Raw genomic sequence first — 57,257 nt, 5'->3', positions numbered from 1 at the left:
GCCGTGTCGGCATGGCTGGGGGATAGATCAAGTTGAAGGCCACGCCCACGCCGGCTCCGATCAGGGTGGTGAGCACCCGGACCTCGGCAGCCACGTCGTGATTGGTGACGCCGAGGATCAGCATGGCGCTGATCGGCGTCTCCAACGCCTGGTCACCCAGCCGCAGCGCCTTGCCCAGCAGTAGTGAAGCGGCGATGGCCGCACCCAGGCTCCACCAGGTCAGCCCGATCCAGCTCGACAGCAGGATGGCCACCAGCACCCCGGAGAGGACGGCGCCGACCCGCACGACGCCCATCTTGAGCGTCGAGAAGGCGGACGCCTGGACCACCAGCAGCGCGGTGAGTGGGCCGGTGAGATCGACGACACCATCGGTCAGCGCCAAGGTCAGCAGATAGGACACCACCGCTGCCGCGGTGAGCCGCAGCACAGTCATCATGGTCGGCTGCAGCCGACCCGGCAGATCCCGCCAGCGGGTCGGTCGACCCGGCCACGCCAGGTTGAGGACCCGCTGCCAGCGTGACGGCCGGGCAGCCTGACCCAGCTCGGTCACCTCACGAACTCGCTCTCGGCGCGCCCCCGGCAGCCTCGGCGCTCACAGCGCCGGTTGGGCGGCGGGGCAGCCCATCGTCAGTCCACGGCAGGCGCGCTGCCCACTCCATGACTGGACGTTACTCCGGCACCGGCTCGGGTCGCCAGCCGTACATCGCGCCCGGCCGAGCAGGTCAGTGCAAGAAAACGACCACTCGTCGGGGCCACGCCGCACCGGCTACGCCGGGAACCCGGAGCACGCCACCGACGACTGGTCGTCTTCTTGCACGGAAGGTGCCGCCCGGCGGGACACTGAGGGCATGACCCGTTTGGAGGACGTCGTCAATCTCGGACCCAAGCTCGCCGCCGACCTTCGGGCGGTCTCCATCCCCGACCTGGAGACGCTGCAGACGGTCGGCGCGATCGACGCCTGCCGCCGCCTCGAGGCGAACGGACTTCACGACTGCATCAATGCGCTGTTCGCCCTGGAAGGGGCGATTCGGGGACTCCGATGGTTCTCCCTCCCGGCTGAGGACAGGCGGCGACTCAAGGACGCCTGGGAGCAGAACGCCTCCTGAGGCCTCTGCTCGAGGGCGGAGGCAGGCGTCCGACGAGGTGCGGCCATGATGGAGGCTGACCCAGCCCAGCAACACCGCCCGGTGCGGTGGAAGGAGAGTCGGAATGGTTGGTCCTACAACGTTCGGCATCGTCGGCAGCGGATGGCGCTCGGAGTTCTTCGCCCGCCTCGCGGGGCTGCTGCCTGAGCAGCTCAGCCTGGTCGGGTTCGCGGTTCGGCGGTCGGAAGCGGCGGCGGCCGCGACCCAGCGCTGGCAGGTGCCCGCCTACCTGTCGACGGCCGAGCTCGTCCGGCATCAGCGGCCCGACTTCGTGATCACCAGCCTGCCCCGGGACACCAACCCTTCGGTGGTGTGCGACCTGGTGGCCGACAAGATTCCCGTCCTCACCGAGACCCCGCCGGCCGCCGACCTGCCCGGTCTCAGCGATCTCTGGTCTCGGGTGGGCAGCCGACGTCTGGTCCAGGTCGCCGAACAATACCTGCTGATGCCCGGCCACGCGGCCCGTCATGAGATCGTTCGTCGCGGGGTGATCGGCACGCCGACCTCGGTCCAGGTGTCCTCCACCCACGACTACCACGCGGTCTCCATGATCCGCGGGCTGCTCGGTGTCGACTTCGACCCGGTGACGGTGACCGCGACCCGGCTGCCCGCCCCGCTGGTCGACCCGCTCAGCCGCGACGGCTGGACCGGCGACGACACGGAGCACCAGGCCGACACCACCCTGGCCATTCTCGACTTCGATGGTCGCTCCGGGCTGTATGACTTCACCGACAACCAGTGGCACAACCAGCTGCGGTTGCGCCGCATCGTGATCCGGGGCAGCCGGGGCGAGATCGCCGACGACCAGGTCGTCCATCTCACCGGTCCGGAGACGATCATCAAGTCCAGCCTGACCCGTTCGCAGCTCGGCTACGACCTCAACCTGGACGGCTATGACACCGAGCACCTCACCTTCGAGGGCGACGTCGTCTACCGCAACCCGTTCCAGGGCCTGCGGCTGATGGACGAGGAGATCGCCATTGCCACGATGCTGCTGGCGATGGGCGCCTGGGTGCGAGACGAGGGACCTGAGCCGTATCCACTCGACCAGGGCTGCCAAGACCATCAGATCAGCCTGGCCATGCACGAGGCCGCTGCGACCGGCACACCGGTACGGACCACCCCCGGGCCCTGGGTCGCCTGAGCGGGCCGCCTCGGGCCCGAGTCATATCCAAACGGTAGAGATCGCACAGGTGCGGCACAGGTCCGGCCCCGATGGTGGACGTATGAACGATGACTCCTCCCGCGCCCAGCGGATCTCCCTGCGCGACCAGGGGCGTACGACCGTACACAAGGTCACAGTCGGGGTCGCCGTGTCGGCCGCCGTCGTCACGTCCGCGGTCGCCGGTGCATTCGCCGTGACGTCGGGCCTGGCGGCCGCAGCCAACCAGCAACAGGTCACAGCGAACTCGTCTTCCCACAGCGATGACGGCTCGAGTGCGCGGGATGATCGTGGGCTGGGCGACGATGGCTGGGGCAGCTCGGCACCCGGGCCTGCCGCCGGATCCCACTCCCACAGCTCATCCGGGGGATCGTGATGTCGGCGCCGGGGCTGCTGAGCGTCCGTCGCTGGCAGGCCATCGGCACCCGGTGCGAGGTGCTGGCCGAGTCCGAGGAACTGGCCGAGGCTGCCGCCACGATCATCCGCGGGCAGCTGGCCGAGCTCGACGCTGCCTGTTCGCGGTTCCGACCGTCCGAGCTGAGCCGACTCAGCCACGGCAGGATGGTGTCGATCAGCCCGATCCTGTCCGATGCCATCGCTGCGGCACTGAGGACGGCTCAGCGCACCCAGGGGCTGGTCGACCCGACGATCTGCCGGGCGCTGGAGACCCTCGGATACGACGCCGACATCGCCCAGGTCCGCGGTCGGCACCTGCCGTCGCCGCTGGGGGAACCGGTCGGGGCGCCCGGTTACTGGCGGGTGTTCCACGAGGAAGGCACCTGTCAGGTGATGGTCCCGCGGGGAGTCGATCTTGATCTTGGTGCCAGCGCCAAAGCGTGGGCGGCCGACCGGGCGGCGCGAAGCTGTCGCGACACCCTGGGTGGCAGCTATCTGGTCAACCTCGGCGGCGACCTTGCGGTGGCCGGACCGGGACCGGCCGGAGGCTGGCGCGTCGCTATCGACGACGCATCCGGTCCCGGCGGCGGTGGCAGTGAGGTTGACCGCCCGGTGGTGACCATCCGATCCGGCGGCCTGGCCACCTCCTCGACGGCACTGCGCACCTGGTGGTCCGGGGAACGGCGGGTGCACCACATCCTCGACCCCCGCACCGGCGACGCTGCCGCCCCGATCTGGCGGACGGTCAGCGTCACCGCGGCGACCTGCGAGCGCGCCAATGCGGCCGCCACCGCCGCCATCATCCTGGGCGCCGAGGCGCCGGAATGGCTGGCTAGGCGCGGACTCAGCGCAAGGCTCGTCAACCAGGAAGGGATGGCGGTCTTTGTCAGCCGCTGGCCGGAGGACCGGAAGCCGATGATGGCGAGGTCGGCATGAACCTGGCCTTGTGGTACCTGGCCCGGGCCAGCGGCATGGTCTCGATCGTCCTGCTGACCGTGACCGTTGTCCTCGGTGCGCTGACCGCCGGTCGCGGCGCCCCTGTGTCGGCTCCCCACTTCATCCGCGCTGCCCTGCACCGGACGCTTTCGCTGACCATGGTGATCTTCGTCGCCGTGCACGTGGTCACGACCGTGGTCGAGACGTACGTCGACATCGGCTGGATCTCGGCCATCGTTCCGTTCAGCTCCAGCTACAACCCATTCTGGGTCGGCCTCGGCACGCTCAGTCTCGACCTGCTGATCGCGGTCGTCCTGACCTCTCTGCTCAAGCAGCACATTCCGCACCGGGCCTGGAGACTGGTCCACTGGCTCAGCTACGCCCTGTGGCCGGTCGCCCTCGTCCATGGGCTGGGTGCCTCGACCAAGGACACCGCGGTGATGCTGGTGATCACACTCGGCTGCCTGGCCAGCGGGGTGACAGCCATCCTCTGGCGTACGACGGCCGCGGCCGCGGAGGCTCGACGCCGTCCCACCCTGACCCATTCCTGGAGATGATCATGACACTGCTGTCCAACCCGACCCGGATCCCCATCCCGACCGGTTCAGGGCATCTCCATCGCCTGACGACGCTGCTGCAGGCTGCGGGCCTCCGTGGCCATGGGGGAGCAGGGTTCCCGACCGCCACCAAGATCAGCGCCGTCGCCGGACACCGACCACGGATGATCATCAACCTCTGTGATGGCGAACCATTGGTCCACAAGGACGCGACGCTGTTCGCCGGTTCCGCCGGGCTGGTCGTCGACGGTGCTGCGCTGGTCGCCCAGGCGGTGGGTGCGCGGGAGGTGATCTTCGCGGCTCATCACGGCTCTGCAACCCTGGCGCAGCTGCGCGCCCTGCTGCCAGCGGAGGCGCACCTTTTCAGACACGTCGACGTGCTCGCGGTTCCGCCGCGTTACGTGGCCAGCGAGGAGTCGGCGCTGGCCTCGATGGCCGTCGGTGAGTCCGAACGACCCGGCTTCAGATCCCAGCCACTCGTCTTCGGCGGACCCGGCCGTGGCCGGGTGCCGGTGCTGGTGCTGAACGCCGAGACCTGCGCGCAGATGGCCCAGCTGTGGGCCCGGCTGCTGGCCGGCGAGACGGCTCCCCGGCTGTCCAGTCGCCTGGTCACTGTTGCCGGTGCCGTGGTGCGACCTGGAGTAGTCGAAGTGCCCCTCGGCAGACCGGTGTCCGACGTCGTCTGGGCTGCTGGTGGCCCGACGGACCGCCCCCGGGCGGTGCTGCTGGGCGGTTTCGGTGGGTCCTGGCTGCGTTGGCAGGACGCAGAACGACTGGCACTGTCTCCCGAGTCGGCAGCGGCCGCAGGGGTCAGCCTCGGCGCCGGACTGCTCTATCTGCAGCCCGTCGGTGAGTGCCCGCATCGGTTGGTCCAGCAGATCCTGGACTATCTGGCCGGAGAGTCCGCCGGGCAGTGTGGACCCTGCATGTTCGGGCTCCCGGCGGTGGCCGCCGACTGGGGCCAGCTGGTCGATCGTCGGCTCGGACCGTCGGCGTGGGACCGGCTGCAGCGTCGGATGCCGGTGATCGCCGGCAGGGGAGCGTGTCGACACCCCGACGGTGCCATGCGTCAGGCGGCCAGCGCGCTGGACGTCTTCGGCTCCCACCTGAAGTCTCACTGGTCCGGCCGGTGCGCGGGCAACGGTCGACACCCCGACCCGGTCACGGTCGGAGCCGCAGCATGAGCATCGATCTGAAGGTGGATCCGACCGCCTGCACCGGGCACGGTCTGTGCGCGGCCTGGCTGCCCGAGGTCATCGACCTGGACGAGTGGGGTTACCCGGTGTTGCACACCAGCAGGATCCGGCCCGACCTGCTCGCGCTGGCCCGTCGCGCGGCCAAGGAGTGCCCGACCAGAGCACTGCGTCTCATGGTCACCCCGGACTGAGCCGCCCGCGTCAGGGGGGATAGCCGACCAGGCTGTCCAGCACCGCCGGCCGAGCGGCGGGGGTGCCTGGGCCGAACAGCCGGCTGCGTGCCACCGCAACGACCAGCGCCGGGTGAGCCAGCAGCAGCGGTGTCGACACCAGGTGATAGACCCGCCCCAGGACGTCCGCCGCGCGTCGGTCCCCGTGGACCGCCAGGCGTCCCACCTCCCGTGCCCAGCTGCCGAGCAGTGACTGCACTGCGGTCTGGTGCCCTCGGCTGGTCGGGAATCGCAGGTCCTCCGACGTGGCGATGTCCCACGGTGTCCGTACGGGACCGGCCATCCGTCGTTGCAGCCTGCGGCTGGCTGCCGGGGTGAAGCCGGCCGTGAACGCATCCCGGAGCAGCAGTGCCTGGCAGGCCCCGACGGTGATGCCCTGACCGTAGATCGGGTCGAAGGCGCAGAGGGCGTCACCGACCGCGAGCAGCCTGGCCGGCCAGTCGCGGCAACGCTCGAACCGGCGGCGCACGTTCCCGGTCTGGCGATGCAGCTGGACGTCGCCGAGGGCTCGCCACCGAGCAGCCAGGTCCGCAAGCACCGGATCGGGCAGGGTCGCCAAGAAGTCATGGAACTCGGACTCGTCCCGGGGCGGGCGCCGAGTGCCGAAGCCCAGCGCGCAGATCAGCCACCGGCCCTGCTCGACACGCAGCGCCATCCCGCCGGCCAGGGTCGTCGGGTTCGAGGCGAGCACCAGCCCGGGGCAGTCGTCGGGCTCTCGGTCCGGTTGGTACATCCTGGTTGCGTACCCGACGCCGGCATCGATCTCGGTCGGTTCGGGTACGGTGACGCCGAGCCGGGTCAGCCACACCGACAGCCGAGACGACCGTCCGGAGGCGTCGACGACGAGGTCGGCAGGGACACTGCCCCCGTCGGCCAGATCGACGTCCCACCGACCATCGTCCCGGCGCAGCTCCGACACCCGGGCCCCCTCCCTCAGCTGTACGCCGGGCAGCGTCAGCACTCTGTGTCGAACGACCTCCTCGAACAGCGGTCGGGTAGCAGAGAGCACTTCGAAGCCTGGCCGACCGGTCGGCAACCAGCCGTCCTCACTCAGCCAGGGCAGGTCACCGGTGTTGAACGGAATGGCGCCAGCCGCGATCAGATCATCGCCCAGGCCCGGCAGCAGCTGTTCTGCAGCGAGCAGGCCCCGGTAGAGGAAGACGTGCGGATGTCGGCCCTGGGGAACACCGGACCTGGGGAGCGCCGACGCAGCGGAGAGCAGGTCCCGCTCGATGATCAATGTCTCGCCGTCGAGCTGCTGCAGCGCGACCGCCGTGAAGAGACCGCTGAGGCTGGCACCGATCACGACTGAACGACCCATGAGGTCCCTCCTGACTGCGGCGACGCCCGCACCCCCACTGTGACATCTCCGCGAAGAACAGGTGGTGGGAATGACAGCTTCAGGGATCGAACCCGCCACAAGAAGGCGTTGCGTGGAAGCGGAGAGGCGCAGCGACCCCCTTGGCCGTCAGCCCTACACTGACGGCAGAAGAAACCCGGGAATGGGTACAGAGGGGGCAGGCCTGAATGGGGGCCCGCAACCAGCGCGGCCACCCGGTGAGACTTGGAGGAATGACATGAGCTCGACGACCAACCCCGACGAGGGCAAGGGCCGCACACCGGCCGGAGATCGGACGACCCCACCTACGGGCCGCCCAGCGGAGGAGACGGTCGTCCCCGTCACCGAGGACCGGCGGGCGGTCGTGGCCCGCGAGAAGGAAGCGTTCGGTGGGATCAAGGTGGGCGCCGCCTTCTTCGGCTGGTTGACGGCGACCGGCACCGCTGTGATCCTGACGGCGCTGGTGGCCGGAACCGGCGCAGCGCTCGGCCTGACCACCCAGGACCTCCCCAAGTCCACCGACACCGCCAACGTCCAGACGGTCGGGCTGACCGGCGGGATCATCCTGCTGGTCGTCATCTTCATCGCCTACTACTGCGGTGGGTACGTCGCCGGAAGGATGTCCCGCTTCAACGGCCTCCGGCAGGGCGTCGCTGTCTGGCTGTGGGCGATCGTCATCGCCATCGTCGTGGCGATCCTTGGAGTCCTGGCCGGCCAGAACTACGACGTGCTCGCCCGGCTGAACGGCTTCCCGCGCATCCCGGTCAACGAGGGAACACTCACCACAGCCGGCATCGTGACTGCGGTCGGCGTGGTCGTGGTGAGCCTGATCGGCGCGATCCTCGGCGGCCTGGGTGGGATGCGGTTCCATCGGAAGGTCGACCGCGCGGGTCTGGGTCGCTGACTCAGGCCTGCTCGCTTTCTGCGAGCGGCGGTCCCCCGCTCGCGGACTCGGCTAGGTGAGGTTCTGCAGCGGGTGCCCGTTGTGCGCGCAGCCGTCGAGGAGGACCCTCTTGGCCTTCGGTGGCAGGGCATCCGGGTTGGCGGACTCGAGCAGGCCGATGGCTGCGTCCAGCCAGCTCCTGGTCTCAGCGGACACCTCAGAACTCGACCGCAGCCCCTTCAGCCCCGCGACCACCGCCTTGCTTCCGAGAGAACCCGTCGCGATCACGGTGTCGATGGCGGGGCAGCCGATCGCGTAGGCATCCTTCTCGCTGATGTTGGCAGACTGGCACGATGCCGACGCCGTCAGGGCGACCCCGACGACAGCCAGAGCGAGTCCCCGTCGCCGTCCAGTCATGTTTCGAGTGTAGGCACCAGCCGCGCTCTGAGCGTGCCCTTCGACAAGCTCAGGGCGCGTTCACTGGGGGCTTCCGCGCCTCCGCGCTCTGAGCTTGTCGAAGAGCGCCCTTCGACAGGCTCAGGGCACGGCCCTTCGACAGGCTCAGGGCACGGCCCTTCGACAGGCTCAGGGCACGGCCCTTCGACAGGCTCAGGGCACGGCCCTTCGACAGGCTCAGGGCACGGCCCTTCGACAGGCTCAGGGCACGGCCCTTCGACAGGCTCAGGGCACGGCCCTTCGACAGGCTCAGGGCACGGCCCTTCGACAGGCTCAGGGCACGGCCCTTCGACAAGGCTCAGGGGACGCGCTTAGAGGGGCGCAGGACCCGGGTGAGGCGGGTACGGCGCCGGCTGGACAATGGGCAGGTGACTTCTGACAGCGCCCGGCGGGCCCAGCTCCTGACCCATTCGCTCAGCACCGGCGAGTCGACGTTGGTCTTCGAGTCGACCGATCGCCACTTCGAGGCACCGAACTGGACGCCGGACGGCGAGCGACTGATCATCAACTCCGAGGGCCTGCTGTTCGCGGTCCCGGTGGACGGTGGGGACTGGACGCCCATCGACCTCGGTGAGGTGCCCGGGGTCAACAACGATCATGTTCTCTCACCTGACGGAGACACGGTGTACGTCTCGGCCAACGACGGGCACCTTTATGCGGTGCCGCTCGTGGGCGGTGCACCTCGTCGGGTGTCCAACGAACACGACGCGCCGTTCAGGTACTTCCTGCACGGCATCTCGCCCGACGGCACCACCCTCGCCTACGTCGGCGTGGAACCGTACCAGGGCAAGGAGTTCGGCCGAGCGAGCATCTTCACCATCCCGGCCGCCGGCGGCCCCGACACCCGAGTAACCGACTTTCCGGCGCCGTCGGACGGTCCGGAGTTCAGCCCGGACGGAAGCTGGATCTACTTCAACTCCGAGTATGCGGCCCAGACCCCGGGGCACGCCCAGCTCTTCCGGATGCGGCCCGACGGCTCGGACCTGGAGCAGCTCACCGACGACGAACGGGTCAACTGGTTCCCGCATCCGTCGCCCGACGGACAGGTGCTGCTCTACCTGAGCTACCCGCCAGGTGTGCAGGGCCATCCGGCGGACAAGGACGTCATCCTGCGGTCGATGTCCCCGTCGGGTGGCCCCTGCACCGACGTCGTCGCCTTCTTCGGCGGCCAGGGCACCATCAACGTCAACAGCTGGGCGCCGGACAGCGACCGGTTCGCCTACGTCGCCTACTCCTGATTTTCGAGCTCGTCCGGGTGCGGCCGGTCGGCCAGGGTCGTCTGCTGGGTACGCAGTTCGGCCCGTAACACCTCCCGCACCTCGCGATAGTCCGGCCGGTGGTAGACGTTGTGCAGCTCGTCTGGGTCCCGCTCGAGGTCGAACAGCTCCCACTCGGGGGCAAACCGTCGATCCGACGTACCCGGCAGCCCCAGACCGTCGGAGTAGTAGTACACGAGCTTGTAGCGATCCGTACGGATGCCGTAGTGCGCCCACACGCCGTGGTCGGCGTCATCGTGTTCCCAGTAGCGGTAATAGACGGTGTCCCGCCAGTCGGTTGGTCTCTCCCCCCGCAGCAGCGGGCGCAGGCTGCTGCCCTGCATCCGGTCCGGCGCCGGGACACCCGCGAGATCGAGGAAGGTCTGGGCGAAGTCCACGTTGACCGTCAGGGCCGTACAGGTCGACCCGGCCGGGACCTCGGCCGGATAGCGCACCAGCAGGGGCATTCTCAGCGACTGCTCGTAGATGAACCGTTTGTCGAACCAGCCATGATCACCGAGGAAGAAACCCTGGTCGGAGGTGTACACCACCATCGTCGTGTCGCTCAGCCCATGATCATCGAGATAGTCGAGCACTCGGCCGACGTTGTCGTCGATGGAGGCGACGCAGCGCAGATAGTCCTTGATGTAGCTCTGATACTTCCAGTCGGCGGCGGTAGCGGCGTCCAACTGCTCCGGCACCTCACCCTTGAGGTCGTCGGGCGTGAGGTCGCGGTCGACCCGCATCCGTGCTGCTGTGGCAGCGTTGCTCCGGTCGGAGTAGTCGTCGGCAAAGGTGACTGGCTGGGGGATGTGCTCGTCGGCATAGAGCTCGGCATGTTGCTGATCGGGCTCCCAGCGGCGATGCGGGGCCTTGTGATGGACCAGCAGGCAGAACGGCCGGTCCGGGTCTCGTTGCTCGAGCCAGTCCAGGCTCAGATCGGTGATGATGTCGGTGGCGTAGCCGGCGACGATGGTCTCGCCATCGGCATTGATCATCTTCGGGTTGTGGTAGTCGCCCTGCCCGGGAAGGATCTGCCAGTCGTCGAAGCCCTGCGGGTCGTGCTCCGGGCCGTGCCCGAGATGCCACTTGCCGAAGATGGCCGTCTGGTATCCGCTCTGCTGCAGCAGCCCGGGGAAGGAGGGCTGAGCCGCGTCGAAGAGGGTGTGCAGCGTCGTGACACCGTTGACATGGTTGTAGGTGCCGGTCAGGATCGACGCCCGGCTGGGCGCACAGATCGAGTTGGTGCAGAAGCAGTTGTCGAAGCGCATCCCCTCGCGGCCGAGCCGATCGAGGTTGGGCGTGCTGTTGATCTTGCTGCCGTAGCAGCTGATGGCATGGGCGGCGTGGTCGTCGGCCATGATGAAGATGAGGTCGGGTGCCGTCGGAGAGGTCACGTCTCAGCACCTTACTGGCGGCCTCTCGACCTTCCGCTGCGGGCACGTACGATCATGAGGTGTGAACGACAGAGAGCCTGCCCAGAGCGCTGGCGCGCACTGCTACTGCGCGCCACGCAGGGACGCCACTGCGGACCTGCCGGCCGCCGATCTGGCCGCCCCCCGGGTTGGCGCGTCCCAGGTCGCCTCGCCACCGAGTGCCTTGGCGGCCACGCCGTCGAGGGACGGCATGGTGAAGATCCCCGCCGGGGAGTTCTGGATGGGCTCTGAGTCGTCCGACGCCTTCCCCGCCGACGGGGAGGGACCGGTACGCCAGGTGGGGATATCGACCTTCTGGATCGACAAGTTCCCCGTGACCAATGCACAGTTCGCCCGCTTCGTCGCAGCCACCGACTTCCGCACCGAGGCGGAGCGGTTCGGCTGGTCGTTCGTGTTCGCCGGGCTGCTCGGGGCTGAGGCTGCGCCCCGGCTGATCGAAGGGACCGTGCCCGGCGCACCCTGGTGGCGAGGGGTGCGCGGCGCCACCTGGCAGTCGCCGTTCGGTCCCGGGTCGGATCTGGCCGGTCTTCCCGACCATCCGGTGGTCCATGTCTCCTGGAACGACGCGGTCGCCTACGCGGACTGGGCCGGCAAGCGACTGCCCACCGAGGCCGAGTGGGAGAAAGCCGCCCGCGGTGGCCTCGAGCGGGCCAGCTATCCCTGGGGCGACGAGCTCACCCCTGGCGGGAGCCACCGGGCCAACATCTGGCAGGGCGCCTTCCCGTCCCACAACACCGCCGAGGACGGCTATCTCGGTACGGCTCCGGTGGATGCGTTCCCTCCCAACGGCTACGGGGTGTACGGCAGCTCGGGCAATGTGTGGGAGTGGACGGGGGACTGGTTCTCCCCGACCTGGCACCGCCATCATCGACCGGAGACCAGGATCGACCCGCGTGGGCCGCGCTACGGCCGGGCCCGGGTGGTCCGCGGCGGCTCCTACCTGTGCCACCGGTCCTACTGCAACCGCTACCGGGTCGCCGCGAGGACGCAGACGACGCCGGACTCCTCGCTGGGCCACACCGGCTTCCGACTCGCCGCCGACGGCTGACCGGCACCCGGCGGCGGGCGGAAGTCTCGCCGGGCATGCAGATGGGGCCGGTGGTCTGACCACCGGCCCCATCTTCGTCGCTGATGCGCCGATCAGGCGCGACCAGTGATCACTTCATGTAGCCCACGTTCTCAATGCGGGTGGTGCTCAGACCGACCGCGCCGAAGTTGGCGAGCTTGGACTTGACCGCGATCAGCTCGGGACGCTGGTACAGCGGCAGGGTGTTGACGTCCTCCCAGAGGAGCTTGTCGGCCTGGTTGGCCAGGTCGATGCGCTTCTTCGGGTCGTTCTCGACGTCGATCTTCTTGATCAGGTCATCGACCTCGGGGATGGAGACCTTGCTGTAGTTGCTCTCCTGATCCGTGCCGTAGATCTGCTTGATGCTGGAGAACGGGTACTGGGTGCCGATCCAGGAGAAGGCGACGATGTCGAACTCGCCCTGGGAGAGCAGCGTTCCGTCCTGGAACTTCGCGATCGGGACATCGACGATGTCGAGCTTGATGCCGATCTCAGCCAGCATCTTCTGAGCCTGGAGGGCCTCGTTCTCCGAGACCGGGACCCCGCTCAACTGCGAGAACTTGACCTCGAGCTTCTTGCCGTCCTTCTCCCGGGTGCCGTCGGCGCCCGCCTTCCAGCCGGCCGCGTCAAGATCGGACTTGGCCTTCGCCGGGTCGAAGTCGAGCCCGGTCGCCTTGGCGCTGTCGACGTAGCCGTCCTGGTTCTCCATGAAGATGTGGTTGTTCAGCGGACGGGCCGGCCAGTCGATACCGGCCAGGTCCGAGACGCCTATCGCTGCACGGTCAAGGCCGCGGACGATGGCCTGACGAACGGCCTTGTCCTGCACCAGGCCGGACTTCTGGTTGAAGGTGAAGTGCCGGAAGTTCGGCCCGGCAGCGGCACGGATCTCGCCGTCGGCGACGGTCTTCGCCCGCGCGTAGGCGTCCGGGTCCGGACCGATGTCGAAGGTGTCGATCTCGTTGTTGACGTAGGCGGCAGCCGTGGCGTCAGGCGAGATCGCGCGGAACGTCAGCTTGTCCAGCAGCGGCTTGTCGCCCCACCACTTCGAGTTCGGCTTCTCGGTCAGCACCTTCTGCGTCTGGTCGAAGTTGTCCAGCACGAAGGGACCGGCGAACCAGTCCATGTTCAGCTTGGACCAGCCCTTGTTGAAGGTCTCCGGGTCCTTGACCGACTCGGCCTTCAGCACCGAGCCGAAGGTGGAGGTCCAGTCCGGGTAGGCACCCTTGTAGGACATGATGACCTCGAACTTGTCGGCGCCCGCCTTGATGTCGGTGATCGCGTCGTAGCCCTGGGTGCTGACGCACTCGAACTTCTTGTTCTGGCCGTTGCACGCCTTCCAGGTCGCGATGAAGTCGTCGACGTCGATCGGCGAGCCGTCGTTCCACTTGGCGTCGGGGTTGAGCTTGTAGGTGACGACCAGCGGGGTGGCCCCGTTGCCCTTGGCCTCCAGGAGGAAGTTCTTGTTGGCGGTCGGGACGCCCTTCTCGTCGAAGTCCCAGAAGGACACGGACATCGGGTTGCGAACCGCCGACATGTCGGCGTTGTTGCCGTTCACGTTGAGCGGGTTCCAGTTGTCACCGAACTCGCTGATGGCCTGACGGAGCTCGCCGCCCTGCTGCAGGCTGGCTCGGTCCTGCTTGTTGATGTCTTGGGCGGTAATGGGCTTCTGCGTGGGTTCAGTGCCGCCTGTCCCGTTTCCTCCTCCTCCGCCGCTGTTGCACGCGCTCATGACGAGTGCAGCAGCGATGACAGGAATCGCAAGTAGCTTGCGTGCCTTCACATTTCCTCCAGGGAATCAGTCCGAAAGGCGGCCTGTGGGTCGCCGAACAACGCAGACGACTCTACGACAGCAATCGGATGCCCATACCCGGATACGGTCACAGCCTCCTAACGAATCGCCCGATGCAGTCACAAATGCATCACACCAGCGGCGATGAGCGGTTCTGCGGTGTCAGACGACCGCCCGCTCCTCGTTGTAGTGGCAGGCTGAGCGGTGCTCGGGCGGAGCCAGCGGGAGGAGGTCGGGCATCTTCTCCAGGCACAGCTGCTGCTCGGACTCGTTGAGGGTCGGGAACTTCTGGCACCGGGTGCGGAACTTGCATCCGGACGGCGGGTTGGCCGGGCTCGGCAGGTCACCCTTGAGCAGGATGCGCTCTCGCATCCGCTCCTTGTTCGGGTCCGGCAACGGGATGGCCGAGAGCAGTGCCTGGGTGTACGGGTGGGTGGGGTGGTTGTAGACGTCGGCGACGTCCCCGATCTCCACGATCTTCCCCAGGTACATGACGGCGACCCGGTCGGCGATGTGCCGGATGACGGCCAGGTCGTGGGCCACGAACAGGTAGGAGAGCCCGAGCTTCGACTTGAGCTCGTCCAGCAGGTTGATCACGCCGGCCTGGATGGAGACATCCAACGCCGACACCGGCTCGTCCAGCACGATCACCTTGGGCTCGAGCGCGAGGGCTCTTGCAATGCCGATCCGTTGCCGCTGTCCGCCGGAGAAGTGCTGAGGGTAACGGTTGGCATGCGACGACTCGAGCCCGACCAGGTTGAGCAGCTCGACCACCCGGTCGTCGATCTGCTTCTTGCTGTATTTGAAGACCCCCATCGGCTCGGCGATGATGTCGTAGATCGGCATCCGGGGATCCAGCGAGGCCATCGGGTCCTGGAAGACGACCTGCAGATCGCGACGCAACGCCTTGCGTTGAGCACCGCCACGGATGTGGCGAACGTCCTTGCCGAGCACGACCACGTTGCCCTCGGTGGGCGGCTTGAGGTTGAGGATCTCCAGAATCGTCGTGCTCTTGCCGCAGCCGGACTCACCGACCAGGCCGAGCGTCTCGCCCTCCTTGATCTCCAGGTCGATGCCGTCGACGGCGTACACCGTGCCGACCCGGCGGCGCAGCACCGCGCCCTTCATCAACGGGTAGTGCCGCTTGAAGTTCTGCAGCTCCAGCACCGTGTCACGCTCAGCTCTGGGCAGGCGTTCCAGCCTTGACGGGCGGATCTTGGGGATGGGGAAGATCTCGGTGTAGCTCAGGTTCTCCCGCGCTATCTGGTCGGAGTACAGGCAGGCCGCGGTGTGCAGCGGGTGCTCGGTCGGAGCCAGCTCGGGCTCGGCGACGACACAGTCGTCCTGCCGCATGGGGCACCGCGGTGCGAACGGGCAGCCGGGCGGAAGGTTGACCACCGACGGCGGGTTGCCCTCCACAGTGGCGAGCGGTTCCTTCTCGACGGCGTCGAGGCGGGGCACCGAGCCCAGCAGACCGATGGTGTACGGCATCCGCGGCTGGTAGAAGATCTCGTCGACCGTGCCCTGCTCGACCGGCCTGCCGGCATACATCACCGTCACCCGGTCGGCGATGCCGGCCACCACACCCAGGTCATGGGTGATCATGATGACCGCAGCTCCGGTCTCCTTCTGCGCCTTCTTCAGGACCTCGAGCACCTGGGCCTGGATCGTGACGTCGAGCGCAGTGGTCGGCTCATCGGCAATGATCACGTCAGGGTCGTTGGCGATCGCCATCGCGATCATGGCGCGCTGTCGCATGCCGCCGGAGAACTCGTGCGGGAAGGACTTGACCCGCAGCTGCGGGTTGGGGATGCCGACCAGGTCCAGCAGCTCGACGGCGCGCTTCATCGCCGCAGCCCGGGAGACGTCATGGTGGATCTGGATGCCTTCGACGATCTGGTCGCCGATGCTGTAGACGGGGGTCAGGGCCGACAGCGGGTCCTGGAAGATCATGGCTACTTCATTGCCGCGCAACTTGGACATGCTGGCGTCGTTGCGGCTCAGCAGCTCCTGGCCGTGCAGCTTGATCGACCCCGTGATCCTGGCCGATTCCGGGTGCAGTCCCATGATGGCCATCGAGGTGACGGACTTGCCGGAGCCGGACTCACCGACGATCGCCATCGTCTCGCCAGCGGCCAGGTCGAAGCTCAGGCCGCGGACGGCCCGGACCGGTCCTGCCTCGCTGGGGAACGTCACATGCAGGTCGTTGACGGACAGCACCGTGCCGGAGGCGGTCTTGCGGACCTTGCGGACGGGTCCCTCCGACGCCATCGCCTTCGAGTCGACGCTCATGCGGCTTTACCTCCGGAGTTCGAGTTCGGGTCGAGGGCGTCGCGCAGCCCGTCGCCGACGGCGTTGATGGCGAGCACCATCACCACCAGCACTGCGGCCGGGCAGAGGAAGATCCAGGGGAAGGTGGTGGCCATCCGCTGTCCCTCCGAGATCAGCGTGCCCAGCGAGGTGTCCGGCGCCTGCACGCCGAAGCCGAAGAACGACAGGCTCGCCTCGGCCAGGACGGCGCCGCCGACACCGAGGGTGGCGTCGATGATCAGCAGCGACGAGATGTTCGGCACGATGTGCCGGAAGACGATCTTGGGCGCGGACAGCCCCATGAACCTGGCCGCCAGCACATACTCGCGTTCCTTCACCGACATGGTCAGGCTCCGCACCACCCGGGCTGACAGGAACCAGCTGAACCCGGCCAGCATGACGACCAGCAGCAGCCAGGAATGCGGACCCTTGGGCCCGCCGGTGGTGACGATGGCGATGATCAGGAAGGAGGGGATGACCAGCAGCAGGTCGATGAACCAGAGGGCGATCCGTTCGAACCAGCCACCGAAGTAGGCGGCGAAGGAGCCGACGGTCGCTGCGATGGTGGTCGAGATCCCGGCTACCAGCAGTCCGATCAGCAGTGACTTGCGCAGGCCGCGCATGGTGAGTGCCAGCACATCGCGACCACTCTGCGTGGTGCCGAACCAGTGCTCGGGGCTGGGCGGCTTCAGGTAGGCGGTGCGGTCGACGTCGTCGAAATGCCAGGGCGAGATCAGCGGGCCGAAGATCGCCATCAGGATCAGCACCAGGTAGACGATCAGGCCGACGACCGCGGTCTTGTTGCGCAGGAACCTGCGGAAGATCAGCTGAGAGCGGGTGAGTCGTTTCGTGGTTGGCTGGACCGTGCCGATGGGCGCCGATGGGCCCGGCTCGTTGGCGTTCTCGATGATGTCGAGATCGGTGCGCGACGGGTGGATGACTTGGTCGGACATGGCAGGCCCTTCAGCTCAGCCGCACGCGCGGATCGAGGATGGCCACCATGATGTCGGCAAGGATGGCGCCGACAAGTACGCAGACGCCGCTGAACGCGACCACGGCCACGGCTCCGTGGACATCCTGCTGCTGGATCGTCGTGACACCGTAGATGCCCATCCCGTGGAAGGTGAAGATCAGCTCCATCACTGTGGCGCCGGTGAAGAGGGTGGCGACGCTGAACGCGAAGTAGGTGCCGGTGGGGATCAGCGAGGTGCGCAATGCGTGCTTCATCACGGCCTTCTGCTTACGCAGCCCCTTGGCCCGTGCGGTGCGGACGAAGTCGGCGCCCAGGGTGTCCAGCATCAGATTGCGTTGGATCCGGCTGAACGACGCGATGCCGAAGGCGGACAGCGCCAGGGTCGGTAGGAAGAGATGCTGTATCCGGTCCACCAGGCCGGCCAGGGGATAGCTGCCGCGGTCACCGGTCTCACCGATGAACTCGAACACGCGCAGGCCGGTGGCCTGGTTGAACTTGGTGGCAAGGATCATCAGGATGGTGGCTACCACGAAGGTGGGCATGGCCAGCAGCAGCAGCGACGCCGCGGTGACGACCCGATCGGATGCCTTGTACTGCCGGGTCGCGGTCCAGGCGCCGATCGCGACACCGCCGACGATGCCGATCAGCGAACCGAGGGTGACCAGCCGCAGGCTGACCCACATCCTCCGGCCGATCTCGTCGGCGACCTCGCCACCGCGGGGAGCCTGGCCCCAGTCACCGTGCAGAACGCCGGTGAACCAGGTCCACCACCGCTGGATCAGCGGCACCTGGTCACTGAGGTTCTTCTCCCGCAGCGAGTTCTCGATCGACACCGGGTCGATCGGCGGGTTCACCACCTCATACAAGGCCCGAGGATGCAGGGCGGAGGCGGCCAGGAAGTAGGCCAGGGTGACGGCGATGAACAGCAAGATGACATAGTTCACGATCCGGCGAAGCAGATACTTGCCCATTGAGCGGTCTTCCCTCCCCGGGTCCGGGACTTGGAACCGTGCACGGCGATCATGCACATTACTGCGGTGACTCTAACTCCGAATTCTGCAACCGGGCGCAGAGGGGGCCTCTCCGTCACGATGTCGCAATGTCGTCCCGGCTAGATCCAGGACTTGAACCACATCCGGGCCAGCCACTTCGGGTAGGGCAGCAACCCGTCGGTCAGGACCGGATAGAGGTAGGCGAAGTTCGCCCCGACCAGAGCCACGAACGCCCCGGCCGCGATCGCCCCGATCATCCTGCGATCGCCGTCCTTGGCGCCGCCCAGTAGTCGACCGAGGCAGAGCGAGACAGCCATCACCGAGAACGGGATGATGGTGATGGCGTAGAAGAAGAAGAGCGGCCGCGACATGTACTGGAACCACGGCAGCCAGTTGCTCAGCACACCGACGATCGGGATCCCGAACCGCCAGTCCCGGGCGCCGACCCAGAGGACGGCGGCGATCACCAGGCAGAGCAGTGCGCCCCACCACAGCGCCGGTGTCCCGATCCCGCTGATCACCCGCAGGCAGTTGTCCGGCCCGGCGCACCCGTCGGTGCCGGGCAGGATGTCGTTGACGGCGTCGATCCCGATCGGTCTGGCCAGAATGAGCCAGCCGGCCGGGTTGGCGGCGTAGGTGTGCGTCGCGTGGTTGATGAAATCGCCGGTATGGAAGCCGTAGATGTCCTTGTGGTAGTGCAGCAGGGACGCCAGCGGTTTGCCCAGCAGGTGGACCGTGGTGGCGTCGGGGTTCCTGGCCCCCCAGTCCCGGTCGTAGCCGCCGGAGGTGGCGAGCCAGCTGGCCCAGGTGCCGATGTAGACCCCGACGCTGAGCACGACCAGCGACACGAAGGCGGGGAGCCCGTCCCGGAGGATGCCCAGGTAGGCTCTCCGGCCGGCGCCGGCCAGGCGACGCGCGCCGACGTCCCAGGCCAGGCTCAGCAGGGCGAACGCTGCCAGCACGTAGATCGCGTTCCACTTCGTGCCGCCCGCCAACCCGAAGCAGATCCCGGCCGCGATCCGCCAGGGCCGAAACCACAGCGCCGGGCCGAACGCGCCGCCCAGGTCTGGCCGGCCACTTCGGCTGAGGTGGCGGGCCAGCCGGACGCGGAACCAGTCGCGGTCTGCGGCGAGGCAGGTGACCGCCGCGACCAGGAAGAAGGCCAGGAAGATGTCCAGCAGGGCGGTCCTCGACATCACGAAGTGCAGGCCGTCCAGGGTCAGCAGCAGCCCGGCGGTGCACCCGATCAGGGTCGAGCGCGACACCCGCCGGACCAGCCGGATCGTCACCAACACCAGCAGTGTGCCGAAGACGAGCGGCATGAACCGCCAGCCGAACGAGTTCATCCCGAACAGGTGTTCGCCGACGGCGATCAGCCACTTGCCCACCTGCGGGTGCACGATGAACGAGGCGCTGTTCTCCATCACGTTCGGGTTGCCGGCGACAATCGAGTCGTTGGCCGACTTGGGCCAGTTGCGCTCGTAGCCGGACGCGAGCAGCGACCAGGCGTCCTTGGCGTAGTAGGTCTCGTCGAACACCAGGCCCGCGGGCCGGCCGAGGTTGACGAACCGAAGACCGAACGCGACAGCGCTGATGGCGAGGGCGAGTAGCCAGCTGCCGATCCGGTCGGCGGGCATCGGCACCGTGAGCCGCTCGGTGGTCGAGGCGGGCTGCGGCGTATCGGTCAGCGCGGCGCGAGAGGTCGCCGGATCGATGCCGTCGGCCGGGTCAAGCCGGCGGGCAGGGGCGTCCACCTCGAGTACCTCGCGACTCACGCGGCTAATAGTAGGCAGACCGGCCCAACCCGCCGGGCACCAGCATCAGTGGCTGGAGGCGCGTGGATCGACCCGGGCCGGTTGAGGCGCGTCGGTCTGCTCGATGGATGTGACACGCTGGGGCGGTGAGCGAAACCTCAGGTGTGGTGGTGCTGGCGGCAACGCCGATCGGGGATGTCGCGGATGCCTCGCCCCGGTTGCTGGCTGAGCTGCAGCGGGCCGACCTGATCGCCGCGGAGGACACCCGGCGGCTGCACCGGCTGCTCGAGCGGCTCGGCATCAGCACCGAGGCGCAGGTCGTGTCCTACTTCGAGGGCAACGAGGGGAAACGCACCGAGAGCCTGGTCGCCGCAGTGGAGGCGGGTGCGAGGGTGCTGGTGGTCACCGACGCCGGGATGCCGTCGGTGTCGGATCCGGGCTACCGGTTGGTGGTGGCTGCGGTCGAGCGGGGCCTCCGGGTGACGGCGGTGCCCGGGCCGTCGGCCGTACTGACCGCTCTGGCGGTGTCCGGGCTGCCGGTGGACAGGTTCTGCTTCGAGGGCTTTCTGGCCAGGAAGCCCGGCGAGCGACGTCGGCGGCTAGCCGAGCTCGCCGACGAGCGGCGCACCATGGTGTTCTTCGAGGCGCCCCATCGCACAGCCGAGTGCCTGGCGGACATGGCCGCGCAGTTCGGCCCCGACCGGCCGGCGGCGGTCTGCCGCGAGCTGACCAAGACCTACGAGGAGGTTCGTCGGGGTCCGCTGGCCGAGCTCGTGGGATGGGCCGAGCAGGGCGTCCGGGGCGAGGTCACGCTGGTGGTCGCCGGCGCCGAGCGCGGGCCGGTCGACCTGGCCTCGGCCGTGGCGGAGGTGGAGACGCTCGTGGCGGCAGGACGGAAGCTCAAGCCCGCCGTCGCAGAGGTCTCCGGCCGCCACGGGCTGGGGAAGAACGCTCTGTACGAGGCCGTACTGGCGGCACGCTGACGCCCGGTGCACCCCCTGGCTCGACCGGTCGCCACGACGTGGAACGCTGGTCCGATGAGTGACGACCTCAGTACGCGTGAGCAGCGGGCCGCCGTCACCGAGGAGGGGCTCCGCCGCAACCTCGAGCGGCCGGACCGGCCGGACCCGTTGCCGGGTCCGGTGGTGGACACCCACTGCCACCTCGACGTCGCCGACGGCAGGACGCACCTCTCACCTGCTGACGCCATCGAGCTGGCGGCCTCGGTCGGGGTCAGCCGGATCGTCCAGGTGGGCTGCGACGTGGAGGGTTCCCGCTGGGCGGTGCAGGCGGCCCAGCGGTGGGACAGCGTGGTAGCCAGCGTCGCGATCCATCCCAACGACGCGGCCCGGCTGGGCTCCGGGCTCGCAGTGGGCCTGGGCGAGATCGAGGCCTTGGCGGGCCATCCGCAGGTGCGAGCGATCGGTGAGACCGGACTCGACTACTTCCGCACCCGGGAGCCGGCCGGCCTGGCCAGGCAGAAGGACGCCTTCGCCGCCCACATTGCGCTGGCCCGCCAGCACCAGAAGGCGCTGGTGATCCACGACCGGGACGCGCACAAGGACATCCTCGACGTGCTGGACGCCGAAGGGGCGCCCGAACGGATCGTGATGCACTGCTTCTCCGGCGACGCCGACTTCGCCCGGGCCTGTCTCGACCGTGGGGCCCACCTGTCGTTCGCCGGGACCGTCACGTTCAAGAACGCCGAGCCGCTCCGCGACGCGCTCCGGATCTGCCCACTGGACCGGATCCTCACCGAGACCGACGCTCCCTACCTGACTCCGGCGCCCTACCGCGGCCGCCCGAATGCCTCCTACCTGGTTCCGCACACGGTCCGGCTGATGGCTGAGGCGCGGGGCGCCGAGCTGGCTGAGCTGTGTCGAGCCCTGAACGTCAACGCCGACACCGCCTTCGGTGGACCGTGGCCCGAGGCGGCCTGATGGAGCTCGCCGAGGTGGTCCGCCGCCGGCGGATGGTGCGCGCCTACGACCCGTCCCGACCGGTGCCGGCAGACGACGTCGAATGGGTGCTGCGGTCCGCGCTTCGGGCCCCGTCGGCTGGCTTCACCCAGGGCGTCTCGCTGCTAGTGCTCGACGCCCACGACCAGCGGTCGACCTTCTGGGCCGCAACCTCCGACCCGGCCGGGGACAACAGCTGGCTGCGAGGGATGCGGACCGCGCCGGTGCTCATCCTGATCTGGACCTCTCCCGACGCCTACCTGGACCGCTACGCCGAGCCCGACAAGGGCTGGACCGATCGTGATCCGCAACGTTGGTCCGCGCCCTACTGGTTCGTCGATGCCGGGATGACCGGGATGGCGATGCTGCTCGCCGCAGTGGACCGCGGGCTCGGCTGTTGCTTCTTCGGCATCCCGCCGGCCCGGATCGCCGCTGTCCGGGCCGCTTTCGGGGTGCCCGTGCCCCAGCTCAGCGTCGGCGTGGTCAGCCTCGGCTACCCGGCTCCCGGCGGCAGCCGAGGCTCAGCCCGGCGCCGACCCCGCAAGCCAGCGGACGAGCTGCTGCACCGGGGTCACTGGAACCCGGCGATGCCGCGCGGGCTGTAGCCCCCCTCAAGCCGGTGGATCTCCTCGTCGGTGAGCTCGAGGTCCACGGCGGCGACCGCGTCGTCAAGATGCCGCGGGCGGGTGGCGCCGACGATGGGCGAGTCGACCACCGGGTTGTGCAGCAGCCAGGCCAGGGCGACCTGAGCCCGGGAAACCCCGCGCTGTTCGGCGACGGCCGCCACCTCATCGACGATCCGCCGGTCTTCGTCCCGATAGAGCGACCTTCCGAACTGGTCGGTCTCACTGCGCGCGCTGGTATCGTCCCAGTCCCTGGTCAGCTTGCCGCGAGCCAGCGGGCTCCAGGGGATCACACCGATGCCCTGGTCGGCGCAGAGCGGCAGCATCTCCCGCTCCTCCTCGCGATAGATCAGGTTGTAGTGGTTCTGCATCGAGACGAACCTCGCCCAGCCGTTGGCCTCGGAGAGATACAGCGCCTTGGAGAACTGCCAGGCATACATCGACGAGGCACCGATGTAGCGGGCCTTGCCGGCCCTGACGACGTCGTGCAGTGCCTCGAGGGTCTCCTCGATCGGCACGGTCGGGTCCCAGCGGTGGATCTGGTACAGGTCCACGTAGTCCATGCCCAGCCGGGTCAGGCTGGCGTCGATCTGGGTCAGGATGGCCTTGCGCGACAGCCCCGCGCCGTTCGGTCCGGGGCTCATCCGGCCGTGCACCTTGGTGGCGACCACGATCTCGTCCCGGCGGGCGAAGTCCTTCAGCGCCCGGCCGACGATCTCCTCGCTGGACCCGTCGGAATACACGTTCGCGGTATCGAAGAAGTTGATGCCCGCCTCCAGGGCGGACCGGATGAACGGCCGGCTGGCCTCCTCGGTGAGGCTCCAGGGGTGGCCGCCTCGGTCCGGCTCGCCGTAGCTCATGCATCCCAGCGTGATCCGGGAGATGTCCAGGCCGGTCGAGCCGAGTTTGGTGTACTTCATCGCTGCTGCATCCTCTGCATCGGGGATCTCCCATCCTGCTCCCCGGGGCTCAGCGAGGTGACACCGGGTGGAATGGCCGACTCCGCCCGAGTGCAGCGTTTTCGTCGAAGTTTTGGCGACACGCACGCTGGCCGTTATGCTTTCGTGACCGATGCGGTGACATCTCGGACCACGATGCCCCGCAAACGCAAACCTCCGTCGCACTCGGCGGGACACCACTTTGGAGAGTTGTGCGGAAGATCATCCCCGTTATCGTTGCCGGAACGACGGCGCTGGCACTGGCCGGCGGCGTGAGTTATGCCTCCCTCGACAAGGACGTGACGCTGTCTGTCGACGGCGCTGCCAAGGACGTGAACACCTTCTCGTCGACGGTTGCCGACGTCCTGAAGAGCGAGGGCGTGCAGGTGTCCGATCGTGACGTCGTCGCACCGTCGCTGAACAGCAAGGTGAGCGACGGGACCAGGATCGCCGTCCAGTACGCCCGCGAGGTGAAGGTCAACGTCGACGGTCAGGAGAAGTCCTTCTGGACCACCGCCACCACCGTCGACCAGGCTCTCAGCGTGCTCGGCATCGAGGCCAACGGCGCCAAGCTGTCTACCAGCCGGAGCGCCTCGATCGGGCGCCAGGGGCTGGACTTCGACATCGCCACCCAGAAGTCGGTGACGGTGAACGTGGCCGGAAAGAAGAAGACCGTCAAGACGACCGGTCAGACCGTCGCCCAGGCGTTGGCCGCCGCCGGCGTCAAGCCGGACGCGAACGACATCGTCAACGTCAAGCAGACGACCAAGCTCACCGACGGCGCCTCGATCACCTTCACCCGTGTCGACGTCAAGAAGCTCACCAAGACCACCGCGGTCGACTACCGGACGGTCTGGAAGCAGACCAGCAAGCTGAAGAAGGGCAAGACCAGGGTCGACACCGAGGGCAAGAAGGGTGAGCGCACCACGACGTACACCCAGGTCCGCTACAACGGCAAGGTGAAGAGCACCAAGAAGGTCGGCTCCAAGATCACCGACCGACCGACCACGAAGGTCATTCTGGTCGGCACCAAGGTCGCCCCCCGCAAGGTCGTCTCCCGGGTTTCGTCCGGTGGCTCGTCCGGCGGCAGCGCCCCCAGTGTCGCGTCCGGCAGCGTCTGGGACCAGATCGCACAGTGCGAGTCCGGCGGCAACTGGGCGATCAACACCGGCAACGGCTTCTATGGCGGCCTGCAGTTCACCCTCTCGACCTGGCACGCCTACGGCGGCTCGGGGATGCCCAACAACGCCAGCCGTGAGCAGCAGATCGCCGTCGCCAAGAAGGTCCAGGCAGCACAGGGCTGGGGCGCCTGGCCCGCCTGCACCTCCAAGCTCGGCATCCGCTGAGCTGACGAGAGACGTGCGCTGAACAGTCAACCCAAGAGCGGCCTGCTGGACCCCACCTCGGTGCGGGAACTGGCAGGCCGCTTGGCGTTGCGCCCGACGAAGCAGCGCGGCCAGAACTTCGTCACCGACGCGAACACCGTACGCAGGATCGTCGCCGTCTCCGGCGTCGGTCCTGATGACGTGGTGCTCGAGGTGGGCCCCGGGCTGGGGTCCCTGACGCTGGGCCTGCTCGACGTGGTCGAGCGGGTGGTGGCGGTCGAGATCGACCCGCTGCTGGCCGATGCCCTGCCGGCCACAGTCGCCTCCCGACGGCCCGACCGGGCGGCCGCGCTGACCGTGATCACCGGCGACGCGATGCGGATCGAGGATCTGCCCAGGCCGTGGCCGACCGCTGTGGTGGCGAACCTGCCCTACAACGTGTCGGTCCCGGTGCTGCTGCACCTGCTGGCCACCTTCGACTCCTGGCAGCACGGCCTGGTGATGGTGCAGGCGGAGGTCGCCGACCGGTTGGCGGCCAGCCCTGGATCCAAGATCTACGGCATACCGTCGGTGAAGATGGCGTGGTATGCCGAGACGACCAGGGTTGGCACCGTGCCGCCCAGTGTCTTCTGGCCGGTGCCCAACGTCGAATCCGGGCTGGTGGCGATCCGTCGGCGGCCCATTCCGGAGACCACCGCCAGCCGTGAACAGGTGTTTCGGGTCATTGACGCCGCCTTCGCCCAGCGCCGCAAGATGCTCCGGTCCGCCCTGTCCGGGCTGGTCGGCTCGTCTGCCGCCGCCAGCGCTGTTCTGCAGGCCGCCGGCGTGGACCCACAGGCGCGCGGCGAGGTGCTCGAGGTGACCGACTTCGCCCGGATCGCCGAGCAGATCTTCAGCTGAACCGCACCCAGCCGTGCCCGAGGATTGGCCGGGCCCTTGGCTGCTGCGTCGGAGGCGCTAGCCTCGCAGGATGGCGTCACCTCTTCCGCCCGGTCCGGTCGGCATCCGCGTGCGGGTTCCGGCCAAGATCAACCTCGCTCTCAAGGTGGGGTCGCCTCGTGAGGACGGTTTCCATCCGCTCGCGACCGTCTATCAGGCGGTGTCGCTGTGCGACGAGGTGTATGCGGAGTGGGCCAACCCGGACGAGTACGAGGTGACGGTCAGCGGCGAGGGGACCGGCCTGGTGCCCACCGACGACTCGAACTTGGCGATCCGGGCGGCGAAGCTGCTGGCCAGGACCTACGGCCCGCACGACTCGCTGGGGGTGTCGCTGTCGATCAAGAAGGCGATCCCGGTGGCCGGCGGCCTGGCCGGAGGGTCGGCCGATGGCGCCGGGGCGCTGCTGGCCTGTGCGGTTCTGTGGGATCTGGACGTCGGCCCGGAGGCGCTGGCTGAGCTGGCTGCCGAGCTGGGCAGCGACGTTCCGTTCGCGTTGGTGGGCGGCACCGCCGTCGGCAGCGGCCGGGGTGAGTCGCTGGTTCCGGCCCTGGCCCGGGGCAACTACCACTGGGTGCTGGCGTTCGGCCACCAGGGCCTGTCCACGCCGGCGGTCTACCGCCGCTTCGACGCCCTGTCGGCCCCGGCCGAACCGCTCGCTGTCCCGGACGACCTGATGAACGCGCTGCGGGTCGGCGACGCGAAGCTGTTGGGGGCGGCACTGAGCAACGATCTGCAGGAGGCGGCCCTGGAGATGCAGCCGCAGCTGCGGCAGACGCTGGACTTCGGCCTGGACTACGGAGCGCTGGGCGCCATCGTCTCCGGCTCCGGACCCACCTGCGCCTTCCTGGTGGCCGGTGAGCCGGCCGCCGTTGACCTGAGCGTGGCTCTGAGCGCCGAAGGCGTCTGCCGGGCCGTCCGGCGCACCACCGGCCCGGTCCCCGGTGCCCGGGTCATCAGCTGACCCACGCAGTGTCCGGTCAGCCCAGCACCGGCCGGTCGACGAGGGCGACGGTGGTGCCGGCGGCGACGAGCTCCAGCAGCACCAGGTCGTTGCGCCCCTGGCGCCAGAGCGGCGCGGGCGCGTAGAGCGTCCGCTGCGGTCCGGCGGCTGGCCAGTAACGACCCAGGTTGAACCCGTTCAGGAACACGTAGCCGTGGTGCCACCCGGTGAGGTCCAGGTAACCGTCGGCTGGTTCGTCGATCATGATCGCGCCCCGGTGGAAGGCTTGTTGATCTTGGTCGGCCTGCGGGCCGGACCAGTCCAGGTGCGGCAGCTCGGTCAGGTCGAGCGCCGACTGCTCCCACCCGAACAGATGCTGGAACTCCAGCCGTACCGCCGAGAGGCCCTTGGGGTCGCGCAGCCGAGGTCCGAAGTTGACCCGGCCCAGGGAGTGCACGGTGAGATCCAGGACGTTGTCCTCGGCCAGGGTGACGGTGCACCCCTCGGCGTAGGCGGGGTCGACGGTGGTGCGGCCGACCCGGGCACTGGTGGTCTGGTTGACGCTGACGCTGGCCAGGTCCGCCAGGCCGTCCAGGTGCAGAGCGGCACTCTCGAATGGGCCATGGACCCTGGTGCGATAGCGCACCACACCGTGATGCAGGCCCAGCGCCTCGAACGACTGCGGTGTCGGGCTGACCGTGACCGGTTGATGATCAAGGACGGACGCCAGCGGAATGCTGCGGTCGATGGTGATCACAGCAGCGGCGAGCCGCGGCGGGTCGGCGGGTGGCTCCGGCGGCCGGCGGCTCGTATGCGCGGCAATCACGTCCCGAAACGCCCAGAACTTCGGCGTCAACCGGCCGTCCTCGCCGATGGGCGCGTCATAGTCATAGCTGGTCACGGTGGGCAGGTAGGCCGGGCCGTTCGGTCCCGGCTCGCCCGTGTTCGCTCCGGCCCAGACCCCGAAGTTGGTGCCGCCGTGCGCCAGGTAGAAGTTGACCGACCGGCCGTCGGCCAGCATGCCGGCGAGTTCGGCGGCCGCGTCCTCCGGGTCACGGGTGGTGTGGCCTGCTCCCCAGTGGTCGAACCAACCGTTCCAGAACTCCATGCAGATGCCGGGTTGGCCCGGCCGGAACGCCTCCAGGGCGGCGAAGGCCTCCTGCTGACGTGAGCCGAAGTTCACCGTGGCCAGGCAGTCGTCCAGGGTGCCGCCCTGCAGCCAGAGCTGACCAGGACCGTCCGAGGTGAACAGCGGTACGTCGATGCCACGCTCGAGCAGCCCGTCTCGGAGGTGCTCGAGATAATGCCGGTCGTTGCCGTAGCTGCCGTACTCGTTCTCGACCTGGACGGCGACCACCCGGCCGCCGCGACTGGCCTGCCGCCGGGCGATGATCGGGACCAGGTGGTCGAACCAGGCGTCGACATGATCAAGATAGGCCGGGTCGGAGGTACGCAGCGCCGCCGAGGCCTGCGGATCGTCCAGCAGCCAGGAGGGCAACCCGCCGAAGTCCCACTCCGCGCAGATGTAGGGGCCGGGTCGGACGATGACGTCAAGGTCGAGCCCGGCAGCCGCGTCCAGGAAGGCGCCGAGGTCGCGGTCGCCACTGAAGTCGGGGCGGCTGTCGCGATGCGGCTGGTGGAAGTTCCAGGCGACATAGGTCTCCACCGTGCTGCAGCCCATTGCTGCAAGCCGCTGGAGCCGATCGCGCCAGAGCGGGCGCGGGATCCGGAAGTAGTGGACGGCGCCGGAGATGATCTGGTGCGGCTCGCCGTCGCGTACGAGGATGTTCCCGGCCACTGCGAGGACGCCGGTGCCCTTTGGGATCTGGGGCCCGTCCGTGCTCGGTGCCCCGGCCGCGATCGTTGTCGAGGTGCTGCTCGGGGTCTGGGTCATGAGTTCCTCGGCTCCGGACTGTGTCTGTGCTGCAGTGTCTGTGTTGGGGGACCGGTGTGATGCCCGCCCGGCGCTGCGCCGCTGGGTGTGGCCTGGTCAGGCCGAGCCGGCGTCCTTGGCCTGCAGACCGTCATCGTAGGGGGCGAGCAGCTGGCGCAGTGAGGCGGCCAGCTGATCTCGTTGCCGATCGGTGAGCTTCGCCAGGATCTCGTGCTCTGCCCGGAGCAGGTCCGACAACGCCGCGTCGACGGTCTCCTTGCCGGCCGGGGTGAGTGTGACCAGCACACCGCGGCGGTCCTCCGGGTGGTTGGTCCGCGCGACCAGACCACGCGCGGTGAGCCGGTCGACCCGGTTGGTCATGGTGCCCGAGGTGACCATCGTCTCGCGCAGCAGCTGTCCGGGGGAGAGCTGGTAGTGGTCACCGGCTCGGCGCAGCGCCGCCAGGACGTCGAACTCCCACGACTCCAGCTGATGGCGCGCGAAGGCCGAGCTGCGTTGACGGTCGAGATGGCGAGCCAGCCGGGAGACGCGCGACAGCACCTGCATCGGGGACACGTCGAGGTCCGGACGTTCGCGCTGCCAGGCCTCCAGCAGGCTGTCCACCTCGTCGCGCATACCTTCAGTCTAGGTCAAGAGTCTTGATGTCGAGACTCTGCCGAGCCAGTGCGTACTGCCCGGTCCAGGCGGGCCGGACGTCGTCCCTGTCCTCGCTGAGGCTGCCCGCTGGGTGGAACGCCCAGCGCTGGGGCCGTACCGACTCGATAGCCTGACACAGTGACGTCGCCCCGGCCGACCCCCGACCCGGCCGCAACGGCGGCCCCAACAGGCAGAGCCACAGAGCAGCCTGTCGAGAACCGGCCACGGTTCAGCCGCGGGTTGGCGCTGCTGGTGGCGATCACCTTCTTCATGGAGATCCTCGACGGCACCATCATCGCCACTGCGGCCCCGGCGATGGCTGTCCACCTGCAGGTGGCTCCGGTGGACATCAACATCGCGATGACCGCGTATCTGATCACCATCGCGGTCGGCATCCCGGTCAGCGGATGGCTGACCGACAAGCTGGGCGGTCGGCGGATCTTCATGGTTGCGGTCGCCCTGTTCACCGTCGCATCGGTCCTGTGTGCACTCAGCACCAGCCTGCCGATGCTGTGTGTGATGAGAGTGCTCCAGGGTCTCGGCGGGGCGATGATGGTGCCGGTCGGCCGGCTGGTCGTGCTGCGCGCCACGGCGAAACGTGACCTGCTGGACGCGATCGCCTACCTCACCTGGCCGGCCCTGATCGCACCAGTGGTCGCGCCGGCCGTTGGCGGCTGGCTGGTCACGTACGCCTCCTGGCATTGGATCTTCCTGATCAACATCCCGCTGGGTCTGGCAGCCCTGGTGGCGGCGTGGCGGTTGGTGCCGGCGCTGCGGACCGAGCAGGTGCCGGCGCTGGACTGGCTCGGCTTCGTGCTCTGCGGCACTGCTCTGGCGGCGTTGCTGCTGGGGATCGAGGGCCTGGGTGGTCACGGTTGGCTGCCCGCGATCGGGCTGATCATGCTTGCGGTCGCGCTGGGCTTCGGCACCGTGCTGAGGATGCGCGGCGCCGCCTACCCCTTGCTGGACTTCGCTGCTCTGCGGGTGCGCACCTTCCGGGTCAGCAACGGCAGTGGGATGGTCTACCGGTTGGTGATCAACGCCGCACCGTTTGTGCTCCCGTTGATGTTCCAGGTCGGCTTCGGCTGGAGCGCCGTCGATGCCGGCTTCATGGTGCTGATGCTGTTCGCCGGCAACGTGTTGATCAAGCCGGCGACGAGCCCGCTGATCCGCCGGTTCGGCTTCCGTACGGTGATCGTCGGCAGCGCCCTCGGCGGAGCGGTGATGTTCGCCCTGTGCGCGTTGCTCCAGCCGGGGACACCGGCGGTGCTGATCGCGGCCGTGCTGTTCCTGAGCGGGGTGTTCCGCTCAATCGGGTTCAGCGGCTACAACTCCCTGCAGTTCGCTGACATCAGCGACGCGCAGATGGCCGGGGCCAACACCTTGTCCTCGACCGTCGGTCAGGTGGCCGCCGCCCTCGGGGTCGCTTTCGGGGCCTTGTCGCTCCGGCTGGGAGACGGGCTGTTGAGCTCGGTCGCGCCGAACCTGGGGCCGGTGGCGAGCTATCAGTTCGCCTTCGCTGCGATGGCCGTGGCGATGGTGTACCCGGTCGTCGGCGCTCTGGTGGCGCTGCACCACACCGCCGGCCACGAGGTCGCCGGCGGCAGGAAATAGTCCGCTCCACCTCAGACAGCCGCTGGTATCGGGCGCTGCCCGATGTATCAGCGGCGTTCCGTCGTGCTCTTCGGAAATAACTGCATAGCAAGCCGAAATATGAGTTCGGCGGCTGCAGCCCATTCCAACACAGCTCGACCTCCGAGAAAGGGGACCGCGATGAGCGTCGCAACCGTAGTCATGAGGAACATCACCTGCCACCAGACGACCGAGTCAGGGCACGACGAGGTGTACTACCTGCCACCCTCGGTGGTCCGCAGGACCACCCACGGTGTCACGTCGGACCCCACACTCCCGGCGGGGCCCACTGCGAGCCAGGGGGCGAACGCGGGCGGCCCCGATGGGCGGATCGCCGCGTGGGACTGCAACGACAGCGGCTACCTGTCGAACCAGGAACCGCAGGCCGAGCTGTTCTCCGTCTCGGTCGGGGCGGGGGAGCACGTCGTCGTCACCCTGACCCTGATGGAGAGTGACGGCACCAACTACGCCGACATGGAGCTGACCGCGGCCAAGGCCGGAGCCGCGGCACTGGCGGCGGTGACCACCGCCTTCCCTCCATCGGCGGTCGTCACCGCGCCGCTGGCCCTCGCGCTGACCGCGGGCACCGCGGTCATGCAGGCCCTCAAAGGCCTCTTCTCCAACGACGATGACACTCTCGGAGCGATGACCTTCGTCCTGGAAGGCGCAGCCGACGGCGTCCGCCTGGTCCAACAAGGTGCGGTCAGTGGCACGGTGATCCACGCTGCGGCCAACGGCAGCCCGGCGGCGTTCACCGCACGACTCGGAGGTGCCGGCGCCAACTATGAGTTCACCCTCGGGATCGACGGTGCGGTGATGGCCGCTCCGGTGCCGAACGGCGCCCCGGCCGATCCCGGTCCTGTGGTGAAGCTGCCCCGCCGACCGACGAAGCCGGGCGGCTGGCTGCCCCGGACCGGCGCCAGCAGGTTCTGAATGCGGATGCCGGCGGTCGGGTGACCGCCGGCATCTCCACCACCGTTCTGGTGCTGCCTCAGGCTGTCAGGTCGTCGTCACTTCTGGGCATGACCGCGGCCAGGGCGATGATGCCGGCGCAGAGCACGGCCGGCATGGCCATCGCGTGGTGGATGCCGAGGTGGCGGACCAGGAAACCGATCACGGCCGGCCCACACAGGAACGACGCGTAGCCGAAGGTCACCACGACCGCGAGCACCCGACCGCCGCCGAGATGGCCGGCGACCGCATAGACCTGAGGTGCGATCATGCCGACGCCGAAGCCGACCAGCGCCCAGCCGGCCAACAGCAGCGGCAGGCTGGACACCAGCGTCACCATGGCATAGCCGAGGGCGGCGCAGACGGCCCCGAATCGGACCACGGCACGCCGACCGAAGCGGGCCACCAGCTGGTCGCCGAGCAGCCGGATGACGACCATGAAGCCGCTGACGGCGATCAGGCCCAGCGAGCCGGTGGTCGAGTCGACGCGGGCGACGTCGGTGACGTGCAACGAAGACCAGTCGACCGCGGTGCCCTCCGACAGCCCGAACGCCATCGCCATGATCCCCAGCAGCCAGGCCACCCTCGGGATCTTGGACCGGACGCCGTCGACCGTGTGCTCGACGGTCGCGGCAGCCGGGGTGATCCTGACCAGGACCACCAGCACCCCGATCGCGATGACGGCGAGCGTGATCATCACCGGCAGCACGATCTGGCCGCCGGACGTACCGGTGACGAGGCTCAACAGCAACACGGTGCCGGCACCGACGAAGCTTCCCACCGAGAAGAAGGCATGGAAGAAGCTCATGATCGGCTTCCGGCGGGCCGCCTCGACCTGGACGCCGATGGCGTTCATCGAGACGTCCATCGCGCCGTTGCCGAAACCGACGCCGACGGCACCCAGCACCGCCATCGGATAGCTGGATGTCAGACCCAGGGTGAGCGAGGCCGCGATCAGGATCGGCAATGCGGCCAGTGTGATCCGGCGGGCGCCGACCGCATCGGCCAGTCGGCCGCCGATCTGCATCGAGACGATCCCAGCCAGTCCGCCGCAGAACAGCATCACGGCGATCTGGCTGTCGGTGATCTCCAGCTTGGACCGCAGCGACGGCAGGGTGCCGCCGTAGCCACCCAGCAGCATGCCGTTCACGGCGAACAGGGTGGTCACGGCAATGGCGGCGATCCGACCATCGAGAGTGGAGGTGGGGCGCAGCGGCGGCGCGGTCAGGATGGTCATGAGCACATCTTCTGTATCGATTTACTAGAACGTTTCAGCCGACGATATCCGGTTCGCCCGGACAGTGGCAAACGTACGTCTGGATGGGGTGAAGGTTGGTAGGGCCCTGTCCGTGCGGCGGCGCCCCGCCCTGGATGCCAAGCCGCATCCGTGCAGGCCGTCGCCGCTCCGTGCAGGCCTCCGGGGGCCTGCAGACCGTGCCCACGGCCTGCAGGGAGGGCTGGCTGGCGCCTGGAGCAGGCGCTACCGCTTGCCCTGGTCGGTCAGCAGCGTCGGTTTGGCCTCGAGGTTGCTCAGCCCGTTCCAGGCGAGGTTGACCAGATGGGCGGCCACCTCGGGCTTCTTGGGCCGGCGGGCGTCCAGCCACCACTGCCCGGTGAGCGCCACCATGCCGACCAGCATCTGGGCGTACAACGGGGCGGTCTTCGGGTCCAGCCCGCGCCGCTTGAACTCGTCCACCAGGATGTCCTCGACCCGCGAGGCGACGTCGCTGAGGATGCTGGCGAACGAGCCGCCGGTGCTGCCGACCGAGGAGTCGCGGGCCAGGATCCGGAAGCCGTCGGTGTTCTGCTCGATGTAGTCCAGCAGCGCCAGGGCCGCCTGCTCGATCAGCTCGCGCTGCCGGCCTGAGGTGAGCGAGCCCCGGATCCCCTCCAGCAGGTTGCGGACCTCGCGGTCGACGACCACCGCGTACAGGCCCTCCTTGCCGCCGAAGTGCTCATAGACGACCGGCTTGCTGACCTCGGCCCGGGCGGCGATCTCCTCTACCGAGGTCCCCTCGAAGCCGCGGCTGGCGAACAGGGCGCGCGAGACGTCGATCAGCTGCTCGCGGCGCTCGGCACTGGTCATCCTGACCCGGCCGGAACGCCGGGCTCGGCTTGGCTCCTTGGGCGGCGAGACCGGGGCGGGCGTCATCAGGACAGTCTCGTTGTCAGCCAAGGGTGTCGGCCACCCGGCGCGCCTCGACCCGCTCGGCCACCGGCCAACGCACCTCGCGGGCCCAGCCGAACTTCTCGAAGAACCAGATCACCCGGGCCGAGGTGTCGATCTGGCCGGGCAGCACGCCGTGCCGCGCACAGGTCGGGTCGGCGTGGTGCAGGTTGTGCCAGCTCTCGCCGTGGCTGAGCAGGGCCAGCCACCACACGTTGCCGGACTTGTCCCGGCTCTTGAACGGTCGCTGGCCGACGGCATGGCAGATCGAGTTGATCGACCAGGTGACGTGGTGCAGCAGGCCGATCCGGACCAGTGAGGCCCAGAAGAACGCCGTCGCGGCGCCTGTCCAGCTCATCGACCAGAGGCCGCCGATGAGCGCCGGGCCGAGCAGGGAGAAGGCGAGGATGGCGGGGAATGCCTTGTCCACCTTGACCAGGTCCGGGTCCTTCATCAGGTCGGGGGCGTATTGGCGGCGGGGCGTCTGCTCGGGGTTGAACATCCAGAGCATGTGGGCGTAGACGAGCCCGCGGGTCAGCGCGCCGACGCTGGTGCCGTAGCGCCAGGGGGAGTGCGGGTCACCGTCGCGGTCGGAGAACTTGTGGTGCTTGCGGTGGTCGGCGACCCAGCGGATCACCGGGCCCTGGATGGCCAGGCTGCCGGCGATGGCCAGGGCGATCTTCAGTCCGCGGTTCGGCTTGAACGACTTGTGGGTGAAGTAACGGTGGAAGCCGACGGTGATGCCCATGCCCGACGTCATATAGAAGGCGAGGAAGAGCACCACGTCTTTCCAGCCGAGCCATCCGCCCCAGGCCATCGGCACGGCGACCAGCAACGCGAGGAACGGGACCACGATGAACGCGCCCAGCGCAATCTGGGCGGCAAGGGTGAGCCGTTTCTCGGGGACGACCTGGCTGTCGGCGGCGACGTCGTACGGGGCGGGTGGGGCTTGCGTCATCGTGGTCCCATCGAGGTGGAGAAAGTTGTACCTACGCTTACGCAACCGTAACTTACGCACCCGTAGGTTTCAAGGCGGCGTGCAACCGCCAGCGGGCATGCGTACTCTGGTCCCTGCCGAATCTCTGCCGGATTCGGCCATTCCCCGGTTGGTCTGCCGGCAGGGCCCGCCTGACTTTGAATCAGGATGAGCGACGTAGGTTCGACTCCTACCCGGGGAGCGGACGATCCCGTACCGGGAGCCACCATCGCAAGGGAGACAACTTGTCTGCACGGCCAGATCCCGCCGACCGGAGGGCCGCCCCTATCGCGGCCGTCGTGGTCCTCGCTGCCGGCGGCGGCACCCGGATGAAGTCGGCCCGCTCCAAGCTGCTGCACGAGGTCGCCGGGCACTCGATGCTCAGCTATGCCGTCGACGCGGCGACCGCCGTCGAGCCCCAGCACCTGGTGGTGGTGGTCGGACACCAGCGCGAGCAGGTGCAGGCGCACCTGACCGACATCGCCCCGCACGTGAGGACGGCGGTGCAGGCCGAGCAGAAGGGCACCGGGCATGCCGTGCAGTGCGGCCTGGCCGAGCTCGGAGAGCTCGCCGGTGAGATCGTCGTGACGTACGGCGATGTGCCGATGCTGACCGGCGAGACGCTGAAGGAGCTGGTGACGACGCATCGGGAGGCCGGCGACGCCATCACGGTGTTGACCGCGCATGTCGCCAACCCGACCGGATACGGCCGGATCATCCGCGACGACGACGACACCGTCGCCCGGATCGTCGAAGAGCGCGACGCGGCCGAGCATGAACGCCGGGTGACCGAGATCAACTCGGGCATCTACGTGTTCGACGCGGAGGTGCTGCGGGAGGGTCTCGGTCAGCTCACCGCCAACAACGACCAGGGCGAGCTCTACCTGACCGACGTGATCTCGGTCGCCCGCCGGTCCGGTGGCAGAGTCGGTGCCTTCGTGATCGAGGACCTGTGGCAGACCGAAGGGATCAACGACCGGCTGCAGCTGTCGAGGATGAACGCCGAGATGAACAGGCGGATCCTGGAGCGGTGGATGCGGGCCGGTGTCACCATCGCCGACCCAGCCACCACCTGGATCCACGCCGACGTCGACCTGGCCGAGGACGTCACCCTGCTACCGGGCACGACGCTGCAGGGGGCCACGTCGGTCGCCACCGGGGCCGTGATCGGGCCGGAGACGACACTGACCGACGTCGAGGTGGGGGAGAACGCCACCGTCACCCGCACCCAGGGGTCGCTCGCCTCCATCGGGGCCGGCGCCGTGGTCGGACCGTTCGCCTACCTGCGGCCCGGCACGATCCTCGAGGCGAAGGGCAAGATCGGTACCTTCGTCGAGACCAAGAACGCCCGGATCGGACCGGGCGCGAAGGTGCCGCATCTGACCTACGCCGGCGACGTCGTGATCGGTGAGGGCGCCAACATCGGAGCCGGCACCATCTTCGCCAACTACGACGGGGTCACCAAGGCCGTCACCACAGTCGGCCGGTACAGCTTCGTCGGCAGCAACTCGGTGTTGACCGCACCGGTCACCATCGGTGACGGCGCCTACGTGGCGGCCGGGTCCGCGGTGACCGGCGACGTCGACCCGGGTCAGCTCGCGGTGGCGCGCGGCCGACAGCGCAACATCAATGGCTGGGTCGCCCGCAAGCGCGCCGGCTCCAAGACAGCCGAGGCGGCAGCTGAGGCATCCGCCTCCTCCGATGCCCAGACCCAGCAGGGAGACCAGTCGTGAGCGGTGTGAAGAAGCCCACCCAGAAGCAGTTGATGCTCTTCTCGGGGAGGGCCTTTCCCGAACTTGCCGGTGAGATCGCCGAGCTGATGGGCGTGGAGATCGTCCCGACCCGGGCGATGAACTATGCCAACTCCGAGATCTACGTACGCTTCGAGGAGTCGGTCCGCGGCTGCGACGCCTTCGTGATCCAGAGCCACGCGGCGCCGGTCAACGAGTGGCTGATGGAACAGTTGATCATGGTCGATGCGCTCAAGCGGGCGTCGGCCAAGCGGATCACCGTGGTGGCTCCGTTCTATCCGTACGCTCGTCAGGACAAGAAGCACGCCGGTCGGGAGCCGATCTCCGCCCGGCTGGTGGCCGACCTGTACAAGACCGCCGGCGCCAGCCGACTCATGTCGGTGGACCTGCACGCCGCCCAGATCCAGGGGTTCTTCGACGGGCCGGTGGACCACCTGTGGGCGTTGCCGGTGCTGTCGGACTATATCCAGTCCAAGTACGACACCTCGGAGATGACGGTCGTCTCGCCTGACGCCGGCCGGGTCCGGCTGGCGGACATGTGGACCGACAAGCTCAACTGCAGTCTGGCGATCATCCACAAGCGGCGTGACCCGAACATCGCCAACACGGTGGCGGTGCACGAGGTCGTCGGTGAGGTGGAGGGCAGGGTCTGCCTGCTGGTCGACGACATGATCGACACCGGCGGCACCATCTGCCAGGCCGCGGAGGCGCTGATGGCCCGCGGCGCCAAGAAGGTAATCGCCGCCGCGACGCACCCGGTGCTGTCCGGGCCGGCGTTCGATCGGCTGAGTGCGTCGGCGTTCGAGGAGGTCATCGTCACCAACACGCTGCCGATCCCCGAGGAGCGTCGGTTCGAGACCCTGACCGTGCTGTCGATCGGTCCGCTGATCGCGCGGGCGATCAATGCCGTCTTCGAGGACGGCTCGGTCACCAGCCTGTTCGGCGGACAGAGCTGAGCCTCGCCGGCGAGCGGTCGACCGGCTGCGTGGGACGGCCCGACGGGCCGGGTGACGGGGCCGGGTGAATTTCCCACCCGGAGCCCTGCTGGGCTAGGCTGTCCAGGTTGCCTCGGCGAGGGTCACACTGACCGTGATCGACTAGGTCCGCCTCTCAGTGACGTCCTCACCGAAGCACCCGTCCGATGTGATTAACCCATGTACATCAAAGCGTTGTGCATCGAAGTTCGAGGAGTGAGTCCGTGCCCGAGGTAAAGCTGACCGCCGAGTTGCGTACCGAGTTCGGCAAGGGTGCAGCGCGCCGGATCCGCCGCGCCGACAAGGTTCCCGCCGTGCTGTACGGACACGGAACCGACCCGATCCACATCACCCTGCCGGGGCACGAGACCCTGCTGGCGCTGCGTACCGCCAACGCGTTGCTGGCGGTCGACGTTGACGGCAAGTCCCAGCTGGCCCTGCCCAAGCAGGTGCAGCGCGACCCGATCAAGCACACCATCGAGCACGTCGACCTGCTGATCGTGCGCCGCGGCGAGAAGGTCACCGTCGACGTCGCTGTGCACGTCGAGGGCGACGCCGCTCCGGACACCCTGGTCGTGGTGGACCGCAACAGTGTCTCGGTCGAGGCCGAGGCCACCCACATCCCGACCGAGGTCGTGGTGTCGATCGAGGGCCTGCGGGCCGGTTCGCAGATCCTGGCCAGCGACCTGAAGCTGCCCGAGGGCTCGACGCTGATCGACGACCCCGAGGTGCTGATCGTCAACATCAGCGCCCAGCAGTCGCAGGAGGCGCTGGAGGCCGAGCTGGCCGAGGCCGAGGCTGAGGTTGGCATCGAGCCGACGATCGCCGAGGGCACCGAGACCGCTGAAGAGGCGGAGAGCGGCAATGCTGAGGCTGCTGAGGAAGCGTCCGAGTAATCCTCCTGCGAGACAGTACATGTGGCTAGTGGTCGGGCTCGGTAATCCGGGCCCGACCTACGCAGGTCACCGGCACAACGTCGGTTACCTGGTGGTTGATGAGCTGGCGCGTCGCGCGGCCACGAGGTTCTCCGCCCCCAAGGGCATGCGGGCCGAGGTCGCCGAAGGACGGATCGGCGGCGTCGGAGCCGACGCGGTCCGGGTGGCGCTGGTCAAGTCCCGTACGTTCATGAACGAGACCGGCGGGCCGGTGTCCAAGCTGGCGAACTACTACAAGATCGCCCCGGAGCGGGTGATCGTGATCCATGACGAGCTGGACATCGACTTCACCCAGCTCAGGGTGAAGTTCGGCGGCGGCGACAACGGGCACAACGGGCTCAAGTCGATCAGGAAGTCGCTGAACACCGGGGACTTCTACCGGGTCCGGTTCGGCATCGGCCGCCCCCCGGGACGGCAGGAACCGTCGGACTTCGTACTGAGCGACTTCCCGGCCAGCCTTCGGGCCGACCTCGCCCTCGAGGTGGGCCGCGCCGCGGACGCCGTCGAGTGCCTGGTCCTCGAGGGCCTGGAACGTACCCAGAGCAAGTTCAACTCCTGACCCTGTCGGTTTCCCAAGTCGACTAGGGAAACAGTCACGTGGCCAGGCAAATTTGCCTGGCCACGTACCAGTTTCCCTAGTCGACTTGGGAAACCGACGAAGGCTCAGCGGCGGCCGCGACGGGCCCGGAGGTAGTCGGCCACGACGTACTCGCCGAGCCGACCGATGTCGGGGGTGAACACCCGGCCGCCGGCGCGGCGGGCGATCGCGTCGACGAACCTGGCCAGGCCCTCGTCCTCACCCAGCATGAAGGTGTTGATGGTGGCCCCATAGCGGGCCAGCTCATCCACCTGGGCGACCGTTGCTCGCAGTGTGTCGATCGTGGTCGGCCAGCGGAAGAACGGCTGACCGTCGCCGAGCAGGTGTGCGGTCGGCTCCCCGTCGGTGACCACCATCACCACCGGCTCGGCGTCCGGGTGCCGGCGCAGATGCCGGGACGCCAGCATCAGGGCGTGCTGCAGGTTGGTGCCCTGCACCCACTCGGGTTCGGCCTCGGCCAACGCCACGGGGGAGAGCCTGCGGGCCAGCAGGTTGAAGCCGATCACCTGCAGCGCATCCTGGCGGAACCGGGTCTCGACCAGGTGTGACAACGCCAGCGCCGTCTGCTTCATCGGGCCCCACCGGCCGTCGTTGAACATCGAGAACGACAGGTCCACGCACAGCGCCACCGCTGCGCTGGTCCGCCGTTCCGTCTCGGTGACCTCGAAGTCCTCCACCTCCAGCGTGACCCCGCCGGCCGGGAGCCCACTGGTTGCCTTGCGGCGCAGCGCGTTGCCCACCGTCCGAGGGGTGTCGATCGGCAGCTCGTCGCCGAACACCCAGGCCCGGGTCTGGCCGGTCGGCTCGTCCGCCGAGCCGGTCCGGTGGTCGGAGTGGTCTCCCTGGCCGTTCGCCTCCAACTGGGCGAAGACCCGGCGCAGCGCAGACTCGCCGAGCCGCCGCACCGCCCTGGGCGTCAGCCGCAGCCCGTCCTCGGTACGCCGGAGATAGCCCTGCTGCTCCAGCTCCCGCTCCAGGTCCCGCAACGCCGCCAGGTCGCGGACCGCGCCGTCGCCCAGCCGGCGCTCGAGCATCTCCACGTCGACGTCGTCGAGGCTCGCTCCGGCGTGGTCCTGGGACAGCTGTGCCTCCAGCGCCTCCAGGTCGGCCAGCTCGGCGACGGCCTCGACGGCCTCGCTGTAGCCCAGCGGCTGCTGGCCGCGCATGCCGGTGGGGGACTGACGGTCCAGACCCGGCCGCAGGGACCGCAGGTTGTCGCTGAGCTGGGCCATCTCGGACGCCAGGTCCGCATCCGACAGCGCCTGGCTCATCAGCTGGCTCAGTTGTTCGCGCTGCTCGGGGCTGAGCGAGTTCATCATCCGCTGGGCCGCCGCCTGCTGCCGGGCCAGCGAGTCGATCAGCTCCTCGACGTTGCTGGGCTGGTCGGGGAAGAACTCGCCGTGCTTGGCCATGAAGTCGTCGAACTGGTCCTGGGTGTCCTCGTTGCGTGCATGAGCCGCCAGCAGCGCGTTGAGGTCGGCCAGCATGTCCTTGACCCGCTGCATGCTCTCGGAGTCCGGCTGCTCCAGCGCCTGCTTCATCCCCGCGAACTGCGCGTCGAGGATCTCCCGGCGCAGCATGTCCTGGATCGAGTCGAAGAGGTTGCGCGCCTCGTCCGAGCGCCAGTCGTAGCCCTCCAGCGCCCGGACGGCACCGGCCACGTCGTCGGGCAGCGTGTCGAGCTCCATCTCGGCCAGCCGGGCGTCCAGGTCCTCCGCCCCGGCCAGCGTCTCGCGCTCGGCCGCCAGTGCCTGGTCCAGCGCCGCCCGGACCTGATCGAGGGTGCCGCCGAGATCGCCCCGCCGTCGTGCGCGCTGGCGCATCTTGCGGATCCGCTGAGCCAGCTTGTCCAGCCCGCCGCGGCCGTCGACGCCGTCGCGCATCAGGTCTCGGAGTGCCTCCCTGAGGTTGCCGGAGGCCAGCATGTCGCGGCCCACCTGGTCGATCGCGGCCCTGACGTCGTACGGCGGCGCCAGCGGGTCCGGCCCTCCCCGCCACGGCCCGTAGCGGAACCGTCCGTGCCGGTCGCCGTGATCATCAGCTCGGCCGGCCATGATCAGCCGCCGTAGACCGTACGGCCGTCGACCGTGGCCTTGTCGATCCGCCGGGTCAGGTGCAGCCCCTCGAGTACGAACTCCGCCGCGGCTGCCGCCTGGCCCACCGAGGGCGGATCGCTGGTCAGCTCGGCATCGGTGTAGCCCAGCCGGTCCAGCACCTTCGACAGTCCCGGCACGGTGCCGAGCTGCGACAGCAGCTGGTCGGCCGGGACCAGCTCCCCGGTCTCCACCACGTCACCCTCCCCGAACAGGTTGGTGAACCCGCTCAGGTCCAGCCCGCCCAGACGCTCGCGGAAGGTGGTCGCCACCGCGACCTTGAGCAGATGCTCCAGGACGGCCCGTTCGCGGCCTTCCTCGCCCATCTCGAACTCGATCTTGCCGAGCAGCGCCGGCAGCACCAACGGCAGGTCGCAGACCCGGGCCACCGCCTGGTCCTCACCGGTGCGCGCCGCCCGGCGCAACGCCGAGGCGGCCACCCCCTCCGCAGCGGCGATGGTGAAGCGGGCCGACACCCCGGAACGCTGATCGACCGAGGACGACTCCCGCAGCCCCCGGGTCAGCCTGGCCAGCACCTCCAGCAGATGATCACCGACCTCGGCGACCAGCCGGGCCTCCTGCCGCAGCAGCGTCACCTCGTCGGGCAGCTCGGTCAGGTAGTGCGTCCTGATCTCGGCGCCGAACCGGTCCTTGAGCGGGGTGATGATGCGGCCGCGGTTGGTGTAGTCCTCCGGGTTCGCCGTGGCGATCAGCAGCACGTCCAGCGGCAGCCGCAGCGAGTAGCCACGGACTTGGATGTCGCGCTCCTCGAGCACGTTGAACAGCGCGACCTGGATGCGCTCGGCCAGGTCCGGCAGCTCGTTCAGCCCGAAGACGCCGCGGTTGGTCCGGGGTACGAGGCCGTAGTGAATGGTCTCCGGGTCGCCGAGGGTACGGCCCTGCGCCACCTTGACCGGGTCGACGTCGCCGATCAGGTCACCGACCGAGGTGTCCGGGGTGGCGAGCTTCTCGGTGTACCGGTCGTCGCGGTGCCGCCAGCTGATCGGCAGGTCATCACCGAGCTCGGCCGCCAGCGCCCGGCAGCGGACACAGACGGGGTGTTCGGGGTCGTCGTGGATCTCGCAGCCGGCGACCTCGGGGCTCCACTCGTCGAGCAGACTCACCAACGTCCGCATCAGCCGCGTCTTGCCCTGGCCGCGTTCGCCCAGCAGCACCAGGTCGTGGCCGGCCAGCAGCGCGCTCTCCAGCTGGGGCAGCACCGACTCGCCGAAACCGACGATGCCCGGGAAGGCGTCGTCGCCCGAACGCAGCCGGTGGACGAGGTTGTCGCGGATCTCCTGCTTGATGCCCCGGGTGACATAGCCCTGCTCCCGGAGCTGTCCGACTGTCGACGGACGCTCCTGCTCCATCTGGCTCATGGCTTCGACCCTACGACGCGACCGGAAACGCGGACACGCCACGGCCACCAGTTGACCACCAGGCGTGCTCCCCGGCACGCGCCCGGCCGCCGGGCCGCCCTGAGTGGATTGGGAGCCTCGTTGCCAGGTTGTAGGTTGGTCCGGTGACCCTTTCGGGACTCGTCGATCTTCTTGCGCAGGACCCCACCATCTCCGAGGCTGTCGGTGATGCACGCTCGCGCGCGCTCAGCGCCCTGGACCTCACCGCCCCGCCGGCCCTTCGACCGCTGATCGCGGCCGTCCTGGCAGCACCGCCAGAACGCGGTGGAGCCGGCCGGCCGGTGCTGGTCGTCACCTCCACCTACCGCGAGGCCGAGGACGTCACCGCCGCCTTGCAGTCGCTGCTCAGCGAGGAGGCCGTCGCCTACTACCCGGCCTGGGAGACCCTGCCGCACGAACGGCTCAGTCCACGCTCGGACACCGTCGGCCGCCGGCTCGCCGTGCTGCGCCGGCTGGCCGGACGTGACGGCACTGAGCCGTTGCGGGTCATCGTGGCACCGGTACGCAGCGTGCTGCAGCCGCAGGTCAAGGGCCTGGCCGACCTGACCCCGGTCCAGCTCACCGTCGGCGAGGACATCGACCTGGCCGACCTGACCCGGGCGCTCGTCGGGGCCGCATACGTCCGCGTCGACCTGGTCGAGCGGCGCGGTGAGTTCGCCGTCCGCGGCGGCATCGTCGACATCTTCCCGCCGACCGAGGAGCATCCGGTCCGGATCGACTTCTTCGGTGACACGGTGGAGGAGATCCGCTACTTCTCCGTTGCCGACCAGCGTTCCAGCGACCTGGTACGGCAGGACATCATCGCCTCGCCCTGCCGCGAGCTGCTGCTCACCGACGAGGTCAGGGGCCGTGCCGCAGCGCTTGCGGAACAGCACCCGGAGCTGATCGAGATGCTAGAGAAGATCGCCCAGGGCCATGCCGTCGACGGCATGGAGGCGCTGTCGCCGGTGCTGGTGGACGGGATGGAGCTGCTGGTCGAGCTGCTGCCCGAGGACACCCATGTGCTGGTCTGCGACCCCGAGCTGGTGCGTGGCCGCGCCATCGACCTGGTTACCACCAGCCAGGAGTTCCTGCACGCGTCCTGGGCGGCCGCGGCCGGTGGCGGCAAGGCGCCGATCGACCTGGGCGCCTCCGCGTACCAGCCCCTGGCCGACGTGCGCCAGACAGCGCTGGCCCGCGGGCTTGCCTGGTGGTCGCTGTCGCCGTTCAGCGCCGGGCCGGGAGCCGAACAGTCCCTGGTGCGCACCGACGACGGCGACCTCGTCGACTTCTCCACCCAGGTGTCGACCGCCGGCGTCGAGGCGCGGACGATCGCCGCCCACGCCGCCGAGACCTACCGCGGCGACACCGAGCACGCGGTCCGCGACATCGCGGCGAAGGTGGCCGATGACTGGCGGGTGGTGCTGGTCGCGGAGGGTAAGGGCACCAGCCACCGGATGGCCGAGGTGCTCGCCGAGCGGGAGATCGGCACCAGGTCGGTCGACACGCTGACCGACGAGCCTGCTGCCCGGATGGTCACGGTCACCACCGGCGAGTTGCGGCACGGGTTCCTGGCCGATGCGGTGAAGCTGGCGGTCTTCACCGCCGGCGACCTGTCCGGCCAGCGGGGGGTCGCCGACAAGTCGAGCCGCCGGATGCCGGCCCGGCGCAAGAACCAGATCGACCCGTTGGAGCTGTCCGCGGGGGACCCGGTGGTGCACGAGCAGCACGGCGTCGGGCGCTACCTCGAGATGGTGCAGCGGGCCGTGGCCGGGTCAACCCGGGAGTATCTGGTGATCGAGTACGCCCCGTCCCGACGCGGTCAGCCCGCGGACCGGCTGTACGTACCGATGGACCAGCTGGACCAGGTCACCCGCTACGTCGGTGGCGAGTCGCCGACCCTGGACAAGATGGGCGGCGGCGACTGGGCGAAGCGCAAGGGCCGCGCCCGCAAGGCGGTCCGCGAGATCGCCGCCGAGCTGATCAAGCTGTACGCCGCCCGGCAGGCGAGCCGAGGGCACGCCTTCGGCCCGGACACCACCTGGCAGCGTGAGCTCGAGGATGCCTTCAACTTCGTCGAGACGCCTGACCAGCTCGCCTGCATCGACGAGGTCAAGCGCGACATGGAGCAGATCGTGCCGATGGACCGGTTGATCTGCGGCGACGTGGGCTACGGCAAGACCGAGATCGCGGTGCGCGCCGCGTTCAAGGCGGTCCAGGACGGCAAGCAGGTGGCCGTACTGGTGCCGACCACCCTGCTGGTGCAGCAGCACCACGCCACCTTCGCCGACCGCTATGCCGGCTTCCCGATCAATGTCGCGCCGCTCAGCCGATTCCAGAGCGATGCCGAGGCGAAGGCCACCAAGGAGGGCGTCAAGAGCGGCAAGATCGACGTTGTCGTCGGCACCCACCGGCTGCTGTCCGGCGAGGTCCAGTTCAAGGATCTCGGCCTGGTGATCATCGACGAGGAGCAGCGGTTCGGTGTCGAGCACAAGGAGCAGCTGAAGAAGCTGCGGATGGACGTCGACGTGCTGGCCATGTCGGCGACACCCATCCCGCGGACCCTGGAGATGGCGATCACCGGCATCCGGGAGATGAGCACGATCGCCACCCCGCCGGAGGAGCGGCACCCGGTGCTCACCTTCGCCGGCCCGTACGACGAGGCGCAGGTGACGGCGGCGATCCGGCGCGAGCTGCTCCGCGAGGGTCAGGTGTTCTACATCCACAACCGGGTGACCAGCATCGACAAGGTGGCCAAGAAGATCTCCGAGCTGGTGCCCGAGGCCCGGGTGGTGACCGCGCACGGACAGATGGGCGAACACCGGCTGGAGCAGGTGATGGTCGACTTCTGGGAGCGGCGCGCCGACGTACTGGTCTGTACCACCATCGTCGAGGCGGGCCTGGACATCTCCAGCGCCAACACGCTGCTGATCGAACGGGCCGACCTGCTCGGCCTGTCCCAGCTGCACCAGCTCCGCGGCCGGGTCGGCCGAGGTCGTGAGCGGGGCTACGCCTACTTCCTGTACCCGCCGGAGAAACCGCTGACCGAGACCGCCCACGACCGGCTGGCGACCATCGCCGCCCATACCGACCTGGGTGCCGGGATGGCGGTGGCCATGAAGGACCTGGAGATCCGGGGGGCCGGAAACCTGCTGGGTGGGGAGCAGTCCGGCCACATCGCCGATGTCGGCTTCGACCTGTACATCCGGCTGGTGGGGGAGGCCGTGGCGGAATACCGCGGCGTGGAGACCGAACCCGAGCCGGAGGTCCGGATCGAGCTGTCGGTCGAGGCCCACCTGCCGACCGACTACGTGGAGTCCGAACGGCTGCGGCTGGAGATGTACAAGCGGCTCGCCGAGGTGCGCTCCGAGGCCGACATCGAGGCCGTGGTGGCCGAGCTGACCGACCGTTATGGTCCGCCGACCAGGCCGGTGCTCAACCTGCTGGAGGTGGCCAGGTTCCGGTTGGTGGCTCGCAAGGCGGGACTGAGCGAGATCGTCTCGCAGGGCAACTACATCCGTTTCGGGCCCGCAAAGCTCGCCGAGTCGAAGCTGCTGCGGCTGAACCGGCTGCACCCCCGCAGCATCGTCAAGGAGGCCGCAGGCATCATTCTGGTGCCGCGACCGATGACGGCACCGATCGGCGGTGAGCAGGTGCGCGACTCGGACCTGCTGGAATGGTGTACCCGGGTGGTCCACGACATCTTCGCGACCGGCTGACGCTCTGCGACCGGCGTCGGCGCCTGGCGCGGTGGCGTAGGATCGCGTCGGACCTGACACGGTTGGCCTCGACGCCCGATTGGCCCAGACACCGAATGGAATGACGAGATGGCTTTTCTTCCCAAGGCGGCCCTGCGCCACCGACACGTACGCACCGCGGGCGCCGCGCTGGCAAGTCTGGCGATGGTCGCCGTCGCCGGGTGCGCGAGTGGTTCTCCCCATGTGGTCGCCTATGTGGACGGCGTCCAGATCTCCCAGAGCCAGCTGCACGAGGCCGTTTCCGGCGTAGCGCAGGCGTTCGGGACCGAGCGGCAGATCAAGGAGCAGGCGATCGTCGACGCCATGGTCCGCGGTGAGGTTGCGGCCCAGCTGGCGAGTGAGAAGAAGATCACGATCACCGACGCCGAGCGGGACGCGTTGTTCTCCGGTGACGCCGATGGGGCCAAGCTGCTCGCCGTCCCGGCCGCCAGGCAGGTCGCCTACGACCTCGCCGACGAGCAGATCGTCGCCAAGCAGCTGGGCGTCGAGGCCTATCTGGCTGGCCTGAAGAAGGCCAAGGTCAAGCTGAACCCGCGCTATGGGGTGTGGAGCGCCGATGCCGCGGCCCAGGGCAGCACCGCTGTCCAGGACCAGTCGTCCTCCTTGTCCAAGAGCGGATCCTCCGAGCAGCGTTGAGCACTGAGCCGACGCTGAGGCAGGGCGATCACGCCGAGCTGATCCGCTTCATCGAGGTGATGGAGACGCTGAGGCGGGAGTGTCCTTGGGACGCCGAACAGACCCACCACAGCCTGGTGCAGTATCTGCTCGAGGAGACCCTGGAGACGGTCGAGGCGATCGAGTCCGGCGATGAGAGTCACCTGCGCGAGGAGCTCGGCGACCTGCTGCTGCAGGTCGTCTTCCACGCCACCATCGCGGCCGAGAGGCCCGACGGCTTCAGCCTGGAGGACGTCGCCCGCGGCGTCGCTGACAAGCTGATCGCGCGCCATCCGTACGTCTTCGCCTCCGACGATGTGCCGACCGACCTGCACGCGACCTGGGAGCAGCGCAAGGCGGCCGAGAAGGGCCGTACCTCGGTGCTGGAGGGGATTCCGGAGAAGATGTCGGCGGTGGCGCGCGCCGGCAAGATCATCGCCCGGGCCCGAGCGAGGGACGTTCCGCTCGACCTGCCGACCGACCCGGTCGAGGCGGACACGGTCGGACAGGACGTGATCAACCTCGTCGCCCGCGCCCATGCCCAGGGGATCGACGCCGAACAGGCCATTCGCCAGGCCGTCCGCACCCTCGAGACCCAGGTGCTGGCGGCAGAGTCCGCCAGCCAGCCCTGAGCCCACCTCCACCCCCGCGCCCTGAGCCTGTCGAAGGGCTAGCACTCCTTTCGTACGGCAGCGTGTGGTTGTGAAAGCGGGCAGTTTGCAGCCACACCCTGCCATTCGGCATGCGGCTGGCCCTTCGACAGGCTCAGGGCGCGTACGACAGGCTCAGGGCGCGTACGACAGGCTCAGGGCACGTACGACAGGCTCAGGGTGCGGCTGAACGAGGCATGATCAGGGTGCGGCTGAACGAGGCATGATCAGGGTGTGACCGGGGCTATTCCCGGCAGCCTGTGAGTCGCCTTCGCGAGTAGCCTGTCGCCATGTCCATGCCACAGCACGAGACCCGCCGAGACGTCGAGGCGGCGCTGGCTGCCCGCGGGGAGCTGGGCCCCGACTACGACGAGCACATCGCGGCCGGGTTGGCCGAGCGGATCGAGCAGCTGGCCGCGTACCGGACAGCCGAGCTGAGACAGCAGACCGAGCGGGTACGCGCTGTCGATGCGGTCTCGCAGCGGGGTCAAACGCAGCGGTTCGTCCTCGGCATCATCTCGTTGGGCGCCGGCATTCCGATCACCGCGATCACCATCGTCCAGGGCACGCTGATCGAGACGGTGATCGCCTGGGCGGGGATCGTCGGCGTCAATGCCGTGCACGCCTGGGGCAGCCGCCGAGACCGGTGAGACCACCGCCGGGCGAGGTCTGGACCAGCACTGGTGTGGTCTGGAAAAGGCGGGACGCACCTGCCTGGGTGGTCGGCAACGCCCTCGTCCGCCGTTAGTCTGGAGGGGCAAACCTACGATTTCCCTGCGCCGCAGCGCGTCCGCGCCGTGGCCAGCTCCCGAAAGGCAGTTCAGTGGCCAGTATTGAGTTCGTCGGCGCGCGCGAGATCCTGGATTCTCGCGGCAATCCCACGGTCGAGGTCGAGGTAATCCTGGATGACGGATCCGAGGGCCGTGCTGCGGTCCCGTCCGGTGCCTCGACCGGAGCCTTCGAGGCCGTCGAGCTGCGTGATGGCGGCAAGCGCTACGGCGGCAAGGGTGTCAGCAAGGCCGTCCTCGGCGTGATCGACCAGCTCGGCCCCGAGCTGGTGGGCTACGACGCCAGCGAGCAGCGGCTGGTCGACCAGGCCATGCTGGATCTGGACGCCACCGACAACAAGGCCAAACTGGGCGCCAACGCCATTCTCGGCGTCTCGCTGGCGGTCGCGCACGCCGCGGCCCAGTCGGCTGAGCTGCCGTTGTACCGCTACATCGGTGGCCCCAATGCCCACACCCTGCCGGTGCCGATGATGAACATTCTCAACGGCGGTGCCCACGCCGACAGCGATGTCGACGTCCAGGAGTTCATGATCGCGCCGATCGGTGCGTCGACCTACCGGGACGCCCTCGAGCAGGGCGTCAGCGTCTACCACGCACTCAAGTCGGTGCTCAAGAAGCAGGGCCTGTCCACCGGTCTGGGTGATGAGGGCGGTTTCGCGCCGAGCCTGCCGCGGAACGTGGCTGCGCTGGAGCTGATCGCGACCGCCATCGAGAGCGCCGGACTGAAGCTCGGCACCGACATCGGGCTCGCCCTGGATGTGGCCAGCACCGAGTTCTTCGATGCGAAGGCCGGCACCTACGGCTTCGAGGGCAAGCAACTCTCCGCGGACGAGATGATCGCCATCTACGAGGAGTGGCTGGCCGCCTTCCCGATCGTGTCGATCGAGGACCCGCTGGCGGAGGACGACTGGGCCGGCTGGAGCGGCCTGGTCAGCAAGGTCGGCGCCGACGTCCAGGTGGTCGGCGACGACCTGTTCGTCACCAACGTCGAGCGGCTGCGGCGCGGCATCGACGAGAAGGCAGCCAACGCCCTGCTGGTGAAGGTGAACCAGATCGGCTCGCTGACTGAGACCCTGGACGCCGTCGACCTGGCTCACCGGGCCGGCTTCGCCTGCATGATGAGCCACCGGTCCGGTGAGACCGAGGACACCACCATCGCCGACCTGGCGGTGGCGACGAACTGCGGTCAGATCAAGACCGGCGCCCCGGCACGGTCGGACCGGGTCGCCAAGTACAACCAGTTGCTGCGGATCGAGGAGGACCTCGATGACGCCGCCCGCTACGCCGGCGCCTCGGCCTTCCCGCGGTTCGCTGCGAAGGGCAAGGCAAGCAGGTAATGCCGAGCGGTCCAAGGCCGACCTCCCGCCCCGGTGCCGGACCGGGGCGGGGCAAGCCGCGCGCCCGCAGCATCCCCCGCAAGGCGGCCGCCCACCGGCCGGGTCACGGCAACCAGTCGGGACCGGACAGCCCGGAGGGTTCCTCTCCGGCGGAGCAGCAGACCGCGGCCAGGATGCGTCGGCGTTCCAGCATCACCACCCGGGCGATCGCCCTCGTCGTGGTGCTGCTGATCTTGACCATCTCGTACGCCTCGAGCCTGCGGATCTATTTCGCCCAGCGCCAGGACATCGCCGCCACGAAGCAGCAGATCGCGAAGAGCCAACAGCGGATCGCCGACCTGCAGACGGAGGTCGAGCGCTGGAACGATCCGGCCTACGTCAAGTCGCAGGCACGCGAACGGCTCGGTTGGGTGGTCCCCGGTGAGGTGGGCTACAAGGTGGTGGGGCCGGACGGCAAGCCGATCAACGGCGGTGTCGAACTCGGTGCCGACGATCAGAAGCCGGCCGGAGACCAGAAGCGACAGGCCTGGTGGGCCGACCTCTACGGCTCCCTGAAGACCGCCGATGACCCGGCCCCGAAGCCGAAGAAGCCCAGCGACGAGCCGACCATCACCGCCGACTCCACCCCCTCGCCCGGTCGCTGACGCTCCGACATCCCCCCGCGCCCACGCTTGGCGCTCTGCGGGTGCGAGCGGCCCTTCGACAAGCTCAGGGCACGTGCCCGACAAGCTCAGGGCACGTGCCCGACAAGCTCAGGGCACGTGCCCGACAAGCTCAGGCCACGTTCCGCGCTCTGAGCTTGTCGAAGAGCGGTCGAGTCACGCCTTGTGGAAGGCGATCTCGTCCCGCACGGCGTCTGGGACGTGGTCACCGTCGGTGAGCATCAGGGTCGCGCTGAGCTTGGCGATATAGCTGCAGCGGGGCAGGTCTGATGCTGTCTTCGGTGCGGTGATCTCGGCGACTCCGAAGGTGTTGTCCGGCGTCGAGGAGGCGTCGTTCACCATCGTCAGCGTCAGGCCGCCGGGGCCCTGCAGGTCCAGGCTGACCACACCCAGGTTCGGATGCGAGGCGGTGTAGCGGACGTGCAGCTGGTCGGTGATGTCGGCGCATCCGGCGCCGAGCTCATCGATGTCCAGGCTGACCACGGCCAGCTGACCGTTGACCCGGCTCGGCAACCACTTGCCGCCCTTGCTCACCAGGTTCCACCGGTCGTTCGAGACCGCGACGGTGTCCGCCGTTCCCACAATCAGGCCGTCCGTGGTGTCGCCCACCTTGCGCCAGCGCATCCGGAGGCCGATGGTGTGGTCCGCACCCAGCTCGCTGCTCGGCACCGCCTCACCCGCGTCGACACTGGACGCGTCATGGGGTGTGGCCGCCACCACGGTGGTGGTGTCGAACATGATGTAGTTGCCGTTGGACGAGAAGTAGCCCTCGGCACCCCAGTAGTTGTTCGCTGTCGGCACCTCGATCCAGCCGCCCGGCTTGACCACGACCGGGATCTCGTTGGGGGCACCGGTGCTGTTCACCACGTACATCTGCGGAGTCAGCAGGCCGGCGCGGGTCCAGGAGCCGATGGCGGTCGGCGCGATCTGGCCACCCAGTACGGGCGTCCAGCCGGCACCGGTGTTGACCTCGAAGCGATACTCGGGCCCTCCGCCGTTGTACTGCTTCTGCAGTTCCGACCCGTTCAGCCGCACCGTGGCGAAGAAGGCCCGCTGCCCATCCAGGCCCGTGGGCAGGGTCAGCCCGCTGCCACCGGCCGCGGAGTCCACCTCGGCCGGGAAGTCGTACTCTCCCAGCCGGTAGAACAGCGGCAGCGGAGGACGCGGTGGGCAGATGAGGAAGCAGTTGCGGTGGCACCGCAGCCGATAGAACCAGAAGCACACGTAGTGGCACCACAGCCGAAGATCGTGCCGACGGACGGCCTCCAGGAACTTGTCGTCTTCGAAGGCGAAGACGGGCGCCAACAACTCGTCCACCTGCTGTCGGTCAGCGGCGAGTGAGGCCACCACCTCGGCCCACTGCCGGATCGGGCCGGGATCGCCGGGCCGCGGGATCCGACCGACGTCGATCGGACCGAGTGCGCGGCACACCCGGACGCAGCGAAGGTAGGGGATCAGCACGCAGAACCACCAGCACACCAACCGGCAGAACCGGAAGACGTCCTTGGCCTCCAGCAGCCGGTGGATCACCTCGAAGTTGCCGCTCATGTAGGCGTTGACCGCGGACTCAAGTCCGTTGTCATCCTCAGCGACCGCGGCAGTGGCCCTGGCCACGTCGCGGATGACGGCGACGAGGTCGCGCGGCTTCTCCTTCTCGCCGCGGGGCTGCAACCGCAGACAGAACAACTCGCAGCGGACGGTCAAGATCAACACGCAGATGAACCGGCAGTAGCGACCGAGGCCGAACCGGTCGAGCAGCTTGTTGAACACGTCGCCGTCGGCGGAGTCGACAGCGTCGATCAACTTCTCCAGCACCCCGTCCACCTCGGCAAGCTTGGCGAACCCAAGGGTCGCCTGGCGCGCCTCCTCGAGGGACATCTCCTCGAGATCATGGTCACGACACACCCAGAAGCAGCGGCGTTGGACGTGCCAGCTGCAGACCCAGCGGCAGATCAACGCCAACTGATCAAGGACGCCGTTGCGTTCCAGCGCTGCCGCGAAGGCCCGGGTGTCACCTGTGTGCATGGCCTCCTCGAGTTCGGGCAGGGCAGATCCGTCAGCCAGCAGGCGTTTCAGCGTCTGGCCGGTCAGCATGACCTCGGCAGCCTCGTCGAGGTTGGGGGGTTCACCCCCGGGCGTGCTGGCATCCAGCGGTCGGAAGATGGGCATTTCAGTTCTCCAGTCCGGCGTGACTCCACTGTCCCGCCTCTTGCTGGTTGGAGATCGCCGGGCCGGGGCCTGATACCGATGTCGATCACGCTGCCTGATCCGGGGTGATGCTCAGTCAGTCCTGAGCTGCAGCCGGTACCCCCGCCGGACGACGGTCTTGATCAAGCTGCGCTGCCCGGTGGCTTCGCGCAGCCGGGCAATTGCCACCTCGGCAGTGTGCGGGTCCTTCGAGTCGCCGGGCAGTGCCTTCAGTACGGCACTCCGGGGAACGACCTCGCCCGGAGTTGCCATCAGCAGTCGCAATACCGCGACACCGCTGGGGGAGACCGGCAGGATGCGACCGTCCAGCACCGCCATCTGGCGGCGCACCTGGAGCTTGCCGGCCACCGTGTCCAGAGCCAGCGTCTGGGCCTGTTCGTAGTGATCGACAAGGGTGCGTACGAGCGCGCCCAGCCTGCCGCGTTCAGGAACCACCGGTGTCACGCCACGGCGCCCCAACGGGCCGGCCGTGACGGGGCCGACCGCGGCGGCGATGGTGCCACTGCTGAACTGGTTGAGCACTCCCTCCAGACAGCCGGCCTGCTCCGCTGCAGCCAGCCAGGCCTCCGCTCCGGGGGCGGAGGTGAACACCACAGCGTCCAGCTCACCGGCGGCAACCTGGCGGACCGAGAGCTGCAATGCCTCCGGATCAGGTGGTGGGCCCCACCGGTAGACGATCAGGCTCTCGACCTCGGCGCCGGCCGACTCGAACACCTCGTCCAGCCCGTCGGCGCCGGCGCCGTGATGCTGCACCGCGATCCGGAGCCCCGCCACACCCTCGCTCAGCAGCACGTCGGCGATCTCGGCCGACAGCTCCGACTCTGCCACCCAGTCAGCCTGCAGACCGGCCGCCTGGATGGCGCCTCTCGCCTTGGGCCCGCGGGCGACGATCCGTGCCGACCCCAGCACCTCGAGCAGCTGGTCGGCCAGGCCGGCCGCGTCGGCCGCCTCAATCCAGCCGCGGAACCCGATGCCGGTGGTCACCACGACCACGTCCGGCGGATCGTCGATCAGTGCCCGGGTGCCTGACAACAGTGGCTCGTCGTCGGCGTTCGGCATCATGCTGATCGCCGGCGCGTGCCGTACCGAGGCGCCGCGCCGGGTCAGTGCTGCGGCCAGCTCCGCCGAGCGGCGGTCTGCGGTGATCAGCACGACACATCCCGCCATCACCTGGTTTCCCGCTGTCGACATGCGCCGGGGGTGCGTCTGCGCGGCCTGGACGCCGCCGGTCATGACGCCAGTCGCTCCCTGCCGGCGGCGCGGCCGTCGAGCCGCCGGTGACGGCGTTGATCGAGTCGCCCCGAGCGGAGCAGGACGATCAGCTGGTCCCGCACCGCCCTCACCCGGCGTGGGTCCGGAGAGCCGACCGAGACGACGCCGACCAGCAGGTCGTCCCCGTGTGCGGTGGCCGGTGTCCGGGCACTGCCCTGCTCGACGTTGCCAGCGTTGACGCACCACACCCGCTGGTCGCTGGCCCAATCGGCAACGGCGGCGTTCACCTCGGCTGAGTCGGTGGCCGCCTGCACCAGCCAGACGCCGTCCAGATCCTCGGGGCGGACCGGACGCGGGCGCCAGTCCACCTTCGCCGACGCGGCCAAGCCGCCAAGTCCTGCGTCGAGCTCCGGTGCCACCACCGTGACCCGGGCGCCGTCGTCCAGCGCTGCCCGAGCCCGACGGTCAGCGACCGGTCCGCCGCCGACGATAAGCACGCTGCGGCCGGACAGCTCGATACCCAACAGGGTGGTCATGCAGCGCTCTCGACGGTCAGCAGCATCGACCCAGTCCCCACCAGGACGTCGCCGTCACTGACCCGCACCGGCCAGGTCTGCAGGTGCACCGGCTCCTTGCCCATCGGGTCCAGGCAGAAGCCGTTGCGCAGGTCGAACACCTGCTTGTACATCGGCGAGGCGACGGTCGGGGCATCTCCACGGCTGCCGACGATGCCGCGGGACATGACGTACGCGCCGCTGTACGGGTCGAGCTGTTGGACGGCGTACACCTCACCGTCCAGCAGCCGGAACAGGGCGACCTGCTGGCCGTTGAGCAGTGCGACGGACCCACGCTCTGCCCCCAGGTCGTCGAGCCGACAGACCCGCTGCCAGGTCGGCTCGTCCTGGCCGCTGGGGGAGACGAAATCGAGCAGCGTCATTGACGTACCTCCAAAGTAGTTCCGGCGATCAGCACAGCGCTCTGCTGGCGTTCGGTCTGGGTGGCGGGGCGGGCCTGCCCGCGCTCGTTGACGTAGGCCAACGACGGGTCGGCCTCCTCGGGGGCGTTGACGAAGGAGGAGAACCAGCGCAGCTTCTCCGGGTCGTCCAGCGCATCGGCCCACTCGTCGGAGTAGTGCTCCACGTGGGCAGCCATCGCCTGGTCGAGATCGGCACAGATGCCGAGTGAGTCCTCGAGCACCACGCTGCGGACCCCGTCGAGGCCGCCCTCGACCTCCTCGATCCATGGCGCGGTGCGCTGCAGCCGGTCCGCGGTGCGGACGTAGTACATCAGGAACCGGTCGATGGTGCGGACCAGCGTTTCGGTGTCGAGGTCCTCGGCCAGCAACCGGGCATGACGCGGGGTGAAACCGCCGTTGCCGCCCACGTACAGGTTCCAGCCGTTGTCGGTCGCGATCACGCCCACGTCCTTGCTGCGGGCCTCGGCGCATTCGCGGGCACAGCCGGAGACGCCCAGCTTGATCTTGTGCGGCGACCGCAGACCGCGGTAGCGCAGTTCGAGGGCGATCGCCAACCCGACCGAGTCCTGCACACCGTAGCGGCACCAGGTGGAGCCGACACACGACTTCACCGTGCGCAGCGCCTTGCCATAGGCGTGGCCGGACTCGAAGCCGGCCTCGACCAGCCGGCGCCAGATGTGCGGCAACTGCTCGATCCTTGCACCGAAGAGGTCGATCCGCTGACCACCGGTGATCTTGGTGTAGAGCCCGAAGTCCTTGGCCACCTGCCCGATGACCAGCAGGCCCTCGGGGGTGATCTCACCACCGGGAATCCGGGGGACCACCGAATAGCTGCCGTCCTTCTGCAGGTTGGCCATCACGTGGTCGTTGGTGTCCTGCAGGGCCGCCTGCTCACCGGCCAGGATGTGACCGCTGCCGAGCGACGCCAGGATGGAGGCCACCACCGGCTTGCAGATGTCGCAGCCGCGACCCTGGCCGTGCCGGGTGACGATCTCGGAGAACGAACGCAGTCCGGTCACCTGGACGGCGTCGAACAGCTGCGCCCGGGACAGCTCGAAGTGCTCACAGAGCGCGTTGCTGACCGTCACCCCCGACTTCTGCAGCTCATCGGTGACCAGCCGCTTGACCAGCGGCAGACAGGAGCCACAGCTCGTGCCGGCCCTGGTGCAGGCCTTCACGCCGGCCAGATCCGCGCAGTCGCCCTCGGCGACGGCACACCGGATCGCTCCGGCCGAGACGTTGTTGCAGGAGCAGACGCCGGCATCGTCGGGGAGGTCGCCGCCCGGCGCCGGCGCCGACCCCTCCGGCAGCAGGTAGGCGCTCGGGTCGCCATTGAGCTCACGGCCGACGATCGGGCGCAGCGAGGCGTACGCGCTGGCGTCACCCACCAGAACCCCACCTAGCAGGGTCCGTGCGTCGTCCGACAGCACCAGCTTCTTGTAGACGCCCGCGACCGGGTCGGCGAACACCACCTCGAGGGCACCGGGGGTGGTGGCGAAGGCGTCGCCGAAGCTCGCCACGTCGACACCCAGCAGCTTCAGCTTGGTGGACAGATCGGCCCCCGGGAAGGTGGCCTGGCCACCCAGCAGTCGGTCGGCCACGACCTCGGCCATCGTGTAGCCGGGGGCGACCAGTCCGAGACAACGCCCCTCGATGCAGGCGACCTCGCCGATGGCGGAGACGTGCTCGTCGAGGCTGCGGCAGGCCTCGTCGACGACGACACCGCCGCGCGGCCCGAGCGGCAGACCCGCTTCGCCGGCCAGCTCGTCCCGCGGCCGTACGCCAGTGGCGAAGATGACCACATCCACGTCCAGCTGGTCGCCGTCGGCGAACTCCATCCGCGACACCGGTCCTGACCCGTCGGCGACCAGTCGAGCGGTCGCGGTCTCGGTCCGGACGGCGATGCCGAGGGAGGTGATCAGCCGGTTGAGCGCCTGACCGCCGCCCTCGTCGACCTGCAGCGCCATCAGCCGCGGCGCGAACTCGATCACTGTGCTGTCGGCGCCCAGCGCCTGCAGGGCTCCGGCGGCCTCCAGACCGAGCAGTCCGCCGCCGACCACGGCGCCGCGTACCGGTCGGTCCAGCCGGTCGTTCAGCTCCTGCACCCAGTCGCGCAGCGCGGCCACGTCCTCGACGGTGCGGTAGACGAAGACGCCCGGCAGGTCGGCGCCGTCCACCGGTGGCACGAACGCGTACGACCCGGTGGCCAGCACGAGGTGGTCGTAGCTCTCGACCGTCCCGTCGGCCAGCGTCACGGTCTGGGACTGCCGGTCGATGGCGGTGGCGGCAACTTCGCTGGCCAGCCGGACGTACGGGTCGTCCCACAGGGTGACGTCGCCGAGGGCCAGGTCCGCCGGTGTCCGGCCGGAGAAGAAGCTGGTCAGCGCGACCCGGTCGTAGGGCAACGCC

At 68.8% G+C, this 57,257-nt stretch carries 50 protein-coding genes and 1 tRNA gene (2 of these 51 running past the window's edge); 29 read left to right on the top strand and 22 right to left on the bottom strand.

Translation table 11 applies throughout. From position 1 onward, the window contains the following. Positions 1-550, bottom strand: partial view of an aromatic acid exporter family protein gene (locus JOE57_RS05165; RefSeq protein ID WP_204916704.1) — the beginning only. 800 nt of this gene lie to the left of the window's left edge; 550 of the gene's 1,350 nt are visible here — the first part of the coding sequence; it begins with the start codon at positions 548-550; its stop codon lies beyond the left edge, outside the window. A gap of 298 nt (positions 551-848) precedes the next feature. Between JOE57_RS05165 and JOE57_RS05160 the strand changes: the two genes are divergently transcribed. The 7 genes from JOE57_RS05160 to JOE57_RS05130 all read left to right on the top strand — a co-directional run bounded on the left by JOE57_RS05160 (position 849) and on the right by JOE57_RS05130 (position 5,583). After that, positions 849-1,106, top strand: a complete 258-nt coding sequence (locus JOE57_RS05160; protein ID WP_204916703.1) for a TfoX/Sxy family DNA transformation protein — start codon at positions 849-851, stop codon at positions 1,104-1,106. A gap of 103 nt (positions 1,107-1,209) precedes the next feature. Continuing rightward, complete coding sequence (locus tag JOE57_RS05155) at positions 1,210-2,289, top strand: Gfo/Idh/MocA family protein (protein ID WP_204916702.1); 1,080 nt, start codon at positions 1,210-1,212, stop codon at positions 2,287-2,289. Positions 2,290-2,371: 82 nt separating this feature from the next. After that, positions 2,372-2,683, top strand: a complete 312-nt coding sequence (locus tag JOE57_RS05150; RefSeq protein ID WP_204916701.1) for a hypothetical protein — start codon at positions 2,372-2,374, stop codon at positions 2,681-2,683. Continuing rightward, positions 2,683-3,639 (top strand): FAD:protein FMN transferase, encoded by a 957-nt coding sequence (locus tag JOE57_RS05145; protein ID WP_204916700.1) that lies wholly within the window; start codon positions 2,683-2,685, stop codon positions 3,637-3,639. Before JOE57_RS05150 ends, JOE57_RS05145 begins: the two co-directional genes overlap by 1 nt. Beyond that, on the top strand, positions 3,636-4,196 hold the full coding sequence (locus tag JOE57_RS05140; protein WP_204916699.1) for a ferric reductase-like transmembrane domain-containing protein: 561 nt from the start codon (positions 3,636-3,638) through the stop codon (positions 4,194-4,196). Before JOE57_RS05145 ends, JOE57_RS05140 begins: the two co-directional genes overlap by 4 nt. Before the next feature lie 2 nt (positions 4,197-4,198). Continuing rightward, on the top strand, positions 4,199-5,380 hold the full coding sequence (locus tag JOE57_RS05135) for an NADH-ubiquinone oxidoreductase-F iron-sulfur binding region domain-containing protein (RefSeq protein ID WP_204916698.1): 1,182 nt from the start codon (positions 4,199-4,201) through the stop codon (positions 5,378-5,380). After that, positions 5,377-5,583 carry a ferredoxin gene (locus JOE57_RS05130; RefSeq protein ID WP_204916697.1) on the top strand — a complete coding sequence of 69 codons (207 nt, stop codon included), beginning with the start codon at positions 5,377-5,379 and terminating at the stop codon, positions 5,581-5,583. Before JOE57_RS05135 ends, JOE57_RS05130 begins: the two co-directional genes overlap by 4 nt. A gap of 10 nt (positions 5,584-5,593) precedes the next feature. Here the strand turns inward: JOE57_RS05130 and JOE57_RS05125 are convergent, their stop codons facing one another. After that, positions 5,594-6,943, bottom strand: coding sequence for an FAD-dependent oxidoreductase (locus tag JOE57_RS05125; protein WP_204916696.1), 1,350 nt, complete (start codon positions 6,941-6,943; stop codon positions 5,594-5,596). A 256-nt stretch (positions 6,944-7,199) separates the two neighbouring features. On the opposite strand from JOE57_RS05125, the gene JOE57_RS05120 reads away from it, so the two are divergent. Continuing rightward, positions 7,200-7,865: a hypothetical protein gene (locus JOE57_RS05120; protein ID WP_204916695.1), complete on the top strand. Its 666-nt coding sequence runs from the start codon at positions 7,200-7,202 to the stop codon at positions 7,863-7,865. Positions 7,866-7,916: 51 nt separating this feature from the next. Here the strand turns inward: JOE57_RS05120 and JOE57_RS05115 are convergent, their stop codons facing one another. Continuing rightward, the gene (locus tag JOE57_RS05115; RefSeq protein ID WP_204916694.1) at positions 7,917-8,261 is read right to left on the bottom strand and encodes a hypothetical protein; all 345 of its coding nucleotides are present in this window, start codon (positions 8,259-8,261) and stop codon (positions 7,917-7,919) included. Between the two features lie 407 nt (positions 8,262-8,668). Here JOE57_RS05115 and JOE57_RS05110 point away from each other — a divergent pair, with 407 nt between their 5' ends. After that, positions 8,669-9,538 (top strand): TolB-like translocation protein, encoded by an 870-nt coding sequence (locus JOE57_RS05110; protein WP_204916693.1) that lies wholly within the window; start codon positions 8,669-8,671, stop codon positions 9,536-9,538. Here the strand turns inward: JOE57_RS05110 and JOE57_RS05105 are convergent. After that, entirely contained in the window at positions 9,529-10,953 is a 1,425-nt protein-coding gene (locus JOE57_RS05105) for a sulfatase family protein (protein ID WP_338041165.1), read from the bottom strand. The two genes, JOE57_RS05110 and JOE57_RS05105, sit on opposite strands and share 10 nt — an antisense overlap. Before the next feature lie 61 nt (positions 10,954-11,014). Between JOE57_RS05105 and JOE57_RS05100 the strand changes: the two genes are divergently transcribed. Beyond that, entirely contained in the window at positions 11,015-12,040 is a 1,026-nt protein-coding gene (locus JOE57_RS05100) for a formylglycine-generating enzyme family protein (RefSeq protein WP_338041164.1), read from the top strand. A gap of 109 nt (positions 12,041-12,149) precedes the next feature. Here JOE57_RS05100 and JOE57_RS05095 read toward each other — a convergent pair whose 3' ends face one another. The 5 genes from JOE57_RS05095 to JOE57_RS05075 all read right to left on the bottom strand — a co-directional run bounded on the left by JOE57_RS05095 (position 12,150) and on the right by JOE57_RS05075 (position 19,759). Next, positions 12,150-13,787, bottom strand: a complete 1,638-nt coding sequence (locus JOE57_RS05095; RefSeq protein ID WP_204916692.1) for an ABC transporter family substrate-binding protein — start codon at positions 13,785-13,787, stop codon at positions 12,150-12,152. Positions 13,788-14,009: 222 nt separating this feature from the next. Next, a complete protein-coding gene (locus JOE57_RS05090) occupies positions 14,010-16,139 on the bottom strand; it encodes an ABC transporter ATP-binding protein (RefSeq protein WP_239578846.1) in 2,130 nt (709 codons plus the stop codon). Further along, entirely contained in the window at positions 16,136-17,110 is a 975-nt protein-coding gene (locus JOE57_RS05085) for an ABC transporter permease (protein WP_204916691.1), read from the bottom strand. The genes JOE57_RS05090 and JOE57_RS05085 overlap by 4 nt, the downstream gene beginning before the upstream one ends. A gap of 10 nt (positions 17,111-17,120) precedes the next feature. After that, a complete protein-coding gene (locus JOE57_RS05080) occupies positions 17,121-18,101 on the bottom strand; it encodes an ABC transporter permease (protein WP_204916690.1) in 981 nt (326 codons plus the stop codon). Between the two features lie 140 nt (positions 18,102-18,241). Then, positions 18,242-19,759, bottom strand: a complete 1,518-nt coding sequence (locus tag JOE57_RS05075; RefSeq protein ID WP_204920229.1) for a dolichyl-phosphate-mannose--protein mannosyltransferase — start codon at positions 19,757-19,759, stop codon at positions 18,242-18,244. 263 nt (positions 19,760-20,022) lie between these two features. Here JOE57_RS05075 and rsmI point away from each other — a divergent pair, with 263 nt between their 5' ends. Genes rsmI through JOE57_RS05060 form a run of 3 tightly spaced genes read left to right on the top strand, consistent with a single transcriptional unit; the run spans position 20,023 to position 22,439 of the window. Then, positions 20,023-20,859 (top strand): 16S rRNA (cytidine(1402)-2'-O)-methyltransferase, encoded by an 837-nt coding sequence (gene rsmI, locus JOE57_RS05070; RefSeq protein WP_338041162.1) that lies wholly within the window; start codon positions 20,023-20,025, stop codon positions 20,857-20,859. A gap of 54 nt (positions 20,860-20,913) precedes the next feature. Next, complete coding sequence (locus JOE57_RS05065; RefSeq protein ID WP_204916689.1) at positions 20,914-21,816, top strand: TatD family hydrolase; 903 nt, start codon at positions 20,914-20,916, stop codon at positions 21,814-21,816. Then, positions 21,816-22,439: a nitroreductase family protein gene (locus tag JOE57_RS05060; protein ID WP_204916688.1), complete on the top strand. Its 624-nt coding sequence runs from the start codon at positions 21,816-21,818 to the stop codon at positions 22,437-22,439. Before JOE57_RS05065 ends, JOE57_RS05060 begins: the two co-directional genes overlap by 1 nt. Here the strand turns inward: JOE57_RS05060 and JOE57_RS05055 are convergent. Continuing rightward, positions 22,406-23,377 carry an aldo/keto reductase gene (locus JOE57_RS05055; RefSeq protein ID WP_204916687.1) on the bottom strand — a complete coding sequence of 324 codons (972 nt, stop codon included), beginning with the start codon at positions 23,375-23,377 and terminating at the stop codon, positions 22,406-22,408. The genes JOE57_RS05060 and JOE57_RS05055 overlap by 34 nt on opposite strands. A gap of 230 nt (positions 23,378-23,607) precedes the next feature. On the opposite strand from JOE57_RS05055, the gene JOE57_RS18900 reads away from it, so the two are divergent. From JOE57_RS18900 to JOE57_RS05040, 3 genes are all read left to right on the top strand, one after another. Beyond that, on the top strand, positions 23,608-24,741 hold the full coding sequence (locus JOE57_RS18900) for a ubiquitin-like domain-containing protein (protein WP_204916686.1): 1,134 nt from the start codon (positions 23,608-23,610) through the stop codon (positions 24,739-24,741). Positions 24,742-24,801: 60 nt separating this feature from the next. Next, entirely contained in the window at positions 24,802-25,620 is an 819-nt protein-coding gene (rsmA, locus tag JOE57_RS05045) for a 16S rRNA (adenine(1518)-N(6)/adenine(1519)-N(6))-dimethyltransferase RsmA (protein ID WP_338041161.1), read from the top strand. A 70-nt stretch (positions 25,621-25,690) separates the two neighbouring features. Beyond that, positions 25,691-26,620: a 4-(cytidine 5'-diphospho)-2-C-methyl-D-erythritol kinase gene (locus JOE57_RS05040; RefSeq protein WP_204916685.1), complete on the top strand. Its 930-nt coding sequence runs from the start codon at positions 25,691-25,693 to the stop codon at positions 26,618-26,620. Positions 26,621-26,636: 16 nt separating this feature from the next. On the opposite strand, the gene JOE57_RS05035 is transcribed toward JOE57_RS05040, so the two are convergent. Both JOE57_RS05035 and JOE57_RS05030 read right to left on the bottom strand, forming a co-directional pair. Beyond that, complete coding sequence (locus JOE57_RS05035; RefSeq protein WP_204916684.1) at positions 26,637-28,493, bottom strand: glycoside hydrolase family 35 protein; 1,857 nt, start codon at positions 28,491-28,493, stop codon at positions 26,637-26,639. Positions 28,494-28,589: 96 nt separating this feature from the next. Then, positions 28,590-29,108 carry a MarR family winged helix-turn-helix transcriptional regulator gene (locus JOE57_RS05030; protein ID WP_204916683.1) on the bottom strand — a complete coding sequence of 173 codons (519 nt, stop codon included), beginning with the start codon at positions 29,106-29,108 and terminating at the stop codon, positions 28,590-28,592. Between the two features lie 159 nt (positions 29,109-29,267). On the opposite strand from JOE57_RS05030, the gene JOE57_RS05025 reads away from it, so the two are divergent. Further along, positions 29,268-30,743, top strand: coding sequence for an MFS transporter (locus JOE57_RS05025; protein ID WP_338041160.1), 1,476 nt, complete (start codon positions 29,268-29,270; stop codon positions 30,741-30,743). Positions 30,744-30,902: 159 nt separating this feature from the next. Continuing rightward, on the top strand, positions 30,903-31,694 hold the full coding sequence (locus JOE57_RS05020) for a hypothetical protein (protein WP_204916682.1): 792 nt from the start codon (positions 30,903-30,905) through the stop codon (positions 31,692-31,694). 58 nt (positions 31,695-31,752) lie between these two features. Here JOE57_RS05020 and JOE57_RS05015 read toward each other — a convergent pair whose 3' ends face one another. From JOE57_RS05015 to JOE57_RS05005, 3 genes are all read right to left on the bottom strand, one after another. Then, positions 31,753-32,949, bottom strand: coding sequence for an MFS transporter (locus JOE57_RS05015; RefSeq protein WP_204916681.1), 1,197 nt, complete (start codon positions 32,947-32,949; stop codon positions 31,753-31,755). 243 nt (positions 32,950-33,192) lie between these two features. Then, entirely contained in the window at positions 33,193-33,864 is a 672-nt protein-coding gene (locus JOE57_RS05010; protein WP_204916680.1) for a TetR/AcrR family transcriptional regulator, read from the bottom strand. Positions 33,865-33,880: 16 nt separating this feature from the next. After that, positions 33,881-34,837 (bottom strand): acyl-CoA desaturase, encoded by a 957-nt coding sequence (locus tag JOE57_RS05005; RefSeq protein ID WP_204916679.1) that lies wholly within the window; start codon positions 34,835-34,837, stop codon positions 33,881-33,883. 141 nt (positions 34,838-34,978) lie between these two features. On the opposite strand from JOE57_RS05005, the gene JOE57_RS05000 reads away from it, so the two are divergent. From JOE57_RS05000 to pth, 5 genes are all read left to right on the top strand, one after another. Next, positions 34,979-35,057, top strand: a tRNA-Gln gene (locus JOE57_RS05000). Between the two features lie 43 nt (positions 35,058-35,100). Then, a complete protein-coding gene (glmU, locus tag JOE57_RS04995) occupies positions 35,101-36,588 on the top strand; it encodes a bifunctional UDP-N-acetylglucosamine diphosphorylase/glucosamine-1-phosphate N-acetyltransferase GlmU (protein ID WP_275588301.1) in 1,488 nt (495 codons plus the stop codon). Beyond that, on the top strand, positions 36,585-37,562 hold the full coding sequence (locus tag JOE57_RS04990; RefSeq protein ID WP_204916678.1) for a ribose-phosphate diphosphokinase: 978 nt from the start codon (positions 36,585-36,587) through the stop codon (positions 37,560-37,562). The genes glmU and JOE57_RS04990 overlap by 4 nt, the downstream gene beginning before the upstream one ends. 242 nt (positions 37,563-37,804) lie before the next feature. Further along, entirely contained in the window at positions 37,805-38,476 is a 672-nt protein-coding gene (locus JOE57_RS04985) for a 50S ribosomal protein L25/general stress protein Ctc (protein ID WP_204916677.1), read from the top strand. 19 nt (positions 38,477-38,495) lie between these two features. Then, positions 38,496-39,074, top strand: a complete 579-nt coding sequence (gene pth / locus JOE57_RS04980) for an aminoacyl-tRNA hydrolase (protein WP_204916676.1) — start codon at positions 38,496-38,498, stop codon at positions 39,072-39,074. 104 nt (positions 39,075-39,178) lie between these two features. Here the strand turns inward: pth and JOE57_RS04975 are convergent, their stop codons facing one another. Together JOE57_RS04975 and JOE57_RS04970 are read right to left on the bottom strand one after the other, a co-directional pair. After that, the gene (locus tag JOE57_RS04975; RefSeq protein WP_204916675.1) at positions 39,179-41,167 is read right to left on the bottom strand and encodes a vWA domain-containing protein; all 1,989 of its coding nucleotides are present in this window, start codon (positions 41,165-41,167) and stop codon (positions 39,179-39,181) included. Positions 41,168-41,169: 2 nt separating this feature from the next. Further along, positions 41,170-42,585, bottom strand: a complete 1,416-nt coding sequence (locus JOE57_RS04970) for a sigma 54-interacting transcriptional regulator (RefSeq protein WP_204916674.1) — start codon at positions 42,583-42,585, stop codon at positions 41,170-41,172. A 143-nt stretch (positions 42,586-42,728) separates the two neighbouring features. Between JOE57_RS04970 and mfd the strand changes: the two genes are divergently transcribed. The 6 genes from mfd (at position 42,729) to JOE57_RS04940 (ending at position 50,434) form a co-directional block, all read left to right on the top strand. Further along, entirely contained in the window at positions 42,729-46,322 is a 3,594-nt protein-coding gene (mfd, locus tag JOE57_RS04965) for a transcription-repair coupling factor (RefSeq protein WP_204916673.1), read from the top strand. 108 nt (positions 46,323-46,430) lie between these two features. Then, positions 46,431-46,997 carry a SurA N-terminal domain-containing protein gene (locus JOE57_RS04960; RefSeq protein ID WP_204916672.1) on the top strand — a complete coding sequence of 189 codons (567 nt, stop codon included), beginning with the start codon at positions 46,431-46,433 and terminating at the stop codon, positions 46,995-46,997. Between the two features lie 59 nt (positions 46,998-47,056). Further along, entirely contained in the window at positions 47,057-47,647 is a 591-nt protein-coding gene (locus tag JOE57_RS04955) for a nucleoside triphosphate pyrophosphohydrolase (RefSeq protein WP_204920224.1), read from the top strand. Positions 47,648-47,955: 308 nt separating this feature from the next. Next, a complete protein-coding gene (locus JOE57_RS04950) occupies positions 47,956-48,315 on the top strand; it encodes a hypothetical protein (protein ID WP_204916671.1) in 360 nt (119 codons plus the stop codon). Between the two features lie 173 nt (positions 48,316-48,488). Beyond that, positions 48,489-49,790: a phosphopyruvate hydratase gene (gene eno, locus JOE57_RS04945; protein ID WP_204916670.1), complete on the top strand. Its 1,302-nt coding sequence runs from the start codon at positions 48,489-48,491 to the stop codon at positions 49,788-49,790. Then, positions 49,790-50,434, top strand: a complete 645-nt coding sequence (locus tag JOE57_RS04940) for an FtsB family cell division protein (protein WP_204916669.1) — start codon at positions 49,790-49,792, stop codon at positions 50,432-50,434. The genes eno and JOE57_RS04940 overlap by 1 nt, the downstream gene beginning before the upstream one ends. Before the next feature lie 174 nt (positions 50,435-50,608). Here JOE57_RS04940 and JOE57_RS04935 read toward each other — a convergent pair whose 3' ends face one another. The 5 genes from JOE57_RS04935 to nirB form a co-directional block, all read right to left on the bottom strand. Then, positions 50,609-52,621: a hypothetical protein gene (locus JOE57_RS04935; protein WP_204916668.1), complete on the bottom strand. Its 2,013-nt coding sequence runs from the start codon at positions 52,619-52,621 to the stop codon at positions 50,609-50,611. Positions 52,622-52,732: 111 nt separating this feature from the next. Next, positions 52,733-53,893: a uroporphyrinogen-III synthase gene (locus JOE57_RS04930; RefSeq protein WP_239578845.1), complete on the bottom strand. Its 1,161-nt coding sequence runs from the start codon at positions 53,891-53,893 to the stop codon at positions 52,733-52,735. Next, entirely contained in the window at positions 53,890-54,408 is a 519-nt protein-coding gene (locus tag JOE57_RS04925; RefSeq protein ID WP_204916667.1) for a precorrin-2 dehydrogenase/sirohydrochlorin ferrochelatase family protein, read from the bottom strand. Before JOE57_RS04925 ends, JOE57_RS04930 begins: the two co-directional genes overlap by 4 nt. After that, positions 54,405-54,809 (bottom strand): nitrite reductase small subunit NirD, encoded by a 405-nt coding sequence (gene nirD / locus JOE57_RS04920; protein WP_204916666.1) that lies wholly within the window; start codon positions 54,807-54,809, stop codon positions 54,405-54,407. Before nirD ends, JOE57_RS04925 begins: the two co-directional genes overlap by 4 nt. After that, positions 54,806-57,257, bottom strand: partial view of a nitrite reductase large subunit NirB gene (gene nirB / locus JOE57_RS04915; RefSeq protein WP_204916665.1) — the 3' portion only. The gene runs 152 nt beyond the window's last position; the window shows 2,452 of its 2,604 coding nt (coding positions 153-2,604); its start codon lies off the right edge, out of view — the gene reads right to left on this strand; its stop codon occupies positions 54,806-54,808. Before nirB ends, nirD begins: the two co-directional genes overlap by 4 nt.

Origin of the sequence: Microlunatus panaciterrae (genome assembly GCF_016907535.1) — a bacterium.
GTDB lineage: Bacteria > Actinomycetota > Actinomycetes > Propionibacteriales > Propionibacteriaceae > Microlunatus > Microlunatus panaciterrae.
The sequence above is the reverse complement of the archived record's forward strand: the minus strand, read 5'-3'. Positions and strand labels throughout refer to the sequence as shown.

Excerpts from the sequence above, each read along its gene's own strand:
- JOE57_RS05160 (WP_204916703.1), top strand. The coding sequence starts at position 849 with ATGACCCGTTTGGAGGACGTCGTCAATCTCGGACCCAAGCTCGCCGCC.
- JOE57_RS05155 (WP_204916702.1), top strand. The coding sequence starts at position 1,210 with ATGGTTGGTCCTACAACGTTCGGCATCGTCGGCAGCGGATGGCGCTCG.
- JOE57_RS05150 (WP_204916701.1), top strand. The coding sequence starts at position 2,372 with ATGAACGATGACTCCTCCCGCGCCCAGCGGATCTCCCTGCGCGACCAG.
- JOE57_RS05145 (WP_204916700.1), top strand. The coding sequence starts at position 2,683 with ATGTCGGCGCCGGGGCTGCTGAGCGTCCGTCGCTGGCAGGCCATCGGC.
- JOE57_RS05140 (WP_204916699.1), top strand. The coding sequence starts at position 3,636 with ATGAACCTGGCCTTGTGGTACCTGGCCCGGGCCAGCGGCATGGTCTCG.
- JOE57_RS05135 (WP_204916698.1), top strand. The coding sequence starts at position 4,199 with ATGACACTGCTGTCCAACCCGACCCGGATCCCCATCCCGACCGGTTCA.
- JOE57_RS05130 (WP_204916697.1), top strand. The coding sequence starts at position 5,377 with ATGAGCATCGATCTGAAGGTGGATCCGACCGCCTGCACCGGGCACGGT.
- JOE57_RS05125 (WP_204916696.1), bottom strand. The coding sequence starts at position 6,943 with ATGGGTCGTTCAGTCGTGATCGGTGCCAGCCTCAGCGGTCTCTTCACG.
- JOE57_RS05120 (WP_204916695.1), top strand. The coding sequence starts at position 7,200 with ATGAGCTCGACGACCAACCCCGACGAGGGCAAGGGCCGCACACCGGCC.
- JOE57_RS05115 (WP_204916694.1), bottom strand. The coding sequence starts at position 8,261 with ATGACTGGACGGCGACGGGGACTCGCTCTGGCTGTCGTCGGGGTCGCC.
- JOE57_RS05095 (WP_204916692.1), bottom strand. The coding sequence starts at position 13,787 with ATGAGCGCGTGCAACAGCGGCGGAGGAGGAGGAAACGGGACAGGCGGC.
- JOE57_RS05090 (WP_239578846.1), bottom strand. The coding sequence starts at position 16,139 with ATGAGCGTCGACTCGAAGGCGATGGCGTCGGAGGGACCCGTCCGCAAG.
- JOE57_RS05085 (WP_204916691.1), bottom strand. The coding sequence starts at position 17,110 with ATGTCCGACCAAGTCATCCACCCGTCGCGCACCGATCTCGACATCATC.
- JOE57_RS05080 (WP_204916690.1), bottom strand. The coding sequence starts at position 18,101 with ATGGGCAAGTATCTGCTTCGCCGGATCGTGAACTATGTCATCTTGCTG.
- JOE57_RS05075 (WP_204920229.1), bottom strand. The coding sequence starts at position 19,759 with ATGCCCGCCGACCGGATCGGCAGCTGGCTACTCGCCCTCGCCATCAGC.
- JOE57_RS05065 (WP_204916689.1), top strand. The coding sequence starts at position 20,914 with ATGAGTGACGACCTCAGTACGCGTGAGCAGCGGGCCGCCGTCACCGAG.
- JOE57_RS05060 (WP_204916688.1), top strand. The coding sequence starts at position 21,816 with ATGGAGCTCGCCGAGGTGGTCCGCCGCCGGCGGATGGTGCGCGCCTAC.
- JOE57_RS05055 (WP_204916687.1), bottom strand. The coding sequence starts at position 23,377 with ATGAAGTACACCAAACTCGGCTCGACCGGCCTGGACATCTCCCGGATC.
- JOE57_RS05040 (WP_204916685.1), top strand. The coding sequence starts at position 25,691 with ATGGCGTCACCTCTTCCGCCCGGTCCGGTCGGCATCCGCGTGCGGGTT.
- JOE57_RS05035 (WP_204916684.1), bottom strand. The coding sequence starts at position 28,493 with ATGACCCAGACCCCGAGCAGCACCTCGACAACGATCGCGGCCGGGGCA.
- JOE57_RS05030 (WP_204916683.1), bottom strand. The coding sequence starts at position 29,108 with ATGCGCGACGAGGTGGACAGCCTGCTGGAGGCCTGGCAGCGCGAACGT.
- JOE57_RS05020 (WP_204916682.1), top strand. The coding sequence starts at position 30,903 with ATGAGCGTCGCAACCGTAGTCATGAGGAACATCACCTGCCACCAGACG.
- JOE57_RS05015 (WP_204916681.1), bottom strand. The coding sequence starts at position 32,949 with ATGACCATCCTGACCGCGCCGCCGCTGCGCCCCACCTCCACTCTCGAT.
- JOE57_RS05010 (WP_204916680.1), bottom strand. The coding sequence starts at position 33,864 with ATGACGCCCGCCCCGGTCTCGCCGCCCAAGGAGCCAAGCCGAGCCCGG.
- JOE57_RS05005 (WP_204916679.1), bottom strand. The coding sequence starts at position 34,837 with ATGACGCAAGCCCCACCCGCCCCGTACGACGTCGCCGCCGACAGCCAG.
- pth (WP_204916676.1), top strand. The coding sequence starts at position 38,496 with ATGTGGCTAGTGGTCGGGCTCGGTAATCCGGGCCCGACCTACGCAGGT.
- JOE57_RS04975 (WP_204916675.1), bottom strand. The coding sequence starts at position 41,167 with ATGGCCGGCCGAGCTGATGATCACGGCGACCGGCACGGACGGTTCCGC.
- JOE57_RS04970 (WP_204916674.1), bottom strand. The coding sequence starts at position 42,585 with ATGAGCCAGATGGAGCAGGAGCGTCCGTCGACAGTCGGACAGCTCCGG.
- JOE57_RS04960 (WP_204916672.1), top strand. The coding sequence starts at position 46,431 with ATGGCTTTTCTTCCCAAGGCGGCCCTGCGCCACCGACACGTACGCACC.
- JOE57_RS04955 (WP_204920224.1), top strand. The coding sequence starts at position 47,057 with ATGGAGACGCTGAGGCGGGAGTGTCCTTGGGACGCCGAACAGACCCAC.
- JOE57_RS04950 (WP_204916671.1), top strand. The coding sequence starts at position 47,956 with ATGTCCATGCCACAGCACGAGACCCGCCGAGACGTCGAGGCGGCGCTG.
- JOE57_RS04940 (WP_204916669.1), top strand. The coding sequence starts at position 49,790 with ATGCCGAGCGGTCCAAGGCCGACCTCCCGCCCCGGTGCCGGACCGGGG.
- JOE57_RS04935 (WP_204916668.1), bottom strand. The coding sequence starts at position 52,621 with ATGCCCATCTTCCGACCGCTGGATGCCAGCACGCCCGGGGGTGAACCC.
- JOE57_RS04930 (WP_239578845.1), bottom strand. The coding sequence starts at position 53,893 with ATGACCGGCGGCGTCCAGGCCGCGCAGACGCACCCCCGGCGCATGTCG.
- JOE57_RS04925 (WP_204916667.1), bottom strand. The coding sequence starts at position 54,408 with ATGACCACCCTGTTGGGTATCGAGCTGTCCGGCCGCAGCGTGCTTATC.
- nirD (WP_204916666.1), bottom strand. The coding sequence starts at position 54,809 with ATGACGCTGCTCGATTTCGTCTCCCCCAGCGGCCAGGACGAGCCGACC.